General features: G+C 40.9%; 45 protein-coding genes and 4 pseudogenes (1 of these 49 running past the window's edge). 24 read left to right on the plus strand and 25 right to left on the minus strand.

The features are described 5' to 3' along the window. A pseudogene (locus tag ICL16_RS06670) lies at positions 1 to 400 on the plus strand (IS4 family transposase); the annotation flags it as partial. A gap of 19 nt (positions 401 to 419) precedes the next feature. Here the strand turns inward: ICL16_RS06670 and ICL16_RS06675 are convergent. Together ICL16_RS06675 and ICL16_RS06680 are read right to left on the minus strand one after the other, a co-directional pair. Further along, on the minus strand, positions 420 to 1172 hold the full coding sequence (locus ICL16_RS06675; RefSeq protein WP_190826079.1) for a class I SAM-dependent methyltransferase: 753 nt from the start codon (positions 1170 to 1172) through the stop codon (positions 420 to 422). A gap of 75 nt (positions 1173 to 1247) precedes the next feature. Continuing rightward, positions 1248 to 3746, minus strand: a complete 2499-nt coding sequence (locus ICL16_RS06680; RefSeq protein ID WP_190826080.1) for a hypothetical protein — start codon at positions 3744 to 3746, stop codon at positions 1248 to 1250. Positions 3747 to 3857: 111 nt separating this feature from the next. On the opposite strand from ICL16_RS06680, the gene ICL16_RS06685 reads away from it, so the two are divergent. The 6 genes and pseudogenes from ICL16_RS06685 to ICL16_RS06710 all read left to right on the plus strand — a co-directional run bounded on the left by ICL16_RS06685 (position 3858) and on the right by ICL16_RS06710 (position 8548). Then, the gene (locus ICL16_RS06685) at positions 3858 to 4604 is read left to right on the plus strand and encodes an ATP-binding cassette domain-containing protein (RefSeq protein WP_190826081.1); all 747 of its coding nucleotides are present in this window, start codon (positions 3858 to 3860) and stop codon (positions 4602 to 4604) included. Beyond that, positions 4601 to 5229: pseudogene (locus ICL16_RS06690) on the plus strand (ABC transporter permease). The gene ICL16_RS06685 and the pseudogene ICL16_RS06690 overlap by 4 nt, the downstream one beginning before the upstream one ends. A 61-nt stretch (positions 5230 to 5290) precedes the next feature. Beyond that, on the plus strand, positions 5291 to 6184 hold the full coding sequence (locus ICL16_RS06695; RefSeq protein WP_190826082.1) for a glycine betaine ABC transporter substrate-binding protein: 894 nt from the start codon (positions 5291 to 5293) through the stop codon (positions 6182 to 6184). A 71-nt stretch (positions 6185 to 6255) separates the two neighbouring features. Beyond that, a complete protein-coding gene (locus tag ICL16_RS06700; RefSeq protein WP_190826083.1) occupies positions 6256 to 6990 on the plus strand; it encodes a phytochelatin synthase family protein in 735 nt (244 codons plus the stop codon). Between the two features lie 156 nt (positions 6991 to 7146). Further along, complete coding sequence (locus ICL16_RS06705) at positions 7147 to 7959, plus strand: mechanosensitive ion channel family protein (protein ID WP_190826084.1); 813 nt, start codon at positions 7147 to 7149, stop codon at positions 7957 to 7959. A 235-nt stretch (positions 7960 to 8194) separates the two neighbouring features. Beyond that, on the plus strand, positions 8195 to 8548 hold the full coding sequence (locus tag ICL16_RS06710; RefSeq protein WP_190826085.1) for a PRC-barrel domain-containing protein: 354 nt from the start codon (positions 8195 to 8197) through the stop codon (positions 8546 to 8548). Between the two features lie 256 nt (positions 8549 to 8804). On the opposite strand, the gene ICL16_RS06715 is transcribed toward ICL16_RS06710, so the two are convergent. From ICL16_RS06715 to ICL16_RS06725, 3 genes are all read right to left on the minus strand, one after another. Further along, a complete protein-coding gene (locus tag ICL16_RS06715) occupies positions 8805 to 9056 on the minus strand; it encodes a hypothetical protein (protein WP_190826086.1) in 252 nt (83 codons plus the stop codon). 348 nt (positions 9057 to 9404) lie between these two features. Next, complete coding sequence (locus tag ICL16_RS06720) at positions 9405 to 13436, minus strand: nSTAND1 domain-containing NTPase (protein ID WP_190826087.1); 4032 nt, start codon at positions 13434 to 13436, stop codon at positions 9405 to 9407. Between the two features lie 6 nt (positions 13437 to 13442). Further along, positions 13443 to 14753 (minus strand): ATP-binding protein, encoded by a 1311-nt coding sequence (locus ICL16_RS06725; RefSeq protein ID WP_190826088.1) that lies wholly within the window; start codon positions 14751 to 14753, stop codon positions 13443 to 13445. A gap of 232 nt (positions 14754 to 14985) precedes the next feature. Here ICL16_RS06725 and ICL16_RS06730 point away from each other — a divergent pair, with 232 nt between their 5' ends. Further along, complete coding sequence (locus ICL16_RS06730; protein ID WP_190826089.1) at positions 14986 to 15423, plus strand: DUF6918 family protein; 438 nt, start codon at positions 14986 to 14988, stop codon at positions 15421 to 15423. Positions 15424 to 15586: 163 nt separating this feature from the next. On the opposite strand, the gene ICL16_RS06735 is transcribed toward ICL16_RS06730, so the two are convergent. Next, the gene (locus ICL16_RS06735) at positions 15587 to 15988 is read right to left on the minus strand and encodes a type II toxin-antitoxin system PemK/MazF family toxin (protein ID WP_190826090.1); all 402 of its coding nucleotides are present in this window, start codon (positions 15986 to 15988) and stop codon (positions 15587 to 15589) included. Then, a complete protein-coding gene (locus ICL16_RS06740; RefSeq protein ID WP_190826244.1) occupies positions 15967 to 16212 on the minus strand; it encodes a ribbon-helix-helix domain-containing protein in 246 nt (81 codons plus the stop codon). The genes ICL16_RS06735 and ICL16_RS06740 overlap by 22 nt, the downstream gene beginning before the upstream one ends. 322 nt (positions 16213 to 16534) lie before the next feature. Between ICL16_RS06740 and ICL16_RS06745 the strand changes: the two genes are divergently transcribed. The 3 genes from ICL16_RS06745 to ICL16_RS06755 all read left to right on the plus strand — a co-directional run bounded on the left by ICL16_RS06745 (position 16535) and on the right by ICL16_RS06755 (position 19226). Then, positions 16535 to 16798, plus strand: a complete 264-nt coding sequence (locus ICL16_RS06745) for a hypothetical protein (RefSeq protein WP_190826091.1) — start codon at positions 16535 to 16537, stop codon at positions 16796 to 16798. A gap of 202 nt (positions 16799 to 17000) precedes the next feature. Next, positions 17001 to 17663, plus strand: a complete 663-nt coding sequence (locus ICL16_RS06750; protein ID WP_190826092.1) for a hypothetical protein — start codon at positions 17001 to 17003, stop codon at positions 17661 to 17663. A gap of 294 nt (positions 17664 to 17957) precedes the next feature. Then, positions 17958 to 19226, plus strand: coding sequence for a hypothetical protein (locus tag ICL16_RS06755; protein ID WP_190826093.1), 1269 nt, complete (start codon positions 17958 to 17960; stop codon positions 19224 to 19226). Between the two features lie 43 nt (positions 19227 to 19269). Here the strand turns inward: ICL16_RS06755 and ICL16_RS06760 are convergent, their stop codons facing one another. The 4 genes from ICL16_RS06760 to ICL16_RS06775 all read right to left on the minus strand — a co-directional run bounded on the left by ICL16_RS06760 (position 19270) and on the right by ICL16_RS06775 (position 22694). Beyond that, entirely contained in the window at positions 19270 to 19485 is a 216-nt protein-coding gene (locus ICL16_RS06760; protein ID WP_202895440.1) for a PIN domain-containing protein, read from the minus strand. Next, positions 19482 to 19727 (minus strand): UPF0175 family protein, encoded by a 246-nt coding sequence (locus ICL16_RS06765; protein ID WP_190826094.1) that lies wholly within the window; start codon positions 19725 to 19727, stop codon positions 19482 to 19484. The genes ICL16_RS06760 and ICL16_RS06765 overlap by 4 nt, the downstream gene beginning before the upstream one ends. 266 nt (positions 19728 to 19993) lie before the next feature. After that, a complete protein-coding gene (locus ICL16_RS06770) occupies positions 19994 to 21337 on the minus strand; it encodes a (Fe-S)-binding protein (protein ID WP_190826095.1) in 1344 nt (447 codons plus the stop codon). A gap of 49 nt (positions 21338 to 21386) precedes the next feature. Further along, positions 21387 to 22694, minus strand: a complete 1308-nt coding sequence (locus ICL16_RS06775; RefSeq protein ID WP_190826096.1) for an FAD-binding oxidoreductase — start codon at positions 22692 to 22694, stop codon at positions 21387 to 21389. A 190-nt stretch (positions 22695 to 22884) separates the two neighbouring features. Here ICL16_RS06775 and ICL16_RS47625 point away from each other — a divergent pair. The 7 genes and pseudogenes from ICL16_RS47625 to ICL16_RS06820 form a co-directional block, all read left to right on the plus strand. Then, positions 22885 to 25118 (plus strand): annotated as a pseudogene (locus tag ICL16_RS47625) (ATP-binding protein); the annotation flags it as partial. A 1266-nt stretch (positions 25119 to 26384) separates the two neighbouring features. Next, positions 26385 to 27576 (plus strand): annotated as a pseudogene (locus ICL16_RS47630) (GAF domain-containing sensor histidine kinase); the annotation flags it as partial. 292 nt (positions 27577 to 27868) lie between these two features. Next, positions 27869 to 30082 carry an alpha-glucan family phosphorylase gene (glgP, locus tag ICL16_RS06800; RefSeq protein WP_190826100.1) on the plus strand — a complete coding sequence of 738 codons (2214 nt, stop codon included), beginning with the start codon at positions 27869 to 27871 and terminating at the stop codon, positions 30080 to 30082. Between the two features lie 566 nt (positions 30083 to 30648). Continuing rightward, a complete protein-coding gene (locus tag ICL16_RS06805) occupies positions 30649 to 31686 on the plus strand; it encodes a permease (RefSeq protein ID WP_190826101.1) in 1038 nt (345 codons plus the stop codon). A gap of 93 nt (positions 31687 to 31779) precedes the next feature. After that, positions 31780 to 32556 carry a TIGR03943 family putative permease subunit gene (locus ICL16_RS06810; protein ID WP_190826102.1) on the plus strand — a complete coding sequence of 259 codons (777 nt, stop codon included), beginning with the start codon at positions 31780 to 31782 and terminating at the stop codon, positions 32554 to 32556. A gap of 79 nt (positions 32557 to 32635) precedes the next feature. Continuing rightward, positions 32636 to 34129 carry a S24/S26 family peptidase gene (locus ICL16_RS06815; RefSeq protein ID WP_190826103.1) on the plus strand — a complete coding sequence of 498 codons (1494 nt, stop codon included), beginning with the start codon at positions 32636 to 32638 and terminating at the stop codon, positions 34127 to 34129. Between the two features lie 288 nt (positions 34130 to 34417). Beyond that, entirely contained in the window at positions 34418 to 35764 is a 1347-nt protein-coding gene (locus tag ICL16_RS06820; RefSeq protein ID WP_190826104.1) for a hypothetical protein, read from the plus strand. Between the two features lie 92 nt (positions 35765 to 35856). Here the strand turns inward: ICL16_RS06820 and ICL16_RS06825 are convergent, their stop codons facing one another. The 4 genes from ICL16_RS06825 to ICL16_RS06840 all read right to left on the minus strand — a co-directional run bounded on the left by ICL16_RS06825 (position 35857) and on the right by ICL16_RS06840 (position 42261). After that, positions 35857 to 38475 (minus strand): CHAT domain-containing protein, encoded by a 2619-nt coding sequence (locus ICL16_RS06825; protein WP_190826105.1) that lies wholly within the window; start codon positions 38473 to 38475, stop codon positions 35857 to 35859. Positions 38476 to 38488: 13 nt separating this feature from the next. Further along, the gene (locus ICL16_RS06830) at positions 38489 to 38752 is read right to left on the minus strand and encodes a type II toxin-antitoxin system mRNA interferase toxin, RelE/StbE family (RefSeq protein WP_190826106.1); all 264 of its coding nucleotides are present in this window, start codon (positions 38750 to 38752) and stop codon (positions 38489 to 38491) included. Continuing rightward, a complete protein-coding gene (locus ICL16_RS06835; RefSeq protein ID WP_190826107.1) occupies positions 38749 to 38961 on the minus strand; it encodes a hypothetical protein in 213 nt (70 codons plus the stop codon). Before ICL16_RS06835 ends, ICL16_RS06830 begins: the two co-directional genes overlap by 4 nt. 264 nt (positions 38962 to 39225) lie before the next feature. After that, complete coding sequence (locus tag ICL16_RS06840) at positions 39226 to 42261, minus strand: two-partner secretion domain-containing protein (RefSeq protein ID WP_190826108.1); 3036 nt, start codon at positions 42259 to 42261, stop codon at positions 39226 to 39228. A gap of 291 nt (positions 42262 to 42552) precedes the next feature. Between ICL16_RS06840 and ICL16_RS06845 the strand changes: the two genes are divergently transcribed. Both ICL16_RS06845 and ICL16_RS06850 read left to right on the plus strand, forming a co-directional pair. After that, positions 42553 to 42861, plus strand: a complete 309-nt coding sequence (locus ICL16_RS06845) for a hypothetical protein (RefSeq protein ID WP_190826109.1) — start codon at positions 42553 to 42555, stop codon at positions 42859 to 42861. A 52-nt stretch (positions 42862 to 42913) separates the two neighbouring features. After that, the gene (locus tag ICL16_RS06850) at positions 42914 to 43069 is read left to right on the plus strand and encodes a hypothetical protein (protein ID WP_190826110.1); all 156 of its coding nucleotides are present in this window, start codon (positions 42914 to 42916) and stop codon (positions 43067 to 43069) included. A 94-nt stretch (positions 43070 to 43163) separates the two neighbouring features. On the opposite strand, the gene ICL16_RS06855 is transcribed toward ICL16_RS06850, so the two are convergent. Continuing rightward, positions 43164 to 44027, minus strand: coding sequence for a DUF928 domain-containing protein (locus ICL16_RS06855; RefSeq protein WP_190826111.1), 864 nt, complete (start codon positions 44025 to 44027; stop codon positions 43164 to 43166). Between the two features lie 394 nt (positions 44028 to 44421). Here ICL16_RS06855 and ICL16_RS06860 point away from each other — a divergent pair, with 394 nt between their 5' ends. Then, entirely contained in the window at positions 44422 to 44997 is a 576-nt protein-coding gene (locus ICL16_RS06860) for a Uma2 family endonuclease (protein WP_190826112.1), read from the plus strand. A gap of 98 nt (positions 44998 to 45095) precedes the next feature. Here the strand turns inward: ICL16_RS06860 and ICL16_RS06865 are convergent, their stop codons facing one another. The 8 genes from ICL16_RS06865 to ICL16_RS06900 all read right to left on the minus strand — a co-directional run bounded on the left by ICL16_RS06865 (position 45096) and on the right by ICL16_RS06900 (position 54877). Next, on the minus strand, positions 45096 to 45233 hold the full coding sequence (locus ICL16_RS06865; RefSeq protein WP_190826113.1) for a hypothetical protein: 138 nt from the start codon (positions 45231 to 45233) through the stop codon (positions 45096 to 45098). Continuing rightward, entirely contained in the window at positions 45194 to 45847 is a 654-nt protein-coding gene (locus ICL16_RS06870) for a hypothetical protein (protein WP_190826114.1), read from the minus strand. Before ICL16_RS06870 ends, ICL16_RS06865 begins: the two co-directional genes overlap by 40 nt. Beyond that, the gene (locus ICL16_RS06875) at positions 45847 to 46680 is read right to left on the minus strand and encodes a filamentous hemagglutinin N-terminal domain-containing protein (protein ID WP_190826115.1); all 834 of its coding nucleotides are present in this window, start codon (positions 46678 to 46680) and stop codon (positions 45847 to 45849) included. Before ICL16_RS06875 ends, ICL16_RS06870 begins: the two co-directional genes overlap by 1 nt. Before the next feature lie 175 nt (positions 46681 to 46855). After that, complete coding sequence (locus ICL16_RS06880; RefSeq protein ID WP_190826116.1) at positions 46856 to 47668, minus strand: hypothetical protein; 813 nt, start codon at positions 47666 to 47668, stop codon at positions 46856 to 46858. Between the two features lie 242 nt (positions 47669 to 47910). Beyond that, positions 47911 to 50247 carry a CHASE2 domain-containing protein gene (locus tag ICL16_RS06885; RefSeq protein ID WP_190826117.1) on the minus strand — a complete coding sequence of 779 codons (2337 nt, stop codon included), beginning with the start codon at positions 50245 to 50247 and terminating at the stop codon, positions 47911 to 47913. 53 nt (positions 50248 to 50300) lie between these two features. Beyond that, the gene (locus ICL16_RS06890) at positions 50301 to 51479 is read right to left on the minus strand and encodes a DUF1822 family protein (protein WP_190826118.1); all 1179 of its coding nucleotides are present in this window, start codon (positions 51477 to 51479) and stop codon (positions 50301 to 50303) included. A gap of 19 nt (positions 51480 to 51498) precedes the next feature. Then, a complete protein-coding gene (locus tag ICL16_RS06895; protein WP_190826119.1) occupies positions 51499 to 52680 on the minus strand; it encodes a sigma-70 family RNA polymerase sigma factor in 1182 nt (393 codons plus the stop codon). Positions 52681 to 52759: 79 nt separating this feature from the next. Continuing rightward, on the minus strand, positions 52760 to 54877 hold the full coding sequence (locus tag ICL16_RS06900) for an NAD(P)/FAD-dependent oxidoreductase (protein ID WP_238360633.1): 2118 nt from the start codon (positions 54875 to 54877) through the stop codon (positions 52760 to 52762). 153 nt (positions 54878 to 55030) lie between these two features. Here ICL16_RS06900 and ICL16_RS06905 point away from each other — a divergent pair, with 153 nt between their 5' ends. Then, positions 55031 to 55267 carry a hypothetical protein gene (locus tag ICL16_RS06905; protein WP_190826120.1) on the plus strand — a complete coding sequence of 79 codons (237 nt, stop codon included), beginning with the start codon at positions 55031 to 55033 and terminating at the stop codon, positions 55265 to 55267. Here ICL16_RS06905 and cimA read toward each other — a convergent pair. After that, positions 55256 to 56914: a citramalate synthase gene (gene cimA / locus ICL16_RS06910; RefSeq protein ID WP_190826121.1), complete on the minus strand. Its 1659-nt coding sequence runs from the start codon at positions 56912 to 56914 to the stop codon at positions 55256 to 55258. The two genes, ICL16_RS06905 and cimA, sit on opposite strands and share 12 nt — an antisense overlap. Positions 56915 to 57229: 315 nt before the next feature. Between cimA and ICL16_RS06915 the strand changes: the two genes are divergently transcribed. Both ICL16_RS06915 and thiO read left to right on the plus strand, forming a co-directional pair. Continuing rightward, complete coding sequence (locus ICL16_RS06915) at positions 57230 to 57565, plus strand: hypothetical protein (protein ID WP_190826122.1); 336 nt, start codon at positions 57230 to 57232, stop codon at positions 57563 to 57565. Positions 57566 to 57643: 78 nt separating this feature from the next. After that, a protein-coding gene (gene thiO / locus ICL16_RS46660) for a glycine oxidase ThiO (RefSeq protein ID WP_190826123.1) crosses the window boundary here: on the plus strand, positions 57644 to 57671 show its 5' portion. Its footprint extends 1931 nt past the window's final position; the window shows 28 of its 1959 coding nt (coding positions 1-28); its start codon is at positions 57644 to 57646; its stop codon lies off the right edge, out of view.

The raw sequence follows: 57671 nt of genomic DNA on the forward strand, positions 1-57671 counted from the left end.
TTGGTATTCTTACCGTTGGCGAGTGGAAGAGTATCATAAAATTTTGAAATCTGGTTGTCAAGTAGAGCGATACAGACTTGCTGCTGATAGCATGAAAACTTTGCTTGGGTTCTTGGCGGTAATAGCTGTTGAATTATTGCAGTTAACTTATTTACATCGCACCCAGCCGGACTTAGCAGCTATTGAAATTCTTAATCCCCTTCAGATTAAGCTTTTGAAAGCTAAATCTCCTAAACTACCTAAGGTCTTAACAGTTAGTTGGGCTGTGGTCGCAGTTGCTCGTTTAGGTGGCTATTTAGAGCATCGACATCAAACTCCAATTGGCATTCAAGTACTGTGGCGAGGTTGGTTAAAATTACACGACCTCTGCGAGGGTTGGCAGCTTGCTATAGAGACTTAACGGGAAAAGTCAGGATCTATTAGCCCTTACATAAGTCAAGGCTTACTTGCATTAAGTAAAAAACATATCCATACCAGTCCGAATAATTTCTATACATTTCTATTTCGGAAAGAGAAATATCTAGTTCCCTATTTACTGCTACATTATCTTTATATTTATTGCGTAAAACCTCTATTCTTTCCTCCACAGGGGTATAGTAATTGTCCCACCATGCCGATTCAGCAAGAACAAAATGACCTACTTTCAGATATCCTGAATCTTCTACAATCTTAAGGTTATTTTCAATCGACTTCATTTGTGGGTAGTTGGCTTCCCAAAATTTCTTTACTTCAGTAGGAGGATTTGACTTCAGCCAAGATAATTCCGAGACGACTAGATACCCTCCTTTGTTAAGAAAAGGTTGCCAGGTTTTAAGCCCCTGCTCAAAGCCAATAATATAAATAGCACCTTCTGACCAAATTAAGTCAAAACTATTTGCTTCAAACTTCAAGGAAAACATTGATGCGTTGACTGTGACAACTCGATCTGAAACTCCTTGGGATAGCGATCGCCGCTTCAATTCCTCTAAAAAAGGTTGATGGTTATCCACCGCAGTAATTTTACCATCTGTAAGTTTAGCTAGTTCAAGAGTTTGCATTCCTGATCCACAGCCAATATCCAAAATGGATGGTTTTGGTGGTAATGTCAACAGGGAAAAGGCTTTTCGTGTCGAATAGTTGTCACCTGGACTTTCTCTAGGAAGGTTTTGATGAATCTCAAAAAAAATATTCATAATACACAAATTATCGCTTTGCTTAGGTTCGTAGTGAGCGCTTAAGCGCTTACTACAAACAGGAATTAAAGAGGACTAAGAATATAAAATTACAGCCCGACTAGTACCAGCAGGAAGCATCACATTGTTTCCTGTAACTGGTAAAGACTTCCCATCTACCGTAACTGAACGAACATCACCAAATCGACAAGGATAAATGTAACTCACATTATTTGGTGGAGGTTGCAAAATTTGAATCTCCACACGCTTGGCAGTAGAATCATAAATCAGTTCAAATCCAAAGTTACTACCAAAGATCGTTGGTGCATTCCTCACCCTGATTGATTCGCCATTTTCCAACCAATGGGGCATAACACCAGGTGCTAGATAAATCTGCGGATTGTGATCTTCATCTGCTTCAAAAAACAGGATATCCCTGAGCAGCAACATGAACTCGGCACAAGCCCAACCATGAGGAATGTCTCCCATATACCACCATCGGTTGGGAACTTCTGCAAAATCCTTGGCAATGGGATAGCAATGCTGTTCATTCCAAGCACCGATAACTGCCTGCCACTGGTTTTGAGGATTGCCATCCTGACGGCTAACTTGAGCATAAGCTGCATTCACCGACCAAGAAAGACATTTATCCATCCGCTCTACATCTCCAATCAGCAAAAACGCATGTGCTAATTGGAGAGTTAGATAGGGACCATAACAATTCCATGCTGAATCATGACGGAAGCCACCGTCAATAAAATGATGCCAAATTGTTTCCAATGTTATTCGGCAAGCTTGGTCTATATCTTCTCCCAGTTTTGCGCCCATGTACAAGCGGCAAGGGTGGAAGTATGCCAGGATGCCAATCATGGTAGAATCGAGTCGTCCCACATCCCCAGGTCCAGTGGGAATAAAGGTTTCCCAAAATCCTCTGCGTCTTTGTTCTGTCAGTACCCAACGAATCGAATCGGCTGTAGCACGCTTGAGATCATCATAAGCTCCCCAAATTTCGCCTGCTGGTACACCAATTCTTTCAGCTAGTTTCGCAGCTTCCCACAAACCGGCTAATCCCCAAAAATCATCCCAGTAGTGAGGTTTATCTTTATCACCAATATGTTCGGCACTCCAACCGCTATGTAGTAAGCCAAAGGAACTGCGATTATCACGCAACCAGCGAGCGCCTTCAATTACATAAGGCGAAAACATACCTGCGCCAAAATTGTTACCGTTACCACGAATTCTATCAAAGCGTCCAATAGCCCAAAGTGCTTGACCATTACTATCCCATTCGTAGTCATTTTTTTCATGCTCTCCACCAAAGAATCCATAGAGCGAGACTGGTCCCCATGTTTTACGATCTAAGCTGAAGATTTTTTTGTAATGATTGCCAAACTGTTCCTCAGCTAGGTTTTGATCCCCGCTTAAGGCGCAAGCAATACCTTCTACAGACGAGTCTCTCACCCAAAATGAATCGTATATAGTAGGACCTGGGTGAATTTGACCATTGTCAGAGAGCATGAGAATATTAGCACGGCAAATCCGGAACAGGTCAAAAAGATGTTTTACCTTCTTGGGTAGAGAAGTTTGGAAGCCTTCTCGATTTAGCTTATTTGTCCAAAAGTTGCGGTTGTTTTTCTCCAAGTCATCCGGATTGGCTGCTTTCAGTTCCAGTAAGTCATCAGAATCGCGATAGTCATCTACCGGAAGTTGGATATTGAGAGAAAATGTGGATGTTGATGTTAGTTGCATGGACCAGGCAAATACACCTGTACATAGTCCTGCAACATAGTCTTGTGCTAAATCTTGTCCATTTAAAGCACCTTTAGTGATTAAGTCTTGGAAAGGACTGTTGTCTAAGTATATTTCTGGGTTATATGAACGAGATTGATTTCCATATATACCATATTGTGTAGGAGGTTTGTCAAACACGGGACCCCAAGTAGTGGAGTTAATTTTTACTTGTTGCTCTGACTGTAAATATTCAAGCACCGTAATTAGTCGAGAAGATTTCCTACCGGCTTTATCATGTCTTTCAAATCCTGTTGCTCCAATTGGCGAGACACAAACACATAACCAAGCCTGGGCAGATGTTGAACCGGAAAGTCGCGCTTGAAGTCGAGCCAGTACGACGCTTCTTTGACGTAACCCTACAGTGGTGGCGATGGATGATTGTTGTATTTCAATCCCCATAGGCGATCGGTATCGCGTGACTACCACAGGAAGATATCCGTCCTCTAACTCTTGTTCCAGAGATGATGCTTCTGCCAACTGCGGTAAATGCACTTGTTTTGTGTTGGGATCAAAGACGAAGAAGCTTATGGTATAGTTGTCATAAACAGGCTCAATTTCGCCAGCTTGTCCCACTAAGCTTTCTTGGTGATGGTCTTTAACACTAATCATGTTCCAGTAGCGATAGTTGGCGTTTGATGCAAAGGCTCCTTCTTTTGAGGAGAAAAGACCACTATCATAGGAGTCGCTCCAATTGCGAAAATATTGTTGCACCCACCACGGCAACGGTAATCTCGCTCCCCTGTCGATTCTAAATTTTGAGCGCCACATCACTTCGTAAAACATCCACTCGTGTGTTTCAGCCATGAAGCATCTCCTCGTGATTGGATTTTATCTATGTAAACAAAAATTGCCAGATGTTAATTATCGCATCACAACCTAATATGATATAATGCTTTCCTTAAAAGAAACTGACCCATGCCACAAGATATCGCCGTTGAATTCCGGAATGTCACTTTTAGTCGCAACCAGCGTCCTTTGGTGTCGAACCTCAACTTCAGCATTTACAAGGGAGAAGCATTAGTATTGCTTGGGCGCAGTGGTAGCGGTAAAACCACGACGATGAAATTAATCAACCGCTTGTTTATACCCACTCAAGGCGAAGTTTTATTTGATGGTATGAGTACAACCCGGTGGGATGAAATTAAACTGCGGCGCAAAATTGGGTATGTGATTCAAGAAACTGGATTGTTTCCTCATTTTACTGTAGAACGTAATGTGGGTTTGGTTCCAACTCTAGAAGGTTGGAAACCCAAACAAATTAAAACACGGGCATATGAACTTTTGCACCTGGTTGGGTTAGAGCCAGAAAAATTTGCGCAAAGATACCCTCACGAATTGTCTGGAGGGCAAAGACAACGAGTTGGTGTGGCAAGGGCGCTAGCTGCAGATCCTCCAGTGTTGTTAATGGATGAACCTTTTGGCGCACTCGATCCAATTACGCGGTTAGAATTACAACAAGAGTTTAAACGGTTGCAGCAGGAATTAGGTAAGACGGTTGTGTTTGTTACTCATGATATTCAGGAAGCTTTTGTTTTGGCATCGCGAATTGGGTTAATGTATGGGGGAGAATTGGTAGTGCTGGGTACACGAGATGAATTTTTGCACTCGCAACATCCAGAGAGTCTTGCTTTTCTCCAATGTCTGAAATCGTTTTCTATATGAGTAATTTCTTTTTAATTAAGTATGGTGCGGAAATTTGGGAACGCACTTTGGAGCATTTGTTATTAGTGGCTATTTCGATTGGTGTTGCTACTGTTGTGAGTATTCCTTTGGGTATATTGATTACTCGTCGTCAAAATCTGCGTACACCTGTTTTGGCGATCGCGAATATTTTGCAAACTATTCCTAGTTTAGCGTTGTTTGGTTTACTGATTCCTGTACCTGTGATTGGAGGAATTGGGCGCAATCCGGCTATTGTTGCTTTAATTTTGTATTCTCTTCTGCCAATTATTCGCAATACCTATACTGGGATTGCTGGTGTTGATCCGGCGATTAGCGAAGCTGGGCGGGGTATGGGTATGACTGATAGGCAGTTGTTGTTTCAGGTGGAGATTCCTTTGGCTATGGGTGTGATTCTGGCGGGGTGCGGGTGGCGACGGTGATTGCGATTGGGATTGCAACTATTGCTGCGGCTATTGGTGCTGGGGGTTTGGGTGAGTTGATTTTTCGCGGTATTTCTGCGGTGAATGATCAGTTGATTTTGGCTGGGGCTGTTCCTGCTGCTGGTGTTGCTTTGTTGGCTGATTGGGGGATTGGTTGGTTTGAGGGGAGGTTGAGGGTTAAGTAGTGTCAGGAGTTGATTAAGAGTTAATAAACCGCGAAGACGCTAAGGGCGCGAAGAAAGAGAGATGAAGAGATTTTTTACTTTTTTCTTTTTAACTTTTGTTTTGGTTTTGGGTGTTGTTGGTTGTAATTTGATATCGAATGGTGGGGGTGGTGATTTTGTGGTGGCTTCTAAGGGTTTTACTGAGCAAGATATTTTAAGTGAACTTTTGGCTCAACAGGTTGAGGCGACTACTGGTTTGAGGGTTGGGCGTGTTCGTTTTACTGGTGCTTTGGTTACTCATGGTGCGATCGCCTCTGGTAAGGTTGATGCTTATGTTGAGTATAGTGGTACTGCTTTTACTGTGATTTTGAAGGAGAAGGTGGTTAATGATGCGAAGGTGGTTTATGCGCGGTTGAAGGAAGCTTATGCGCGGCGGTTTGATTTGGAGGTGATGGGGTCTTTGGGGTTTGAAAATACTTTTGCTATGATTATACGCGGCGAAGATGCTAGGCGCTACAATATTAAAACTTTGTCGTCTGCTGCTCGGTTTACTCCTCGATGGCGCGGTGGTTTTGGTTATGAGTTTGTTGAACGAGAGGATGGTTTTCCTGGTTTGGCTAAAGTTTATGGGTTTCGCTTTGCGAAATCTCCTCGAATTATGGATTTGGGTTTGATTTATCGGGCATTGCTACAAAAGCAAGTTGATATTATTAATGGGAATTCTACTGATGGGCAAATTTCTCGTTTGGGTTTGGTGGTGCTTGAGGATGATTTGAAGTATTTTCCTCCTTATGAAGCTGTGCCAATTGTTCGTCGGGCAACTTTGCAGAAGTATCCTCAGTTACGGCAGGAGATCGCTTCTCTCGTTGGACTTATTTCTGCTGATGAAATGCGGCAGTTGAATTATTTGGTTGAGGGTGAGTTACGTGATGTTAAAGATGTTGTACGGGAGTTTCGTCAGAAGAAAGGTTTGTAAAAATCACTATTATTATGATTTAATAATTATAATTTATGCTTACTTTCCTCATCTACCAACGAATGGTACATATGAAGAAGAATTTACTGAAAAATATTAAAATTTCACTAAAGGCTGTAATAATAGGGACATGTGTAGCTGGTGGTAGTGTCTTTGCTCAAACGCTAACCTTGCCACAAAATTTGATTGGCTTTACCTCTCCTGAAGGGGAAAAGTTATTGGTTGAAAGTAAATCAAGAGATGATTTCTTTCCTCTTAGTATGCAGTTTGTCACGCAAGTTAATCAGGCATATTGTGGAGTTGCTAGTATTGTTATGGTGCTGAATAGTTTGGGTATTCCTGCACCGGAATCACCTCAATATAAGCCTTATCGTGTGTTTACTCAAGAAAACTTTTTTAATAATGAAGCGACACGCAAAGTACTCAGCCCAGAGGTAGTTGCTCGTCAAGGTATGACTCTAAATGAAATAGGAAAATTTGTCGCAAGCTATGGTGTTAACGTTAAGGTTGTCCACGCTGCTGACACTAATATGGCAGATTTTAGAAAACAGGTATCAGCTAATTTACAACAACCTGGTAATTTTGTCTTGGTTAACTATTTACGTAAGGAAATAGGTCAAGAAAAAGGTGGTCATATTTCTCCTTTGGCAGCATATAATGAGCAAACTGATAGATTTTTAATTCTGGATGTTGCTCGTTATAAATATCCGCCTGTTTGGGTGAAGACAGCAGATTTGTGGAAGGCAATGGCAACGCTTGATTCAACTTCGGGTAAGACAAGAGGATTTGTATTTGTCAGTCGATGAGAATGCTAATCATTATCCAAGCATTTAGTGTTGATTAGCACTGATGCATTAACTATACAACTATCTTAACAAAAATTAGTATATCCATATACGACGAATGCCACCCTTTACTGTATTGTTGTTGTAACTCCACCAACATAAAATATAACAAAACTTATGGATTTCCCACGGGTTGGTCAGGTTGCTCTTGCATTATTGACTGAGTTTGGGTTTAAGGTATTAGGTGCTATACTTCTATGGATCGTTGGTCAGAAATTAATTGATTTTGGAATCAAGCTGATCCGACGGGGTTTTAGAACCCAGCATGTCGATCCAACAATAGTCACTTATCTTCTCAATTTCATTGGTGTAACGCTCAGAATTATTCTGGTTGTTGCGCTGCTTGGCTTTTTTGGAATTGAAACCACCTCCTTCGCAGCGTTGTTAGCGGCAGCAGGTGTTGCTATTGGTGCCGCATGGGGTGGGCTACTGGCAAACTTTGCCGCAGGTGCGTTTTTAGTAATTTTTCGTCCATTCAAAGTTGGTGATTTCATCACAGCGGCAGGCGTTACAGGTACTGTGGTAGAAATTGGACTTTTTGTCACAAGTATCAATACACTTGACAATGTACTGAATATTGTTGGCAACAACAAAATCTTTGCGGATAATATCCAGAACTTTTCTGCAAATCCTTACCGTCGCGTTGATTTAGTGGCTCAACTCCATCACAATGTCGATCACAATGAAGCTATCCGCTTTTTGAAAGTGAAAGTTAGCCAAATTCCCAATGTTCTCACAAACCCAGCACCAGAAATAGATATTCTGGAGTTCACTCTGCAAGGACCTGTACTAGCGGTACGTCCTTACTGCAATAATGACCATTATTGGCAGGTATATTTTGATACTAATAAGACGATTCGCGAAACTTTTGGCGAAGCAGGATATCCAGCCCCCGAACACTTTGTGTTACAAAAATTAGCGCACGTATAATACAGACTGTGCGATCGCAATGCTCTCAAATCCCCAACTTATAAAAGAAGTTGGGGATTTTACTTTCATCGGGTATTTACCCAGTTAATAGTAGGGAAATAACCCATTAAATTTGAATGCTACTTCTCTAAGATATAAAACATCAAGCTTCTAGCTCTACGCCAGGTATAGAAGCTTTGATTTACCAAGATATTGTGTATATTTTCGATCAAAAACTCAACATAGGAGCGAAGCTATGGCGCTTTCAAGACTCCAAGACTTTGAGGCAAGTTCCCGTCGCTCTTTAAAAGAGCATGAATTGATGCAGTTAGATGTCTACACCACTCAACAGGAGAAGGTAGGGCAAGTAATAGATGTCTTAGTTGATGAAGCTGGGCATTCTCAATACCTGGTTGTCAACCTTAATACGGTAGATAAACAGGTACTATTACCCTACAATGAATCTCAGATTGACGAAACGACGCAAAGCATCTACATTAATAGACTGACAGAGGCTCAACTAGCTGAGTTAATGGTTGATAACCCAACTAATAATGTAGTAGCAAGTGTTTTAGACGAGGAAGTAACGACTTGTTATTACCCGTTGTAAGGGCGTAACGCATTAACTGCTATATACTTACAACAATAGTTATACAATAAAAAGGAGTGAGTTGCACGCCAACGCTTGCAACTCAATCCTGCCAAAAGCACAACCTTAGCACAGCAACTATGAAAGTGAGCTATGCTTGAAAAACCCTCACAGATGGGATAGGCGTTGAATTTCCACCTCACAATTATGCGGTGGTACTGAGATTATTACCTGAGTTGTAGCCCCAACCAGGTGACTATCTCTTTTTACAGAAATATTATCCTAATACTCTTGCAGGTACTGGTGTTGTGATACTTGCAAACCCCCTAGAGGTTGATTTAGCTTTTGCAGAAGATCCAGTTTCTCCTCTGATTGCGAATCCTGAAGTATCAGTTAAGGCAATAGCATTTGGACCAGCACTAACTGCATCTGCATCTGCATCTGCGTAGAACTCTGCATAGCCACCTGCAATTGTAGCAGCACTTACGTCAGAAATATCTTCCACTAAGGTTAGATCAAAAATATTCATGGTTTTTACCTGGTAGATGATTCGGTTTTGATGCAGAAAACATCGTCAGCTTCTTTTATGTGAATCTGTTTTCTGTCTTCTACATAAAGTACGGTAAATCAATCGGTTAAAAGTATTTATCTATCTAAAGTATGATATTGCTACAAACACACCCGGACAAGCGGAACCGATTGAATTTGGTTTAAACCTTTGTACAGCAAAGTATACAAGAGTTTATTACCTACAGAGAAAATTCTAAAATAAGTTTTTTTTTTAATACACAATTTTCTGTGTAAAAAGTTTAATGGCGATCGCAACGCCTTGAGACTGAGATCCCCAACTTCTTTGAAAAGTCGGGGATCTCGTTGTTTAATCGCACAGATACTTGTCACTTTTTGTCACATTGGGATTAGTCTTGAGATAATCCCGTAGCCAATCGCAACCTTGCACAAGCAATTCATTGACATCCGAACCTTGTAGCTTGATACCTTGTTTGCGCCAAAGTTTAATTGTTCTATCTCCACTAGCAGAAGCAATTGTTTTACCATCAGGGCTAACACTTACATAGTTGACACCAGCTCTATGCCCTTGCAAAGTACAGAGTACTTGACCGTCTTTACTCCAGAATTTAATGGTACTATCAAGACTAGCCGAAACTATGGTTCTGCTGTCAGGACTAAACCTGATGCAGTTGACACCATTAGTATGCCCTTGTAGAGTTCTGAGCAAAGTACCGTTTTTACTCCAAAGTTTGATGGTGTTGTCAGAACTAGCTGAGGCTATGATCCTACCATCTGGACTAAACTTCACGCTATTAACACCAAAACTATGTCCACAAAGGGTTTTCAGAAAAGTACCGTCTTTAGTCCATAGTTCTCCGTTTTTAGTCCATAGTCTCACAGTTTCATCAGTACTGCCAGAGGCAATAATCTCTCCATCGGGGCTGAAACACACGCTTAAAACTGGTTTGCTATGCCCAGATAAAGTTTTGAGCAGTCTACCGTCACGACTCCAAAGTTTAATCGTTCTGTCACCACTAGCAGAAACAATGGTCTTACTATCGGGACTAAATGCTACACTAAATACTTGATCGCTATGCCCAGATAAAGTTTTGAGTAGTTTACCGTCGCGAGTCCACAATTTCACAGTTGTATCATCACTGGCAGAAGCAATTAACTTGCCATCCGGGCTAAAAACTACATCCCAAACAATGCCGCGATGTGCTTGAATAGTTTCTAGCAAAGTACCGTCTGTACTCCAGATTTTGATAGTTCTTTGCGCTGCCGAAACAATTCGTTCGCGATCGCGACTAAAATTAACACTTGTTACACTATTAGTGTGACCTTCTAGGCGATTACACTCTTGCACTTCACTGACTGCTTGGTGTATCCTATTCACAATATTAAGTTGAGTAGCAGGTGTTAACTCAGCTTCTTGTAACTGTTTAAGCGCCTTAACGGCTGCAAGTAACCCTCCTAATTGATCGTGAGAAAGAAACAAAGCTTGAGATAAAGAAACCAACGCTTCCATTTCGGCAACTTCTGCTCGCTTGCGTTCTTCCTGTTCTTTATGCAATGCTTTTTCCAGTTGTTTGAGCGTGTCTCGCAATTGTTCTTCTGTTTGTTTCTGTTGTTCTTTTGCTGCTGCTAACTCTGCCCATAGCGCGGGAGCTTGTTGTTGACGAATAAAACGCACTAAATAATCATGAATAAGTTGATAGCGCTTAGCACATGCTTCTGGCACAAGAAATACTAATCCTGCTCCAACTAAAACCTGTAAAACTAAATCTAAATTATCAATTTCGACAGCTAAATCTAAAGCTTCTAAATCAGCTACTAATTCACTATTAGTTTTTAAAGGACGAGTACCATTTTCATCTGTTAATAAATACAAAACTAACCTGGCAGCACGTTCATTAGGCGCTCCACAGTCTTGAATTGCTGCTTCTAAAAAATGTTCAACTAGTTTTTCTTTATTACCTATTTGATGATATTTTTCTAAAGTGGTAATTTTATCTGTTTGCAATTGCGCACCCACTATTTGTAGTTCAATCGGACGTATTTCTCCAAAACATGCTAAATCCTCTACTAATTTATCAACTAGCGCTGGTTCTAAATATAAGTGGGTTCGTTCCGTTAAACTTTCAATTACTGCCTTGGCATCTTGAGGTGAAAAATTTCCTAAATAATAGCGAATATTTTTATCCAGTATGTTGTTATTAATTACATCCAGATTTATCAGTCGTTCCCATTCTAATAAATAATGTAAATAATCTTCTCGTAATGATAAAATTATTTTAAGATATGGAATATTAAGGCAATCACGCAAGAATTCATAAAACTGTCTTCGTTGATTTTGCTCCGGATACTCAAAGAAAAACTCTTCAAACTGATCAAATATTAAAACAGTTAACAAATTACAATTGGCATTTTGCCGCAACTGTTGTAAAATATCATCTACCTGTTGTAGAGACGCGAAATTTCGCGTCTCTACATTATCTGTCAAACACCGGGCTAAAGTTTTCACCCAATCTCTATAAACTCGTAACAAAACAGGTAAAGCATCTCGTTCACCAATAGATTGCTGTTTGAGTGCTGGTAATAAACCAGCTTTCAAAATTGAACTTTTACCAACTCCTGATTGACCGTGAATTACTATGAGTTTATGATCGTTACGACTAATTCTTTCCAATAATCGATTAATATCTTGTTGTCTACCAGAAGCGGCAATTTCTTGTGCCACGATCGCCTGGTGTTCAGCTTGAAGCTGTGCCGCATTAATGATACTATATTGTTGCGGATGCAAGTGAGCAGCCCCGATAAAAGCCCGTAAACCATACTGATACTCAATAGAAATTTGCTCTTGCTTAATCTCAAAAGCTTTGAGATATTCACCATTGTCGAAGTAAAGCGATCGCAACTTTTCTAAAATCCGAATATAAACTACTGGCTCACACTGAGGGTTACTTTCATTTCTAGCTCTTTTCAGGTTAAGAACTGCTTCTTTTATTTCACCTAACGACTGTTGTGCTTGTGCTAATATCAAACGATATTTCCCAAAATAATGAGATTTTAAGTTATGAATATTAGCTAAAATTCTTAAAGTTTTCTGTGCCAGTTGCTGTGCTTCATCCCAACTTGACTGCGCTAAAGCCACCTCAGCCAAAAATCCGTAAGCTTGGGCTACTTGTAATTGAGAACCATGTTTATGATGTAGTTTCAAAGATTGTTCGACAACACTTTGTAATGTATCCCATTCTTCTAAATATTGCAGAACTTCACATAATTTAGTGATATGCTGAGCAACTAAGTCAAGACGATTAGCTTGTGCAAACGTATCAAGACATTGCTGTAAATAATAACGACTTTCCTGCCAAAAACGAATATTTTCTAACAGATTTTGTTCAGCCTTGCGGCAATATACCAAACCGATATGCAGCAGTAAAACACCCTGCCTTTCCAAAAATTGTTGCGTATATTCTGTAGAGACGCCCCGGTGGGGCGTCTCCATCATATTCGTAGTAAAAACAGACAAAATGCTTACCTTAAATCCAGAATCCTGCTCAGGATAAAACGTACCAAAATTTCCTCTGCCTTTATAGCTAGTATTACTCCAACCAGAATGCATAGCACGCAATTCCTCCCCCATCTCCTCCACTCCCTCTCTCCCCCACTCCCCATCTCCCCCACTCACAGGCTCAAGCAGCTGCTGTTGCCAAAAACTCAAACTGTGTTGATAGTGTTGCAAAGCCGATTCAGGTCGATTAAGCTGGTATTCATGCAACCCAATCACAAACTCCAGACTAGCTTGAATATCAGCATCTAAAACTTGTTCACGGTTTTGCAAATCTCGAAGCGCCGTTTGGAGTTGCCAGCAAATTTCTGGATTAGGATTAGTATTACCTGCAAATATTTCATCAGTTTTTTTCCGCAAGAAGTTGACTAACTCATCGCTAGAACTTTTAAATCCAATTGTTGTTGCCCAATTCTCAAAATCAGTTGCCAATCTAATTAGCTTTTGCAAAACTTGATCATTTACCCAAAGCAGCAAAGGAAACGAGAAATTTTTTCTAAACTCCTCCCGTACAAAGTTAGCAGAAGTTAAAACCGTATCCAAGTCTTTTACCGACTCCAAACCAAAAACCATCACAGCATTTGGCTGTTCATCTCCCAATTCGGCAAGTATAGTAGTATATAGAGTTTTAACAGAAGCAGGTAAAGTAATTTCACTGATTTTCAAGCTGGATAGCTGATGCAGGCGTTGTGCCATTTGCTGGCGTAAATCAGCGTAGTTACAACGCACCAAAATCAGCGAAAATTGACCTTGAGAAAGCCTAATAGCTCGGTTCAAAGTCTGCAAAGATTGTTCGTTGGCGATGGCTACATCTTCAGAATTAGTCATATCGAGCTACAACTTACTAGCAAATTCTGGAGCTTCTGCCAAAATGGGATTGATATCAAACCAAGAGCCCTCATAATCCCGGTATTCAAATACAAACATATTACGGATTAAAACTTGATATCCTTCCTCTCCTTTTAAGGTTTTCTCCCGAGCCACTTCACGCAGCATTTCCCATTCATAGCTTGTGATTGCCAAAGTTAGCTCATTACGGCGTTGTCTAATTACACCTTCGACGCATTCCCGTGAAAGTGGCGGATCTTCTCTTTGCAAACAACGATATAGTAGCATCAGCAGGTTCCGCACATGCCCCCCACTAATTAAACAAAGCCTTTCTAAAGTATAAGGACTATCAAAAACTTCTGTAATTAAATCAAGCCTTTTTTCTACACTAACATTAGGAAAAGCTCTTGCCATCAACATTTGTTGCAAATGAGCAATGCCTTCATCACAGATAGAACCGTTACGTAACTGTACTGGTACCATTGGTAGTACTTTAGGATCTACCCCAAAACGGTTTGTTAGCCTTCCCAAGGCGCTGGAAAAAATTAATACTAAGGGAATTGTGTAAACTACATGACAGTTTAGCTGATTTAACTGTTCTCCTCGTTCTACAAATAAATATTCTGGTTGGTAGTATCCTGAGGGTTTGAGGGAGTTATCCACGCGATCGAGGTTATCGACAATTACCACCAGTCCTTTTTTACCTTGCTGTTTGAGTTTTTCTTGCGCTGGTTGGAGTAACTCTTGATTTATTGCTTCTAATATGTTATTGGTACGAGGCTCGAGATATTGCCTGAGTTGATTGCGCAGCTTGGGGCTATCTTTGGTTCTTGCTGTAATTCTCGCAATACCCACAGATAACTCAGCTTCAGAAAGTTCCATTGGTGGTGAAAGCAAAAGCTGGGCAATTTCTGTGAACAGTTTTTGAAAGTATCCTGGTTTTAAATTGATTTGACTGGCTTCTAGGCTTTGACTAACGGAACGTGCTACACTTAGTAAAATATCTGTAACATCAACATCTGCCATATCCAGGCTTTGACTAGACTCAAAATAAACTACGTGAAATCCCTGAGCTTCTAACTCAGCCTTGAGCCTTAGTAACTCAGTAGATTTGCCACAGCCGATATGTCCTGTAAACAATTGGCATGTAGGGTTATCAGGAGAAAGGCGGGTGATGGTTCGTCCCAATTCTTGGATAATTTTACCACCACGTACCGAAGAAAAATCAATATAATAAAGTCGGTCTTCTGCTTGCCCCACAGCTAACGTTTTACTAGGGTTACAAGCTTGAAAAAACCTGGTTAAATCTAATTGCATAGCAGCTTACCTTCAAAGACTCAGCCCCACGGTGCAGCCTCATTACTCAATATTCTACAAACGAATAAGTTGCCATTCCAGTAAATTTGAGTTAATTGTGGACAAGAAATTGAGTTATCAGGCGTCGTATTTTTCCAGAATTCTCTGATACCATTATTGGCGGAGATTTCCGGCAAACTTCGGAAAATTAGTTGAATATAACTTAGGCGCTATTACTTAAAGGAGAATTGAAATGGGGCTTAGTGATGGTCTCTTAGACGAGAATAAAAAGAATATGGTTGTGGCTGACTGTACGAAGTTGCTAGACACCCAGGTGGCTGCCATGAAAGGTGTTTCTGGTATTGCCATGAAAGCCGGCTACACTGCTATAAAGGGGATTGCGCCTGGTTATTGCGCCGACGCGATCGAACGACTTCTGCCAGAATGGTTTACAGCACTCGATCCCATGTGGAGTGAGGGTACACAGACGGGAGATCCTGCTAATCACCTGATTCAGAATCGCGATCGCACTGCCGATGCTCTACTTTCTGTCACCGACGGCAGGATCGAGAAAAGCACCAACAATACCGTGCGCGGTTTGTATAATAAGTTTCGTAATTCAGCGAAGAAACATGTAGAAGACGCAGTACCGGACTTAGCTATAATTATCGATAAATATACCAAAGTCTAAACGGTTTAGTTGAATGCGATCGCACATTTGAACCCCCCTGCCCCCCGAGGATCGGGAGGTTGAGTGCCCCCCAACATACCGGGTGGTTGGGGGGATCGTAGCGGGCAATCACACTGCTAACCGAGCAGTATTAGGGTGCGTGCGATCGCGCCAAGTACTACTGTTAGTTTGAATTATCTTCTCCCAAGTCATCCTGTAGTTTCAGTATTCCAAAACTAATCTGAATGGCTATATCCACTTTTTCCATAGTTTCTGGGTTGAGATTACCCAGATGTTTAATCAGCCTTTGCTTGTCAATTGAACGGATTTGATTGAGGAGTGCAACTGAATCAACTTCTAAACCCCCTTCCGGGGATTTAATCAAAATTTCCGTGGGATACAAAGATTCTTCAAATTTGGAAGTGATAGCAGCGACAATAGTGATAGGACTGTACTGATTGGAAATATCATTTTGCAAGATTAAAGCTGGACGAGTCTTTTTAATCTCTGCACCAATAGTAGGATCGAAATTGACTAAATACACTTCACCGCGTCTTGGGTATGTCACTTTTCGTTTTTCTGACACGCTTCTTCTTCCAAATCAAACCATTCTTCAGCTAGTGCCAAATCACGCTCAGCCCTACGGATAGCTCCTTCTTTCAACTGTTCTCTCAGATCGGCTAATGCTTTTTGAGCAATGTAGTATTGCACAGCTTCATTGATAAATCGACTGCGATCGCCCTTTTGAGTCACTCTGTCAATCAGTTGTATCGTCTCGTCTGGTAAGGTGATATTCAGCCTGCGATGCATAATTGTTCAAAATCGTTACATTTCTATTATACACATTTATGATGTGTATAGCTTATCTACATTTTTAATTTTACCAAACTATGATGAATAAAACTTACTAGCAGAAAATGGCAAAAAATGCTAGTCATGGCAACCCACCATCGACTTTCATGCAGATGTCCATGAAGTACGGACAGTTCCATCCCATCCGGAACTCGTGTTGGCGGCTACGGCGCGAGGGCTGGCTGTAAGTAGAGATAGAGGGAATTCTTGGAGCTTTTCACGCGCAAACCTACATGCTGCCTATGCACGAGCCATAGCAGTATGTGGAGAAACCATTTTGATGAGTGCTTCTACGGGTCCGGATGGTGGGAAAGCAGCTATCTATCGACACCCGCTTGACAAGCCTGGAGCCTTCTCTAAGTGTGAGCAAGGGCTACCAGAATGGTTTAATGACAATATTAACACGGGAACTCTTGCCATTTCAGGAAATCTAGCTGCTTTTGGAACCACTGACGGTGAGATATTTTTCTCTGACGATGTTGGCAACAGTTGGAAGCGAATTGCAGTCGATTTAGCTCCAATCTGCTGTCTTAATCTTATATGACTCGTTGTTCAATCATGGGTGACGCGATCCCAAGGACACAGCTTAGCTCGCTTTTGCGTAACCTTTGTTACATTGCGCTTGGCAGTGGTATATGCCTCTGAGATTGGCTAACGCTTTCTTGATATAGTATTGTATAGCTTCATTGATAAATCGACTGCTTTCGTGTAGAGTTTCCTATATAACCATCAGTATAATTACGCAAATGAAATTATCTATGGCTGTTGCAGGAGCAGCGATTATAACTCTCTTAACTGTAGGTATAGCCCCAGTTCAAGCTGTTGTGTTAGACTTCAGATTTACTACCTCTAGTGGCGCAACAGGTTCGTTTACCTTAGATACAGACACTCCCCCCTCTCCCGAGCCAGGTTCACTTGCACCGGATGCACCTGAGGTTCCAGCGATTTTATACCCAAGAGCAGTATCAAACTACTCTTTTTCATCGTCCTATCTAAATTTGAACAACGACACTGCTGACTGGATTGCTGCCCCATTCCTTAGTTCTGGAGCGATTGGTTTACCTGCTAACTTGGGGGTTTTTAGCGGTGTTAATTATCCATCTGGATGTGTAACCGGATCGACGAGTTCCTCCTGTTTATTAGCCCTTGTTTCATTTTACTCAGGAAACCTTTCAGAGCTTCCCGTACTTTCCGATAATCCACTTTCCTATTCTAATGGTCTTGGTGTTAGTTTCTTTGATGCAATAACTCAACAGGTGCTTATTCGTGAAGATATTACCAATTTTCAAGTTGTTCGTCTCCAACCTATCCCTGAACCGAACTTTAGCTGGAGTTTATTAGCTTTTGGTATCGGTGGCATAGGGTTCCAAGTCTTACCTAAGATGAGCAGAAGTGGTAAGGTTGCATAAGGGATCGATGGACAACTCAATGATAAATCGATTGCTCATGCCATCGCATTTCCGCAGAATCACCCTTCTGAGTTACCCGTTCTATCAATTGTACTCCGTCAGGAGAATGGATCATGTTTGAACAAATGATTGCTGAGTATCCCTTAGAATAATTACGGAATATGGCAATAGAAATATAGTTTTTATCTAAACGAATTTCAAATTAATTCAGTTGAAATACTAGAGACACTTCGGAGGAATTATTAGTATAAATATCTTAGTAAGCTGATACTTTTGCTGTCATCAATTTAAATTATGATAGATATTCAAACTACATTTGAAATTCCCGATTGGATAGTACAAGGATTAGAACGTGGAGAATATGTGCGAATTGGCGGTGTTATTCGTGATGCGAAAACAAAACACATCGTTGCTATGTTACGTGAAATAGCACCTGAGCTTGCACAAGCATCAACGTTACTTACTCAAGCTGGGTCAATTGCTAGTCTACTTAATTTAGGTGTATCAATACTTAATTTAGCCGTATCGGTGATAGGATTTGCTCTCATACTAAAACGTTTAAAAGAAATTGAACAAGGGCTGGAAAAAAATTTAAATGAAATTCAAGGAAACATAAATCATCTACACCGGAAATTTGATATTTCGGTTTATGCTAATTTTCGTGCTGCTCTTGATTTAGCGCGTGATGCTACTACAATGCTTCAACCTGAAAAACGCATAAATTCGGCTACATTAGCTATTAATCGATTTTTAGAGGCTCAACATATTTACAGTAATTATGTAGATATTTCACTTAAAGAAAATCTCAATATTGCTGAGCCATATCTTTTGTCATTATTATTAACATATGTGGCGAGAACACGTTGTTATTTGGAATTAGAAGAAATAAAAACTGCTGTTTTTTGTGTCCAAGAAGGTGCTGAATTCCTTCGCCCTCGTGTAAAGCAATACATAAAAGCTTTACTTCTATCTGAGCCAATAGCAAGAGTAATTCCAAAGACAATCGGACATAATTTTGTGATATTAGATGTAGAAACTATTTTAGACAGTCCTATTGAGTTATGTAGATTAACTCGGATTTGTAAATGGCTAGAGCCAGAACTAAACAGTATTTTAGATGACAACTCTATATTGTTTGAGGCACAAGGAAAAAACTTAGTCAAATTTATTCAAGATAAAACAAATACAGCAGGATTTGATGCCAAAGAATTTTTATTAGATTTAGTGCCTATCGCTGCCGTTTCAGCATTACCTGTATTTGGAAAATTTATTGCAGCTAGAGCGGCAGAAACGGTAATACAGAAAAAGTTTGAGCAACAGGTTTATAATTCTTATACACAAGAAGAAATTAATCCAACAAAATTAATAAAAATAGTAGAAAATATTGAACAAATAATTGAAACATATAATCGCTTTGAAACTTATTTAGCAGAAGTGAAAGTCATCCAACAACTAGGAATAAGCTTTCAAAATTGGCTTCAGTTAGCCCCACTTACAAAAGTTCAACAGTATGAAGTAGAAAGTATATATATTATCCCCTCCCAACCACTTAACTTAAAATAGTACTGCCCATAACAAATATATGTGTCTGTTTCTAGAGAAGATTTTAATTTGTAACCAAGGAAAGATTTGTTACTTGTCGAGTTTGAATCCAAGGTAGGGTTTGAACTTCGATAGAACCTGGTACTGCATATCCTACATTTGCCATTTCATCATAAACAGCTTGGGGGATAATAATGGTAGTGTATATTTGTTGCAACAGATTCAGTTGTCCTACAGTTGCAAGATTGGTAATTGGGGAAGTGTTGCTAACAACAGTCACAAGTCACCCAGTTTGCGTAAAGTTTCTAGGTCAGCTTGAAAATCTTCTACATCATAATTGATGCAAATTCCGCGTTTAGCAAGTTCCCCTTGGAACTCAATTAAATTCATTCCCGCAAAACGACGGGCTTTTCCAGTACTGAGTTTACGTTGCTGGTACAGTAAAATCGCAATTTCTAGTTTTAATTCTTCTTCTGAAATCTTCGCACTCTGTAGGATGTCATCGGGAATAAGAACGCTCATAGTATTCTCCCTGTAGTTTAATAACTATAATAAATTGAGGATATGCGATCGCTCCCTAGTTAACCATCGATTTATCAACTTCTCAACCAGCTTGTGCCCGCAATACGCCCACACCAAGCGAAGGTGGGGTTTTTGTCACGAAGCCTGCGCAGGCAGGCTTTGTACGTATAGCTGCACCCTTCGCGGGCGTGTCAGCAACTACGTACCCACCTAATCAAAGGTTGTGGTGCGTTACGTTGCACTAACGCACCCTACAAGACGTGGTTTTACAACTCTAACTTCACACCACGAATCGAGTAATCCAACAACTCCATCGGATGCATAATAGAAATATCCTTACCTTGCTGGCGCAAATGCTTAGAAATCTGCAAAGTACAACCAGGATTAGCAGAAGCAATCAAATCAGCACCAGTATTCAGTAAATTCTGAACCTTTTGCTGACCCAAATCATCAGCAACATCTGGTTGCAACATATTGTACACCCCAGCACTGCCACAACACAAAGCCGCATCAATAGGTTCCTTCAACTTCACCCCAGGAATTTGCCGCAACAACTGACGAGGTTGCACACTAATCTTTTGCCCATGCAACAAATGACAAGCATCCTGATAAACCAAAGTCAAAGGTTTATCAGTAAGCGACGACAACTTCGCAGTCAAACCAACAGTAGCCAAAAACTCCTGCGCATCTTTAACCTTAGCAGCAAACTCCTTCGCCTTCTCCCGATACTGAGGATCATCCTCTAAAATGTGACCATACTCCTTCAAAGTATGACCACATCCAGCAGCATTAATAATCACCACATCCACATCAGTATCAGCAAAACTATCAATCATCTGCCGTGCCAAAGCCTTCGCCTGTTCAGATTGTCCCTGATGTTCGGGAAGAGCCGCACAACACCCCTGACTCTTCGGAATCACCACCTCACAACCATTAGCCGTCAACACCCGCACCGTCGCCTCATTCACACCCGAAAAAAACAGACGTTGCACACAACCCAAAATCACCCCAACACGATAACGCCTCTCCCCCTGAGCCGGAATCACATCCGGCAAACCACCCCCAAAAGACTTACTCGTAATTCGCGGCAAAATCGACTCCATCGCCGCCAACCGGGGAGAAAAACGCGGCAACAAACCACTCGCCCGCACCAACTTCTCCAAACCAGACTTTTGATAAAACCACAACGGAACCAACAAAACCCGCAACAAACCAGGATAAGGAAACAGAGAAAAAATCAACCTACGAAACAACCCATCCCACCAATTGCGTGGATAATTCCGCTCAACCTGATAACGAGTAGCCCGAATCAACTTGTCATACTGAACACCAGAAGGACAAGTAGTCACACAAGCAAGACAACCCAAACAACTATCAAAATGCTGAACCGTCGCCGTATTCAAAGGAACCTCCCCCTCATTAATCGCATCCATCAAATAGATACGCCCACGAGGAGAATCCATCTCCTTACCCAGCACCCGATAACTAGGACAAGTAGAAAGACAAAACCCACAATGAACACAAGTATCAATCAACTTAGCATCAGGCGGATGACTTCCATCAAACCCCTGCAAATCCCTCTTCTCAAAATCACCATCTAAAACCTGCATAAAAAACCCTCTCTTCCTTCGCGCCCTTCGCGCCTTCGCGGTTCAAATCCTAAATCCCACCCACAAAACGCCCAGGACACAAAATACCATCAACATCAAACTGAGCCTTAATCCCCCGCATCAAAGGCAAAGCATTACCAGTATAACCCCAAACATCTACATCCTGCTTAACCCCAACACAAGCCTCGCGAACACTCAAAAAACCACCCCGAGAACCCAAAAAACCCCGCAACTGCAAAACCTGCTCCAAATTATCCAACCGCACCACACCAACACCACTAGAAACATGAATCAAACCCACATCCAAACCCTTCAAAACCTGAACAGCAGCAGTAGGCAACACTCCTATTTTGCAAGAAATTGCCGACTCATTGCCCGCCAAATCCATTTGTTCTTGCAATCGTCGCCATAAATCAGCCTCATCCGCAGCCGAAAAAACCACACCATCCAAACCCAATTGCTCACCCACCTCCTTCATTCGATTCGACTGTTCCCTCACACTCTCAACAATACTTTCAAAGCGAACAATCAATCCCAACCCACTACCCAAACCCAAGCCAGCCACCAACTGAGTTGATAACAAATCAGCGCGAGTGGGTGTCAACGCCGAACCCCGCAATATATCAGCAGCTTGAGATACAGCCTCCGCCGCGCCCCTTAGCACCACCGTCCCTGACAACTGCGGCAGCGGATAAACGCGAAAAGTTACTTGACAAATAACTCCTAATGTGCCATACGACCCTGTAAACAACTTCATCAAATCGTAACCTGCAACATTTTTTACCACTCGCCCCCCCGCCTTAGCAATTTTACCATCAGCACGTACAAAGGTAATACCTAGCAGTTGGTCGCGCACGCTACCATAACGTTGGCGTAGGGAGCCTGTATCACCAGTAGCGACAATACCACCTATGGTCGCAGAATCTGGTACACTGGGGTCGATCGCCAGAAATTGTCCAGCGTCTGCTAATATTGCTTGCAGATGAGAGAACTTCATCCCAGCTTCTACTGTAATAGTCAAATCTCCTACCGCATGTTCAATCAATCGATTGAGACGTTCTGTACTAACTACGATATCAATACCCTTAGCTAAGCCACCCCAAGACAGTTTACTACCACTACCACAAGGTAAGACACGCCATTTATTGCGGTGAGCTTCTGCAATTACTGCGCCTAGTTGTGCGGTGGTTTGGGGGTAGACAATGCAACTCGGAGTAGTTCCTGGGGCGATCGCCTGTAATATAGATTGTTGCTGAGTGAGTGGTATATTGTGCCAAAAGACAGCATTTTCATCACCAACGATAGATGTAACACAATCATGAAGGTATGACGGTTCATCGCTCGACATCGCTTTCATTTTTGCCTCCTGATAATCACAGCAACTTTGCTCCTTTTGGCAGCCGAAAAAGGCTTACAAGATCAATTTGGTTTTTTTGTTAACAGTTTAAATAATTAATTATTTGTAATAATTAGTACATTTGGTAGAAATACTACGGTGAGGGGAACAATAACCAATAGTATAGGCTTAATTAGTAAGGGTGGTATATATGAGCATAGCTGAGGTAAGTGTTGATGTTTTAGGATACCGCATTTTAGAGCAAATATATGCAGGTACTCGAACCCTAGTTTATCGAGGGATGAGAAATGACGGCAAAAAAGTCATCCTCAAACTGATGCGCAATGAATACCCCAGCTTCAACGAACTAGTTCAATTTCGCAATCAGTATGCAATCTCTAAAAATCTTGACATTGCTGGAATCGTCAAACCATTAAGTCTAGAAAACTACAAAAACGGCTACATCTTGGTGATGGAAGACTTTGGCTGTGTCTCGCTCAAACAGCAGATGGGGGCTGTAGAGACTTCGTATTTCGCGTCTCTACAAGATTTTCTCGATATTGCCATTCAAATCGTTCACACCTTACACCAACTGCACAGCGCTCGTGTCATTCATAAAGACATCAAACCTGACAACATCATTATTCACCCCACAACCAAACAAGTTCAACTTATCGACTTCAGCATCGCCTCATTGCTGCCCAGAGAAACCCAACAACTACAAAATCCCAACGTCTTGGAAGGAACCCTCGCTTACATTTCCCCAGAGCAGACTGGAAGAATGAACCGGGGGATAGACTATCGCACCGACTTCTACTCACTGGGCGTCACCTTCTATGAGTTACTTACCGGGCAATTACCTTTCACTAGCAGTGACGTGATGGAATTAGTACACTGTCACATCGCAAAACTACCACCATCAGTTCACACTGTTAACCCCTGTATTCCACCAATACTATCAAACATGATTGAACTCATGATGGCGAAAAATGCTGAAGAACGCTATCAAAGTGCTACAGGTATTTTACACGACCTGGAGGTATGCCGTCAGCAGTGGTGCGAATTAGGCAACATCACTCACTTTGAGTTAAAAAGTCGGGATGTCTCGGAACGTTTTGTGATTCCCGAAAAACTTTACGGGCGTGAAACTGAGGTAAAAGCCTTACTCGAAGCCTTTGCGCGAGTAGCAAACCCCCCCGGGGGGGTGGAAATGATTTTGGTGGCAGGTTTTTCGGGGATTGGTAAAACTGCCGTAGTTAATGAAGTTCATAAACCCATTGTCGAAAAACGCGGTTACTTCATCAAAGGCAAATACGATCAATTTCAGCGTAACATTCCGTTTTCTGCATTTGTGCAAGCCTTACGCGAATTGATGGTACAACTACTATCGGAAACTGAAGCTCAATTACAGCATTGAAAATCTCAGATTTTGTTAGCATTAGGTGGAAACGGACAAGTTATTATTGACGTAATTCCCGAACTAGAGCTTCTGATTGGTAAACAACCGAATGTTCCCGAACTTGTTGGTGCTGCTACTAATCGCTTCAACTTATTATTTCAGAAGTTTATCCAAGTCTTCACAACTATTGAACATCCCCTAGTCATCTTTCTGGATGATTTGCAATGGGCTGACTCTGCTTCTTTAAAGTTGATGCAATTGTTCACAAGTCAAACAGACACCAGATATCTATTATTAATTGGTGCTTATCGAGATAATGAAACTTCTCCGACACACCCATTAATGGTAACTTTAGAAGAGATTAGTGCATCAGGGACGGCTATTAATACAATTACGCTAAATCCTCTAGAAAAAGCTGACTTGAATCTTCTTATTGCTGATACCCTTAATTGTTCGGAAGAACTTGCTCAACCTTTGACAGAACTAGTTTATCAAAAAACTAAAGGAAATCCCTTCTTTAGCAATCAATTTCTGAAGTCTCTTTATGAAGATGGATTAATTAGCTTTAACTTCACCCCTCTGTGTCTCTCCTTGCCAACGGGGGATGAAAGGGGGGTGGGGTGGCAGTGCGATATTGCTGGAGTACAAGCATTAGCATTACGGAAGACAATATTTTTGATATTGTTAACCATTTAAATTTAGGCTCAGTACTTATTACTCAGTCAATAGAACGAGAGCAGTTAGCTCATTTTAATTTACTAGCGGCAAGGAGAGCCAAAGCATCAACAGCTTATAATGCTGCAATGGAATATCTAAATCATGGTGGAGAATTACTAGCAGCAGACAGCTGGAATATTCAGTATAATCTCACATTATCTCTATATGAAGAAACGGCTGAAATCTCATACCTTATTGGTGATTTTGTCCGCACAAGTAAACTTGTTGAAATAGTTTTGATCCAAGCTAAGACTATATTAGATAAAGTCAAAATTTACGCAGTCAGTATTCAAGCATATATTGCCCAAAATTTACAAATTAAAGCAGTAGAAACAGCTGTCAACATCCTGAATATTTTAGGCTTAGAATTACCTTCAGAGGCAAATCAGTCTGATAGTCAGCTAGCTATGGAGCAAACAAAGTCCAATTTTTTAGGGCAATCAATTCAGGATTTAATTGTTCTACCAAAAATGACGGAACCAGAAAAACTAGCAGCTATGCATGTTTTATATAGTGTGATGTCAGCCAGCTATCAAGCTGCACCAAACCTTTTACCATTACTTGTTTGTCAACAGGTAAATTTATCTCTTAGCTATGGTAATACCTTTATCTCTGCTTTCAGTTATGCCATGTATGGGCTAATTCTTTGCGGGGAAGGAGATATTGAATTAGGATGTGAAGTAAGTGAATTAGCTTTACAGCTATTATCTATATTTAAGGAGAAACAATTTAAATGTAAAATCTTAAATGTTATTTATGGGTATATTAGAATTTGGAAGTATCCGCTTAGAGAATGTTTGAATCCTTTATTAGAAGCATATCAAGCAGGATTAGAGTCAGGAGATTTTGAATTTGCTTGTAATGCTGCTTACAATTATTTCTCCATTGCTTCTCATATAGGAGAAGATTTGACATTACTGGCTCATAGAATGGAGATATATGGACAAGCAATGCTGCGTTACAAACAAGAAGCACCTTTAAATGTTCATAAAATATTTTGGCAACCTGTACTTAATTTAATTGGTAAAAGTGAATATAAATATCAGGTAATTGGAGAGATTTATGATGAGCAGATAATGTTGCCAATTTACCTGAATGATAATAACAGTTTTGCTATTTATCTTTTACATACTAATAAAACATACTTGAGCTACCTTTTTCACGAATATGAACAGGCAAATCAACATTGTTTAGTAACCGAGAAATATGTTGGTAGCTTAAGTGGTGCATTTCATGTTTCACTTTTTTACTTCTATGATTCTTTGATTAAATTAGCACTTTTTCCTCAACAATCTTCTGATGAGAAAGAATTAATTATGGCGAAAGTTGCTGCTAATCAGCAAAGAATCAAAGAATGGGCAGAACATGCTCCTAAGAATTATTGGCACAAATTTTATTTAGTGGAAGCAGAAAAACATCGAGTGTTGAAGAAAAATGCTGAAGCAATAGAATATTACGATCGCACCATCAAAATCGCTAAAGAAAATGAATACCTTAACGATGAAGCCCTAGCTTATGAGCTATAGCATTCCTATTTGAGTTACTAACAGGATTTTTTTGGGAACCGCGAAGACGCGAAGGGCGCGAAGGAATATGTAATACGCACTGCTCAAACCTGGCTGATTGATAATGCAACTGTAACTGCAAATACAAATCAGTCTTTATTATTTCATAATGACCCCTACATCAAAACAATTCAACCCAAGAGCTTAATGTGTACTCCCATTCTCAATCAAGGGAAATTGATAGGTATCTTGTACCTAGAAAATCACTTAATGAGTGGGGCATTTACAAGTTCGCGTTTAGAAACCCTCAACTTGTTATGTTCCCAAGCAGCCATCTCGTTGGAAAATGCCCGGTTATATCAGCAGGCACAACAATACGCTCAGCAACTAGAAAATTCCTACAACTCACTCAAACAGATGCAACTCCAACTAGTGCAGAGTGAAAAAATGTCGGCATTAGGAAATTTGGTGGCGCCTTTTCGCTCATGAAATCAACAACCCAGTTGGGTTTATCGCCGGTAACATCCAACCAGCCGCTGACTACGTGCAAGATTTGTTTAACTTGCTCGACTTGTATCAGGAGAAATTACCCAACCCAGATGCGGAAATTGAAGCAGAAATTGAAGCGATGGATTTGGAGTACGTGCGCACTGATTTACCCAAACTGTTACACTCCATGAGAGAAGGTGTCGTTCGCATTCGCAGCATTAGCAATAGTTTACGTACTTTCTCACGGGCAGATACAGAAAACAAAGTACCCTTCAATATCCATGATGGCATCGATAGCACAATCTTGATTCTCAAACACCGAATCAAAGCGAATGAAATGCGTGGGGCAATAGAAGTAATTAAAGAGTATGGTGATTTGCCGCCAATTCAGTGTTTTCCCGGTCAACTCAATCAGGTATTTATGAATTTACTGGCAAATGCGATTGATGCTCTAGAAGAGCAGTCGTCAGTCTTCGAGACGCTCCGGCGGAGCGTCTGTACAGATAGCAATCAAAAACACACCATTTACAATCCGACAATTCGGATTCGCACACAATTAAACCAAGACAAGACGAGTGTTGTGATTCACATTGCTGACAATGGAATGGGAATGTCAGAAGAAGTGCGTGGTAAAATATTTGACCATTTATTTACGACGAAAGCTGTGGGGAAAGGTACGGGGTTGGGATTGGCGATCGCTCATCAAATTGTGGTAGAAAAGCATGGGGGAAAGATCGAAGTCATTTCTGCACCAGGGCAAGGTGCTGAGTTTGTCATAGACATTCCTTTATAAGGTGCTGACAGAATCGTAGAAATAGTTTCTAACATGACATCTCCAAAAAACTTAACAATAAAAAAAATAATTTAAGATAACGTTAATGAAATTGACGTGAAAAAGCTTTCAAAATCGACAAAAAAGAAGGAAAATCTTGAATATGCTGGACAAATAAAAAACCAGTGACTTTGTATAAGTTTTTTGTTAATTATCTGCGCTCTTCGGGGAAGAATCATATGTAAGAGAAAGAAAGTTGAACCCTTCCTCAGAGATTTTGTGAAAAAAACACTCATCCAGAACGTGAAATACCATGAATAACAGCAGTGCAATCATCACCAACCAAGTGCTGAAAGAGAAATTACCATCTCCACTCAAGCGGTTGGCAGACTTAGCTTACAACTACTGGTGGAGTTGGAGTGGCGATCGCATATCGCTGTTTCAAACCATCGATCCCCAAGAATGGGAAAGATGTGGACATAATCCTGTCGCAATCCTAGACGTGGCAACCTACGAACGTCTTACCCAACTAGCCGAAGATCCCCATTACCTCAAACAGATTTCCGAGCTAGCGCAGGAATTTGACACATACATAGCGCAGCAAGATACCTGGGTGAGTAGAGTCGCACCGCAAGTTTCTGCAACTAACCCAGTCGCCTACTTCTGCGCCGAGTTTGGCATTCATGAGTCCCTACCTGTCTACTCCGGTGGTTTAGGCATCCTAGCTGGGGATCACCTCAAATCATCATCAGATTTGGGAGTACCAATGGTCGCGATCGGCTTACTATATCGTCAAGGGTACTTCCGACAAAGGTTAAGTAGTAACGGCTGGCAAGAAGATTACTACGTTGACAACCTCTTCCAGCGGATGCCTCTAGAGTTAATTAGATCATCAGATGGAGAACCACTCACCATCGAACTAGAAATCCGCCAACGCATAGTGAAAGTGCAAATCTGGCGGGTGCAAGTAGGCAGAGTAAGTCTTTACTTATTAGATAGCGATCGCGGTGACAATGATCCCATTGATCGCTGGCTCACCGGACACCTTTACGGTGGAAACCAAGAAACTCGCATTGCTCAAGAAGTCGTGCTGGGAATTGGTGGTGTAAAAGCCCTATCCGCATTAGGAATTCAACCTTCTGTCTATCACCTTAACGAAGGACATGCCGCATTCTCCACCTTGGAAGTAGCACGCGAAGAAATGGAGCGTACTGGCAAATCCTTCTACGACGTAGAATCAGCAGTGCGCAAACGTTGTGTATTCACCACCCATACACCTGTTCCCGCAGGGCATGATGTCTTCTCACCAGATTTGATTGACTCCTTCTTTGCCCACTATTGGACAAGTTTGCGCCTTTCTCGCGAACAATTCCTGGCTCTTGGCGCACGACGACTAGGCGATCCCTGGGAACCTTTCGGCATGACTGTATTAGCACTACGCATGTGTCGTACCGCCAATGGTGTAAGCGAATTGCACGGTCAGGTTTCCCGTAAAATGTGGATGGTCATGTATCCAGATCGCTCTGAAGACAAAGTACCTATTGGTTACATCACCAATGGAGTTCATGCGCCTACCTGGACTGCTCCTTTAATTTCAGAACTGTATACTCAATATTTGGGAGCAGATTGGAAAACTCGTGCTATCGACCCAAAAACGTGGGAGAAAGTAGACGAAATTCCCGCTCGCGAACTGTGGTGGCGGCATCAAATCCTCAAAGAGCGGCTCATTGCCTACACTCGTTATAAAGTCAAAAAAGCCAGAGAGAACCGAGGAGAAGATTACCACTTCATTCAAGCCACTGACACATTGCTTGATCCCAAAGTGTTAACCATCGGATTCGCTAGACGTTTTAGCCCTTACAAGCGCGGATATCTACTTATGCGCGATGTCGAACGGGCGCTCAGAATTTTTGGCGATGCCGAACGTCCAGTACAAATTATTTTTGCCGGAAAATCTCACCCAGCTGATGAAGAAGGTAAGCGGATTATCCAACGCTTAATGGAGTGGTGCCGTCATCCAAATGTTCTACATCGAGTTGCTTTTATTGAAGACTACGACATCTACGTTGGGCAAAAACTAGTCCAAGGCGTTGATGTCTGGTTGAACAATCCTCGTCGCCCCCTAGAAGCTTCTGGTACAAGTGGGCAAAAAGTCTGCTTCAACGGCGGCATTAATTGCAGCGTACTAGATGGCTGGTGGTGCGAAGGCTATAAAGTTGGTGCAGATGGTTCGGGACTCAATGGTTGGGCAATTGGCGAAGATGCTCACACCAGCGATCAGGATCTACAGGATCGGATTGACTCTGAATCTTTGTATAAGTTGTTAGAAGAGGAAATTGTTCCGCTCTACTACGATCAAGATTCTGAAGGCATTCCTCATGGTTGGATTCAAAAGATGAAAGCGTCAATTAAAACGAATGCCCCTCTGTTCAACACAGACAGAATGATTGCTGATTACGTTTCACAGGTGTACGTTCCAGAAATTGCTACCACAGTTGAACCGATTTTGGCTAAGGTGCTGCTGTAACAAGCGTAGATACGTAATTGTACAGACGTTCCGGCGGTACGTCTGTACAGATGATTGGGGTAGAGACGTTTCGGTGGAACGTCTCTACTTTTTTTGATTTGGCAAGCAAAAAGATTTTTATTGTTGGTTACTAACAATATTTGATAGGATATCATTCCAGACCCCGACTTATAAGAGTATGGATAACAACCTTACCGATCCCCAAATGTTAAAAATCTGTAAACCCGCCCCGGAAAAGGCATTTAAGATAACATAAAATTTAGTCTAATTACAGTAACTCACCCAAGAGGTCATTAAACATTGATTGTGTACATGATTGCTGATACTCCTGAAGTGGAACCATTTTTTTAGTAAGTCTATCTAGAAAGATAATTCTTTATTAACCAATTGAGGTAAGAACAAAAAACTAGAAAAGTACTATGTAGTAGCTTTATGGCAACACATGTTGCCACTACACACATGATTCCCAACGTTAATTTGATAATGTCTAATTCATTTGTAACTTCAGCCTTTAGCCTTTTGAATTGGCTTAACCCTCACACTCAACATTGTTGCCGCCGACACACATGAATCAACTGAACAATGGTTTCACCCTATTTCTCAGTCTGCTCGTCGAGGCAATGCCTTTTTTGTTGCTGGGGGTTTTGTTCTCCAGTTTGTTGCTTTTTTTTATTGATGAGCGCAAATTGGTGGCAAGAATGCCCAGAAATCCGCTACTGGGTGCTTTAGTTGGCAGCTTAGTCGGCTTTTTGTTTCCTGTTTGTGAATGCGGTAATGTACCTGTAGCACGACGATTACTGATGCAGGGAGTGCCGACACCAGTAGCGATTGGGTTTTTGCTAGCAGCACCTACAGTCAACCCAATCGTCATTTGGGCTACTTGGTCTGCTTTTCGCGATCAGCCAGAAATCGTGGTATTACGAGTAGTTTTCTCTTTATTAATTGCGACAATTGTCGGTTTTGTATTTAGTCAGCAAAAAGATTTAAAAGCGATCGTACAACCTTCACTTGCTCGTTATATCAAGTTTAATCCAGAAGCAAAGTCTGAAGCGAGGCAAAGAAGTCATCAGGTACAAGCAACAGCTCCCACATTACTACAGTCGGGAACTTATATACTAGGTGGAAAAGGTCAAGTCCGAATGGATGCGTTAATGCCAGCAGCTACTATGACTAGTACAAGTTCCGGTAAACCTTTGGTAGATAAACTGCGGTTAGTGGTAGATAATAGCATACAGGAATTACGAGAATTGGGCGCAGTATTAGTCATAGGAAGTGCGATCGCCGCTGCTATTCAAGTACTTGCACCACGTGAACTTATTCTGAGTTTGGGTGCAGGTCCAGTTAGCTCAATTGTTGCCATGCTAGTTTTAGCTGCAGTAGTATCTATTTGTTCCACAGTAGATTCTTTCTTTGCTTTATCTTTTGCTTCCACTTTTACTAGTGGTTCATTGTTAGCATTTCTAGTTTTTGGTCCAATGATTGACTTGAAAGGAGTTGGTTTAATGTTATCTATTTTTAAACCAAAGGCGGTTTTTTACTTGTTTGCAATAGCTGGGCAGTTGACGTTTTTATTCACCTTAATAGTTAATTTACACTTTATTTAAGAGGAGTCAGGAGTCAGGAGTCAGGAGTCAGGAGCAAAGAGGCTTTACTTAATTTCTAGTAAATAAATTGAGCAGTGGATATTTTATTAATCAATGACTTCAATTCCAAATCGAAAATATAAAATCCAAAATCGGTTACTTCCTTGGTTAGATGTCCTAGCGATCTCCGCTTGGGGTATTTTGATTTTAAAGTACTGGCTTACAGACAAGCTAGGTTTATTAATTCATCCAAAGTATTTTGGCATAGTAATTGCCGGTGGCTTTGGCTTATTGATTGTCAGTATTTTTAAAGCGCAAGAAATTTTGCAACGCCGCTCTACTAGAGAAGTTATTCCCAGTAATCAACACATTACTTTATTTCCAGCAAACTTCAGCAGTGCTTTACTGTTATTCACAGCTATTTTGGGGATCATGATTACACCCCGCGTATTCGCTAGTGACACAGCATTACAACGTGATTTTAGTGATTTATTAACAACGTCACGCCCTCAACCTCAAGCATTTCGCCCGAATACACGCCCAGAAGAAAGATCCCTCGTAGACTGGGTACGTACTCTCAACGTCTATCCAGAACCAGACGCATATACTGGGCAAAAAGTCAAGGTGCAAGGTTTTGCAATTCACCCTCCAGAATTAGGCAAAGAATATTTATTTTTGGCAAGATTTGTAATTACTTGCTGTGCTGCAGATGCCTATCCGATAGGATTACCTGTGAAACTCAAAGAACCCCGTGACAAATTTCCACAAGATACTTGGTGGGAAGTAGAAGGGCAAATGTTCACAGAAAATCTATCTGGTAAACGTCAACTTACCATTGCCGCTACCTCCCTGAAAAAAATTCCCCAACCTAGTAAACCTTACAGTTATTAGAGCTAATGGCTAATTGTTAATAGTTAAAGGTTAAACAATTAGCCATTAGCAATTAACAATTAACAATTAACAATTAACAATGATTAATAAAGCATATTTTCAACCAATAGATCGGATTGCGCTCGCCTTAATGCTTCTTCTGAGTCTGCTGATTGGACTAGTAATATTACAAGGTGATGCGGTTAAACCTAGTGTGAGAAATTTTAGTTGGCAAAACCAACAAATAGGAGCAGAAGATTTATCTTTTACTCTTACCTTTAGTCGTCCAATGGACACAAAAAGTGTAGAAAAAAATTTGCAAATTGACCCCCCCTTAGCAGGTAAGATAAGTTGGGCAGGGCGGCGGATGGTTTACACTCTCGTCACACCAGCACCTTATGGCGCAAATTACAAATTGCAGTTACAGCAAGCTCAGGATAAATTTGCTGAGTTGGAAGGAAAAGTAAGGACAATACAGCCCTTCTCAGGTGTTTTCAGTTCGCGCGATCGCGTTATACTTTATATTGGCTCTGATAACGAAGATCAAGGACGGTTAGTTCTCTACAATCTAACGGAACAACAAAAAAAAATACTGACTCCTAAAGACTTGGTTGTGATCGATTTTAAACCATTTCCGAATGGAGAAAAGATTTTATTTTCGGCTCGTACTACCGACAATCAAGATATTCTTTCTGCGCAGTTATACACAGTAACAACAGGTATTCCTGCCACATCACAAAACAAAGCAGAACCACCAGGTAAAATTGACTCAATTTTAGATAATAAAGATTACCAAAACTTAAAATTTGACTTGTCACCTGATGGAAAAACTATAGTTGTTCAGCGTGGCAACAAAGCCAATCCTGGTGACTTTGGATTGTGGTTTATGTCCGCAAATCGTACTGATGGAGGAGAAAAGCCTACCATTAAACGTTTGCAAAGTCAACCAAGTGGAGACTTCATCATTACACCAGACAGTAAAGCTGTAGCAGTTGCTCAAGGGCAAGGTGCAGCAATTCTCCCTTTACAAACAGATGCTAGTAAACCTTTAGATTTTCTCCCACAGTTTGGTTTAGTACAAGCTTTTTCTAAAGATGGCTCATCAGCAGCAATGGTAAAATTTAATGCTGATTATACCAGAGATTTATTCTTGGTGACTAATCAAGGTCTGCAAAAACCATTGTTACGTACCAAAGGCTCAATTCTTAACTGTCAGTTTGATAATGCTTCACCAACTTTATATTGCTTGTTAACACAGCTATTGCCAGGAGAACAATTTCAAGAACAACCCTACTTAGTAGCAATTGATCTAAAAACAGGGCAGCAAAAACCATTGTTAGTGCTACCTCCCGAACAGCGGAATGTACAGATGAGTCTGTCCCTAGACGGGTTAGGGCTATTGTTTGACCAGATTATATCACAAACCAATTCTACTCCTGTAGCTAATACCTTGACTACTGATGATGGACAAGCGATCGCTTCGAGTAGTCTATGGTTAATGCCCTTGCTACCGCTCAACGACTCTACTGTAGCCACCGAAATCAAACCAGAAAAACTACCCTTGAACGGATTTCATCCCCGTTGGTTACCGTAAAACACGAAGAATGATGAATAAACTTTTCTAAAATAGAAAATTTGCCCTTAACCAACTAAAATGTATAGAACGTAAGATAGATAAAAATTCTACTTACTCCTCCTTTGGAGAGAAAAGTGGAAAACTTGGTAACCCCAAGAGACTGATAAACCGTGTTTTGTAAGCACTTGACCTCAAGAAAACTCTGAACTTAATTAAAATTGTACATTGTCTGCTTTTATACCATAAAGAGTCAAGTGTAATTCTACCGTAGATGCTGTTTAATTTGAAGCTGGTGGGTGAGGAGTAATGACTGAAGCTGACATCCCAAATTTTAGGGATTTTGTTGAATCTGTAGACTCTGCTTGTCCTTTTTACGCGGTTTTGCCTCATGAAAGTACAAAAACTACGCAATTGCTGCTACTAAAGCCAGCAAAAGAGGATTTACAAACCGAAGTTACATTAGAGAACAACACTCAGCAAGACTGGGTAGCTGAACCTGATAGTGAAAAACAAGCAATCATTGACGCGGAATTTAAAAACTTGTTGGCGTTAAATGAAGAATTGCGTTGTGCGAACAATCAACTATATGAACGGGTAGAAGAATTAACAGCATTATTAACTGAATCGTCCAAGGCTTTGCAGTTACAAACAAAGCGCTTAGACGTAACAGAGTCAATGCTGAGTCAACAAAACCAAGAAGTGACAGCAGCAGAAAATCGCATTCAATCCCTAAGTCAACAACTAGAAATAGCTGTGCAAACTACCGGGCGTCAAGAAACTCAACTTGAATCCTACAAAGGACAGCTAGAAATTAGTCAGCAACGCATTGCTCAACTAGAGCGGGAATGTGCAGCACTTCAGTCTAATTATAACGAACAGTCTCACCAGTTGTTGGAATCAGAAAATTCTTGTCGAGATTTACGGACAAGGCTGATGCGGCAACAGCGTCAAACCCTACAATTTAAAGCTGCTCTCGAAAAGTGTCTAGAGACTCCCAATACAAGCTATGATTATGTCAATAATAGTGTTGTAGACACATCTAGATGCTCCAAGCGTCACTCTTTTATTCCCAATGCTAAACCAATAAAACCTTGGTCAGTAGAGTTAGAATTAACCCCGGAAATAAACACAGGAGTTATTCTTGATAAAGATGTTGAAGAAAATCGTGAGCAAGAAGAATCGGTAGAAATACAAAGCGATCGCTCAATCAATCAACCTCTTTCTCAAGAAACAGCACAACAAAGCATACCAAAAATTCCGACACCAGAAGTAGCACCTCAATCATTAAATTTGGAAGAGCAATTAGATAGCGTCATCCAAATGTTTTTTGTCTCTACCCCGGCATCAGAACAACCTTTGTCACAAGAAATTAGTCAGACTGAATCTGCTTGGGAAACTATTGACACACCTCTAGTAGATAGTGAAGCAGAAACTGCTACTATTACCCTTGAGCAAAAAGATCCTCCGGTAGTAGAAGATTTTTGGTCGCAAATGTCACAACCACATGGGTTTGAATTACAAGAAACTGCATCAACTGACGGCAACAATCACCTCAACTCACCCTCACCTGTAATTTATCCTCAACGTTCACCAAAAAGAAGAACATCCTTGGCTGCTGTTGAATTACCGAATTTTCGTCCTCGACAGTGTTAGGTAGTCGTAGAGACGCCCCGGCGGGGCGTCTGTACAGCAGTCGTTCCTCGTTCCCAGATTCTACCTGGTAATGCCATCTTTTGAGGTGTCTCTCACAACCAGTTGCCAACTAAAACGTAAGGTGCCCAGTAAAGAGGAAGAGAGTATTCAGAATCTCTCAATAGCTTTAATTGGGCCTTGCGTAAAGCATCTGCCGTAGTTGTGCCAGTAGTTAACTGACGGTAAAATTCACTAACAAACATAGCAGTAGAGTTATCCCCAATCTGCCATAAAGAAGCTAAAGTACTCCGCGCCCCGGCACGTATAGCAACTCCCGCTAATCCCAATGCCGCACGATTATCTCCTGCTGCTGTTTCGCAAGCACTCAAAACAAGTAATTCAACTGGCTCTCGTCGTTTTTGCTCTCTATTTTTGAGCAAGGTATCTAAATCTTTGACGTAGATGCGTTTATCGGCTGCTAAAATAAACGTATCTTTAGCTTTAGAGCTAAATTGCCCGTGAGTTGCCAGGTGAACAACTCTAAAAGGTTGATCGTTGATCTTTTTTCCTAAAATAGTACTTTGAAAATTTTGATCTAATAATGTAGTTGTCGCGACGCCAATTTGCTGAATTAATTTGAGTTCTTCCTTAACATTAGGAAGCGGTGCAAAATTTTCGTTGCTCGGTGGTTGTGATAAGCCACCTGCAAGAGCGTTTAATTTTCGCTGCGCTAGAGGTTTGGGAGTGAACAGTTGTAGCGCTGGGCTAACAGCAACAGCATACTTCTCGACTAGATACTCTTTGCCGTCATATAATGCTGCTATCGGGATATTTCGCAGTGTCCCGTCTGGGATAAACACTAAGGTGTTAACTTTACTATTTTTCAAGTCTGTTTCCACAGGTTTGACTATCCAGTTATAAAGCTGCTGGGAAACTGTTTGAAATTTCTTACTCGCATCAGGTTCGACTACGTAAGATCGCATCTGTGTAGTTATCTGCTCTACTTGCTTTTGGCTGACTAGAGAAGATTTACGCATCAACGGTTGATTGGGGAGTTTGAGGATAATTTCTAACTGGTTATCTAAAATTATGGGGTAAAAAATTGCCGTGTTAGGATGATCGCGGTCTACTACTTTGTCTATTACCACAAATTGGTTATTTAAGCAAGATTCTCGGAAAAAATTGTCTAGCTCTGCCAGTTGCAAGGCTTCCATGCGCTTGCGTACTTTGTCTAAATCGAGTGTTCCTTGTTCTTGTAAAAGTAGCTCTACTGACTGGCGATAAATCGGTTCTATACTATCACGAAAATTAAACTGTACTTCTCGGTTTACTGCTACTAAATCGCTACGTAGAGACTGAAGTGTTGCTACTGCGGTATCATAAGCAGCGATCGCACCTGGAATGTTTTTCTGTTCTTTAAGTAAGCGTCCTAGTTGCCACTCCCAACGGTATGCTATGTCTGAAGCATCAATTTTTTGCGCAATCAATAAGGCTTGAATAGTCAACTTTTGTGCTTCTTGCCACTGTTTATTCTGCTCGTATACTTCTGCTAAACTCCCTAGTGCATAGGATTCTGCACGCTTGTCGCCGATGGTTCTTGCTTGTTTAACGCTGTTTGCCAGAATCTGAACTATGTCTTTTTTATTACCAATCTTCTTGATAGTGCGAGCAAAGTTGATCTGTGCATAGATACTTGCTTGATTAGGTGGTATGCTGGCAAATTGAGATTGAATTGTAGGTAGTAGAGACGCGATTAATCGCGTCTCTACATTGGTTGTGTTATTCTCAACTAGCAAGCTGAGTTGATTGATTTGTGCCTGAACTTTGGTGAGTGGGTTGGGTGTAATTTGAGCGGCTTTTTCATAATGCGCGCTTGCCTGATTAATTTTACCCAATACTCTAGTAGTATTACCTAAAGAAAACTCTGTCAGACTAATTTCTTGCGGTAGTTGCAGACGTTGGGCAATTTCTAAGCTTTGTTGTAAGTTTTTCTCTGATTCCTCTAATTCACCTAATTGTTGCTGAGCATTACCAAGAGAGCGCAAAGCTGCCACCAACACTTGTGAATCAGGTTGAGTTTGTAACTCTTGGGCGACTTGCTGTAAAGTATCCAATGCACGACGGTAAAAGCCAGAAATACGTAGAGCTTGTGCTTGGTTGATTCGGCTACGTGTTGCTCCGACATTATTTCCTAATCGCTTCCAGATTTGTTCTGCTTGCTGTGATGTTTTTAAAGATACTTCTGCTTGTCCCTGTGCTAGTTGCAGTCCGCTGTGAATATCTAGAGTTTGTGCTATAATTTCTTGTGCTTCTGGCTTTTGATTGTCAGAGTTAAGTAGTTTTAAACTGGTGTTAATAGCTTCTGTTGCTTCTTTCCATAAACCGAGTTGCTCTAAAGCTAGACTGAGGTTAGTTAAAGATGCGGCATGAGAGAGGCGATCGCCACTTCGCTCATATATACGCACAGCTTGTTGTAAAATAGTCACAGCTTCAGCAAAACGCCCAGCTTGATAAAGAGCTTCTCCTTTTTCAAGAAGTTGCAGCCCAGAAACCCGGTTTCTTTGAGAAACCGGGTTTCTCCAACTTTGGATATGAAACCCATCTGCTGAATTTATCTTTGCTGGTGTGGCAAATGTACTGGTAATAATAGTCAGGAAAATAGTTATTGTAAATAATAAAACATAAGCAAACGTAAATCTAACTACTCGCTTGGGAAGTTGACGCCTTTGCATATTTCACCATCCCTTATTCATCCCGATAAACTTCTCTACGATGTCCGACTTTAACAACGGTTATGACCAAAATACCATCATAAATGTCATATAAAATTCGATAGTCGCCTACTTTAATTCGATAACCGTTTTCTCGATTTTTTAGTTTGGTAATACCATGAGGACGTGGGTTATCAGCTAATTCTAGGATTTTCGCTTCAATTCGTTCTTTAAGAGCAGAAGGTAACTTGTTTAATTGTTTAGTTGCCGTTCTTGAGAAATCAATTTGATAGGTCACTCAATTCCCCTCTTATAATCTTCCCAAGATATCGTCCCATTTTTTTTAATATCTTCTAATGCAGCATCATAGTCTCGAATATCCTCTTCGTCCTCAGATGCTCGAATATCTAATAGTTCTAAAACATCCTCCAAAGTGTCTTCGTAAGCTTGTTCTAGTCGTTGGTAGATAGCTTTTAACAACGCTTGTCTTTTAGTTGTAGTTTCCATTGTTACACCTATAATTAACTACTTTTTATGTTAGTGGCTATTTTGAACTGTCTATTAAATGAACTTGAATTCCTATCTTACCACGAGTAAAAAGTTCATCTGTAAGTAGGTAGGCGTAAATAAATGAAAGTTTGTAGTAAGGGCTTCAGCCCTTATAACCTATGCCCCTACGCCGTGAGCACTCACTACGAACGTAGAGTTTATTTTATATTTATTTTTACCTACTTACTTATTCACTAAGTCAAAGTCAAAGCGCGTTACCAATTACTGGGATACAGGGCAAGAAGTAGGCGTTTGCCAAGAGCTGTGAAGAATAATAGGAGCTTGCGCCACGAGTTCTATATTTCCATTACCGTCAACTACCCAGCCTGAAGCCTCTACAATTTGAGGTGCAGCAGCAACTTTGGAAGAAGTTGAGCTTGCAGCTGGTTGTGTTTCTACAGTTGCTTTAGCTGAGTTTTCTGGTTTTCCTCTCAATCTTACCCAAGTTGATAGAGTACTTGAATCTTGTAATGGTTCAGTCGGACTCATAGGTAGCCCACCCCGCCCTGTTGAGACAAAAGTATTCTGGAATTGGCGACTTCCGGGAGTACAAGCGGTGGAAATTTGGTTAGAAGCATCAATTAGATTTGTGGGAAGTTCGATTAAGCCACTAGTGGGATCGATTTCCGGTGGAGTGATTTCGACATTGCCACTTAACTCTCTAGTTGCCCCAGTAGCAGTGATGTCGCTGGTGAAATCAGAAGGGACATCGCGAAACTGAATGCCAAAGATACCTTTAGAATTAATTCTGACATTACCTCCTCTGAAATCAGTCGAGTTAGCAGTGATATCACTATTTTCCGCAGCAGCAAGGAAGTTACTATTGATATTGATGTTGCCACCGATAATATTCTCTCCAGAAGCATCGGTACTAATCTTACTGTTACGGCGCAGTAAAACTAAATCTCTTGCAAGTAAGTTAATAGTTGCTTGTTCTATATTTGGGTTATTGTCACGACTACGAGTATCAGTGCTGAGAGTACTATTATCCAAAAAAATCGTGCGAGCATTGACATCCAAGTTTCCTGCTGCTCCATTCCCTATACTGCTAGCAGTGATTTGAGCAGCATCTTTGAGAAACAATCTTTCTGTACTGATGTTGATATCGCCTCCTTTACCCACTGCTTCTGATTCCACACTACTACCAATTCCACTTGAAGAACCGTCCTTCTGCCCAGAAATTGAAACTACACTTGTAGCATCAATGTTGACATTGCCTGCATTTCCTTCACCAAAAGTGCTGGCAACAAGTGCAGCGCCATCAGTTATCGACAACGAGTCGGTGGAGATGCGAATATTCCCGCCTGTGCCTTTTGCTCCCCTCCCTACACTGCTTCCAATTCCACTGGAAAATCCGTTCTTTCTCCCAGAAATCGTCATTGCATCTCTAACATTGAGGTTGACATTACCTGCATTTCCTTCTCCACGAGTGCTGGCAACAAGTATAGCGCCATCAGTTATCGACAACGAGTCGGTGGAGATGCGAATATTCCCGCCTGTACCTTTTGCTCCTCTCCCCACACCAGTCTCAATCCCACTGGGAAATCCGTCCTTGACTCCAGAAATTGTGACACCAGTAGCATCTATGTTGATGTCGCCTGCATTTCCTTCGCCAAAGGTGCTGGCAGATAGCAAAGCGCCATCAGTTAAAGACAACGAGCTGCTGAAAATGTGAATATTCCCCCCGTTACCTTTTGCTCCCGTTCCCACACCACTGCCAATCCCACTAGGAAATCCGTCCTTGACTCCAGAAATTGTGACTGCACCTGTAACATTAATGTTGATATTGCCTGCATCCCGTCGTTCAACTGACTGATTGTCTAAAGCTTTAAAAACTGAAGTTCCCAATTGAGCACCATCAAAAAGCGACAATGTTACAGCAGTAATGTCGATGTCTCCGCCTTTGCCCAAACCCCCTGCTTCTACAGTGCTGAGGATGATAGCGTTTGAAAGGAAAACAGAATCTCTGACACCCACTTTCACATTACCTGCATTTCCTTCGCCATCAGTGCTGGTAGATACTCCAGCGCCATCAGTTATAGACAACGAGCCGCTCTCGATGCGAATGTTCCCGCCATTACCTTTTGCTCCCGTTATCACACTACTGGAAATCGTACTGGGAATTCCGTCTTTAACTCCAGAAATTGTGACTGCATCTTTGACATCAATGTTGATATTGCCTGCATTTCCTTTACCAAAGGTGCTGGCAGATAGTAAAGCGCCATCAGTTAAGGACAAAAATCGTGCAGAAATATTAATATTCCCTCCATTACCTACTGCAAGCGATCGCACATTATTGAAGACGTTGCTCTCGACAAATTTGATGTCCTCTGTGGCATTCAGCGTGATGTCTCCAGCTACAGCGTTGGGTGATCCTAAACCTTGCCCAATGCCAGCAAAAAGGAAACTTCCTTCCACAACATCCAAATTACGGGCATTGATTGCAATACTTCCGCCTCCTGCACCAGTGACATCAACAAAAGCGCTATTTTTTAACAAGATATTCGCTCGCGCAACAGTTTCTGGAAACAACAACGATGTTAAGCGAAACACTCCTTCCAATTGCTGTCCCTTGATTTCCACTATCCCGGAATCAGCCACTCCACCTAACTCAATTTTACCTGATGGTGAACGCAATGCTCCTCCTTCGACGCTCACATCACCACCCACTAACGCCAAAGTTTGACCTGGTTTTACATTTAGAATAGATCCCCTTACCTGAATACTTTTGGCATCTCCATATTGCAAACCCATTGGTGCACTAATAGTGAGCAATGGTGTTGTTTGAGGATTAGTCGCGCTAAACTCAAAACTGTCGGCAAATTTCAAGCTACTAGCAGTACTTGCCAGAAAAGAACCACCTATATCTAAGCGTGCATTTGCACCAAAGATGATTCCCGACGGATTGATCAAAAACAAGTTGGCTGCCCCGTTAGTTTTGATTAAGCCGTCAATTGCAGAGACTGAATTACCTGTGACTCTGCTAATGATATTTTGAATATCTGGAGCATTGTTGAATAAAGCTGCGGAACTTGTGGGAACTGAGAACTCACCGAAGCTATGGAATAGATTAGCACCTCTTGTGGTTCCTCCCTCAATAATTCTGATATTGCCCTCTAACCTGACATTGGAAATATTTGGGAGAGTCTCGTCAGGGGTAATTTCTGCACTTACACTATTTGCCCACAAGATAATTGTACTTGCGATCGCTATTCCTAGACCTTGCCAGTAGTACAAACGTATAGATACCCCTGACATTGCACGCTCCGATTAAATTTAGTTTGACATCCTTAATTAAAGAGTATAGGTGTCAACGAACTTATGCACAAGAGTAGATTGCTTGAGCAAAGCAATTGGAAAAAAACTTTATGTACTTCCTTCTAACTACACGTTTCGTCACAGACTGAATAAATTAATTTTGTTCAACCAATAAAGAGATAGAAGGAAATTGATTCAGGAACACACAGAAGACAGCCCAAAACGGGAGCAAACTTTTGTCAATACAAAAGCTCGAACTTATTAATTCAAATTGAAGGAGATAGTTAGATTATGATGTTTCATTTCCATTATTTCAAGAAGGCACTGGTTTCTTTGGCTATTTTCGGAATTTTTCTTAACATTCCGATGCCTGTAAAAGCACAAAATGTCGTGTCACGACAACAACTTGATCAACTATCGTTGCAAGAATTACGCATTTTGAGAAGGGAACAGGCAAGGCAAGCACGTATTATCATAGGAAATTGCTACAGAAGCCCGTACATTGACTCAAGTATTTGCTATACTCAGTATTTGCAGTATCAAAAATACTTTGCAGATCTAGATAATTACATTGCTCAACGAAGAGTACGTGGCAGATGAAATAAATTGTAAAGCTTCATGATACAGATGTTCAAAACCTTTGATTGTCATTATGAACAAAAATCAAACACCTGTTGCCGTTATTATCATTGCAGTAGTTGGCTTTTTTGCATGGTTGTTATGGAGCAATAATCAATCACCTATATGTAGGGAATTTGGCTCACAGTCAGCAGCTTGTGAAATTGATAGACTACTAAATCAAAAATAATACATGTAGCGATTCTCAGTTGGGTGGATACGGATATCCTTTAAAGTCAATCAAGAACCCCGATAACTTTTACAAAGTCGGGGTTCTTAAGCTTTCAAAAAGTTTGATTCACTGAAAGTGAGGGCGAAGTTAGCACAGGTGCTTTTGCAAAACGCTCCAATTGAACCGATTGTAAAAAACTTTGCCAATCGTTAGCCGTTGATGCATCATTAGGATTAGTTAGACGTAATTGAGCCAGCATTGTCAGAGCATCAAACCAAATTCCAAGTTGAGCGAATATAGCCATCTTTTGTCGGGGATCAACTGATGATTGCAATTGCTGCATCACACCAGCATCTAAATTGACTCGATGAATATATCCTTTTACATAAATAGGGACAGTTGCTGTTTTTTGCTCAGTGCAACGAACTTTGAAATACCAGTGGTATGTTTGCTCGACTTGTAAGGGAGCAATATTAGACGGAATAGACACACCAATAACACCAGCTTTGGGTGGTAGTGCGATCGCCCCGCGATAAACATCTTTACTTTCCATATCCTGTACAATAAATTCAGCACTAGCTGTTAAATTCTGAGTGTAAGGAACATAAAACCAAAATGTTGGTCGCTCAGATGTAGTTAGCCCGCCAACATTCCCTGCATCCGACGTATTTTTTTGTTTACTGTTTTGTGCTTGCAGAGGTACTAGAGCAGTGAGTGCAGGCTCAACAGCCGGACAATTATTCCGGCTACCCATTCCGCCTCTACGCCCAGATATAGTACTTAAGCGAGGTGGTATTTTTGGCGGCACAAAAACTATTCGAGCAGGAGATGGTGTTTGTTGAGGTTTTTTTGATGGTTGTACAGGCTGCTTAATAGTTGCATTTTGTGGAGTTTGAGCTATTACCTGTGCTGGCTGATGAGTGAGGCTGCACAAAATCAGAGCTATTGTTAACATCGGTTTGATCTTAACTGACATCACAAGATTCTTGCAGTTCCTGCTGATGACGATATTTATCATATTTATAAGAATTTTATAATGCTCGAAGTATTTCGATCTGAAAAGACTGTTTTAAATCTCTGACTAATTTAAATAGACTATAATGCATTAACAATTAACTAATTAGCACGAAAAAGCACCAAATAAAAATTTTTATTTACAAAAATATTTATTGTAAAGGCTTGTTGAAGGCAATTGTTGAGATAATCGGCTTTGCCGTTGCCCCTTGGGTAATCGCGCTCGTTTTGTACTCAAACTGCTGAAAGTGGTTTGGGCATTGATAGGCGATGCGCCCAAAAGAATCTGTGCAAGGCGCGATCGCTCATTTTTCGTTAAAATTATAGACTAACTCAGCTAGACAAGGAGATTTCTCATGTCCCTAATGACAGTAAAAGACTTGGAAAACCTACAAGCAACTCTCTGTGCTGCTGGACATGACTATCAGCTAGAACTCGAAGATGGAAAAATTATTGTTATGGGACCATCAGACATTGTATCCAGCGAAATTGGAGCTTTGCTAATTCGGTTATTAGGTAACTGGGTTTATCCTCATCGTCTGGGACGCTTGTTTGACTCCGCTGGTGGTTTCATCATGCCAGATACAAACCTCAAAGCACCCGATGTCTCTTTTGTTCGTGCCTCTCGCCTGCGCCAAAGTCCACGTTACTTTGGACAACTTGTACCAGATTTAGTAGTTGAAATTAAATCTCAAAGCGACAGAATTAGCTCCTTAGAAAAAAAGGTGAAAAAGTTCCTAGAATTAGGAGCCATTGTCGGAATTCTTATTGATCCCGATGAATCAACCGTAACCGTTTATCGACTAACAAGTGAACCAATCGTCTTAAGTAGTGAAGATATATTAACTATTCCAGAACTTTTTCCCGGTTGGGAATTGCCTATTTCTGAATTGTGGCCTCCTATATTTACCGACGAAGAAACACAAATTTAGTAAAAAAGCTATAAGAAATATTCCTCTTAGGCTCCAAGTAAATGGGTGTGTAATGAAATTCCAAATCCAAATCACACAAATATGCAACGCCCTATTGCTTACTGAGATACAGGACAAGAAGTGGGTGGAAGCCAAGGGCTGTGAAGATTAAGTTGAGCAGCTTGGGCTACTAATTCGATGTTTCCATGAACATCCACTACCAAGCTTTGGGCTTCCACAATTGGCTCTGTCTCCATCCGCTTCTGCTGCGCATCATGATATCGCTGTCTTCCAATCCGACTAAGAAGTTGGTATTGATATTGATGTTACCGCCAATAATATTCTCGCCAGAAGCATTGGTAGTAATCTTACTGCCACGGCGCAGTAAAACTAAATCTGATGCTTGTAAGTTAATAGTTGCTTGTTCTATATTCGGGTTATTGTCCCGACTGCGAGTATCCGTACTGAGAGTACTATTATCCAAAAAGATTGTGCGAGCATTGACATTCAAGTTTCCTGCTGCTCCATTTCCTGTTCCTACAGCGCTGTTAATTACACTGCGAAGTCCATCCTTTACTCCAGAAATTGTGACTGCACCTGTAATATTAAGATCGATATTGCCTGCATTCCCTTCTCCAAGAGTGCTGACAGATAGTAGAGCACCATCCAAGAGGGAGAATGAACCTCCAGAAATAGTGATGTTTCCGCCTTTACCTTTTGCTCCCGATTCGACGGTGCTGCCAATTGCACTGGAAGAGCCATCCTTCCTGCCAGAAATCGTCACTGCACCTGTAACATCAACATTGATATTACCTGCATCTCCCTGTCCAAAAGATGATATTGTTGAAGCCTTATCAACTGAAGTCAGCACTAGAGCGCCATCTGTGAGCGACAGTGTCGCGGCGTTGATGTCAATGTTACCACCTTAGCGCTATTTTCTAACAAGATATCAGCTCGCCCAACAGTTTCTGGAAACAGCAAGGATGTGAGTCGAAACACTCCTTCCGACTGCTGTCCTTTGAGATCCACCATTCCAAAGTCAGCTACTGCGCCTAACTCAATTCTACCTGATGACGATCGCAACGCTCCTCCTTCAACGCTCACATCCCCACCCACTAGCGCCAATGTTTCACCTGGTTTTCCCTCTAAAATAGATCCCCTTACCTGAACACTCTTGGCATTATTTCCGTATTGCAAACCGACGGGTACACTAATCGTAAGTAGTGGTGTTTGAGGATTAGTCGCGCTAAACTCAAAACCGTCGGCAAACTTCAAACTACTGGCGGTAATTGCTAAAAATGAACCTCCAATATCCAACCGTGCATTTGCACCAAAGATAATTCCTGATGGATTAATTATAAACAAGTTTGCTTTGCCATTTGCACGAATCAAACCATCAATATTAGATATTGATCCACCTGTTACTCTTGTTAAAATGTTTTGAATCTCTTGTACATTGTTGAACAAAGCTGCTGAGTTTTGTGGAATTGAAAAATCTTTGAAGCTATGGAACAGATTCGCGCCTCTAGTAGTTCCACCTTCAATAATCGTCGTATTGCCGTTTAAAGTGACATTAGAATTATTTGGGAGAGTGTCATCTGGGATGATTTGGGCGACTGTGCTGTTCGGATACCAGATAATTGCACATGCGATCGCCATTCCTAAACCTTGCCACCAGTACAAACCCGTAGTTCTCCCAGACATTGCACTCTCCCAATTAAAAAGGAAATTCAGCAAAGCAACTGTATTTTACAGTATAAGTCTCATACCGATCACTTATGCATATGCGTTTAATATTTCGTAGCTTAGCGCCAACGCTGCACTTACGCTTTTAATCTTTGAGATGCTACGCAAATTAATTAGTGTTCTAGCGATCGCCCTAGTAATTTGGATTGTCTTTTTCTATACTTTTCGACTCCGATATGAGGTGTAATAACTTAGTATTATTAATTTTGTGAGAAAAGTATTGTTCAATAGCTGATAGCTCCTTAGCAGCTATACGCAGTGATAGCAATTCAAATTCTTCTTCTAGCATATTCAGTTCTTCATTTAAAGCACGTATATATTCTTTACATAAATTCTCAATCAGTGAAGTTTCTCTTTCAATTTTTTTTGCTCTATCTATTGATTCTTTAACTTGTTTCAATTCATGTATTTGATTCACAAACAAGTCCCATTCCTCCTGAATTCTAATTCGCTCTATTAAATTTAAATTTTCTAGGAGGTTATTTGCATTAATTCGTACCTGAGACCAATGAATACTAGATGGGGGAAAAGAATAACCAGAATTTGTTTGTACAAACAAGATACTATCTCTATATTCTTGAAAAATAGCTTCAGTTTGATATTGTATGACTTTAAGTCGAGGTTCTTCACGAAGAATAGTACCTAGCGTTGTTTTGTTAAGACGCATAGCATCTTCTAGTATTACACGAGATGTATTTAATGCTTCAGTAAGTAATTTACGAGCATTTTTCTTGATCCTATTGATATCAGATATCCCTTGTTGAATTCTTTGAATCCTTCGATGATTTACTTGTGATTGAAGACCAATTACACTAATAACCTGTTCAAATGTTGTTGGGTTTATAGCGGCTTGCAATTCTTGATAAATTTGCATATAACGGTTACATTGCAGTGTAACCTGCTTTACATCAGGTATTTCATTAGGTATCTCGCCAGGATAAGACATGATTAGACTCCTATACCAAATAGAAAACGGGTTTTGATGATTGTGGGATAATAATGTAGCAGTGAGAAAGTAGAGATTTTTATTACAAACATCTCTACTCATTAATTGGTTGGTTCTTGTCTTTTTATTCAAGTCAAATTTTGTTATACCCTATTTGGCGAAACACTTGTCATTCCGAACGAAGCACTTGCATTGATGTAGAATGGCGTTCCGTCGGAACGTCTCTACGACGACAATTCATATTATCGACGGTTGTGAATTAGTAATACAACAACACCGTTGGCAACTACGGCAAAGGCTGAGGGGATAAATGGTAACCATACTCCTGGGATGAAAAGTGCGATCGCACAAACCCCATACAAAACTATCACAGCAGCAAATATGACAGTTCCCTTATCAAGCAGAGAACGAACACGCCAAACAATTAGACTAGATACACTTGCCCATCCCCATATCCAAAGAATATCGCCCCAACTTGGCAAAACCCAAAAAATCGGTCTATCATCTAAAACTGCACTAAGAATTTGACTAACCATTTCCGCTTGTATAAACACGCCTGGTGTTTCCTGGTATATTTGCTGTGCAGCACTGTAAGGAGTTGACCGAGTATCTGCGATGGTGTTAGCTGTAACGCCGATGAGAACTACCTTATCCTTAAACAAATCAGGATTAACTTTGTTACTCAATACATCTTCCAGAGAAACTTTGTCGAAATCGGCATTATGGTAATTAACAAGAATTTGAATTCCGCCGAGATTAGTTCCTTTTTGATAGCCACCACTACGATTCTGTTTTAAGCCTTGGAATACTTTAGAACCAAACTGTACATAATCTTCATAGACATCAGATTTAATTCTTTTGTCAGCTAAATAACGAGCTGCTAGTTGCCACGAAAGCGAGTAAGGCGTTGTGCAGGGAGAAGAAGGTTCTTGCGCCATAAGGAGAATTTGGCGACGGATTACACCATCACCATCTTCCACAGAATCACTAAAACCCTGACGTTCTAAAGGAACTGTTGCGGGAGGTTTAACACCTTGAGGATCGTACTTGCTATCTTTGCCTTTGCAAATGACAACAACATTCTCTTGATTTAATTCAGTCGCAAGTTGTATTGGCTGAGATTTGTTTGGAGGATCGGCAAAGTCTCTATAAATATCCAATCCAATAACTTGTGGTTGATACTTTTGTATTTTGTGGAGTAATTGAGCTAACTTACTATCAGAAATTGATTTTCCTCCTAGTGTTGTCTCTTGTCGAGATTGAATATCTTCTTCTGTGATTTCCACAACCAGCAACCGAGAATCTGACTCTTCCTTTGGTCGTAGGAGTAGCATTTGGTCAAAAGTTCCCAATTCTATTTTCTCAAAAACTCCTAAATATCTCAACCCTATTGTGGAAAGAGTTACAATCAAAGTACTTAATAGTACAGTCCATAGTTGAGATTTTCTAGTTTTAATTGTGCTTACAGTATCATCAAATGAGCGATCGCCAACACTACCGCGCAATTCTTGCCAAGTTGTCGGAACAGTTGTCGGATTTTGGCAGATGACTGGCAACCAACTAGCACAAGGAAATTGATTCTCCAACCCTTGCAGCCTTTCCCGTGCTTCGCGCACAGCTAGATAAAACGACTTACCACCAGCAAAAGCCGCCAAAAAGTTTTTCAAAAACTCCTGCGCCACAAAATCCGGCACCCCTTCCCGCATCACAATCATTTGCGGAATATTCAAACTAGCCAAATTTCGTGCCAACCCAATTCCATCACAGGAGTTAAAAATTGCTAGTTGTAAACCGCGTGTAATTGCTTCCCTCAGTGCATTCTGTAATTGGGAAATTGTTAAACTTTCTGTCTGATTGATGTAAATTTCCCCAATTCCATTCTCCAGACTGGTGCTATGTCCAGCAAAAAACAGGATATCCCAATCCTGTTTCCACAGTTGCTCATCCAATTGTTGACGTGTAGGTTCAACAATAAACGTGGTTTGAGCATCTACTAAACCCTTCCACAAAACACGGTCTTTGTCAACATCAATGCCAACACTATTACCCAGAATAGCCAAAATTTTAACTTTACCTGTAGGCGATCGCAACACTTGACTCGAAGCATACTCATGATTACTCAAAGCCAACTCAGCTTTAGGGTAATCTTGAAAAAAATCCCACAAATGCCAAGGCAACCGATGCACTAAAGCTACATTAGTTTCAACAATAACTCTAATTTCATCATCTCGACTCAGAAAAGTCCGCAACTGCCGCTCGATATTCTGGAATGACTCAAATTTCAACCAAGCATTAATATTTGCTTGTAGCTGTTGACTTACTTCATCGAAATCATTCACAGAAATATTCGTAATATCTTGGGAATGTAATTTTATCCGTTGATTGCTACCCAAACGTTGATGCACAGCTTCGTAGAGTAGCTGCCACCTTCTGTAGAGTTCGCTTTGTGGAATTGCTGGCAGACTGCCTGTTAATTTCACGGGAACAGTTTGGTTATTATGCCACAATTGAGCCGTGACAACAGGAAATCCTGCATTTAAATCACCCCCTAATAAACTGAAAACGACTAGTTTACTCATTTGTCATCAATGATTAAATAATGACTAATTCACCAATGCGATTAACCACGTCTCTACTCAATCACAAAATCTTCTGTTATTTGAAAGCTATCAACAGCAACTTGGATACTAAAACATTCTCCTACCTCCACATCAAAGCGCTTCAATTGGATGTAATTATCCTGAACTCTTGCTTGCACTTCCTGAATGATTTCTCCATCAGATGAAAGCAAAACTAGTTTGATATTAGTCGGTAAATAGTTCTCTCCACCCGTTGGATGTAGTTGCACGCGAACACCAAATTGGTTAGCTTCTGGGAGCAAAGCAACCAATAGCACCACTTTTTGAGAGTCTATTTCCATGCCCAAGTCTATCAACTTGGCTCTTTTAATACTATTAACACTGAAAGCAGAACTACTCCTAAAATTAAAAGCTAAGCTGCTGGTATTAGAATCTAAAAATGTCTCTATTGCTTGCCAAGAAGTTTCATAAATATTTTCTAACCAACGACTGAGATTTACTCTTTGTTGCGATTGTGCCTGCCGTCGTTGTTGATACAAGCGCTGCCGCCACTTTTCATTATCTAGTAGCGCTCCCCAATTAGTAAATGGCACTTCTAGTCGGGGAGATATTATAGAGGAGTTGCTTAACCGTTGTAAAAGATTGGATGCTTGCTCTGTGGATAATTCAGGTAATGAAGCGATATGAGCTTTAGTTTCCGCGTCACTGCAAAATTGATAAGTTAAAAAGAAAGCATTGAGATCTTTCGTTAAATGCCGTGCATCTATACAATAAGTCCTATCCAATGGATCGTATCTAGCTAGAGACTTAAGTTCTTGGTGGGTTGTGTAACTCCAAATTCTTACCCACTCACCATCTGGTTTTACTTGCACTGCTAAATAATAGTCTGCTGCCCAACTGGGAATATCCACCCATTCTTGAGGAACTTCTAACTCGCTATCATCAATTGCCTCACTGGGGATTAATACAATTCGCTTTCTCCCTAACAAAATTGCCGTACCATTGACAAATTCCCAAAAAGCTGGTAACACAGGAGAACTGTACCAAATGCTTGCCTGGGGAACTTCTGTTTTTACCCAATTTAAGAAGACATCAAGGCAGATTTGATTGATATAAGCGTACCAGCGACTGCTAGGCGTAGTATATGTCTGGCTTTGCTGCCACGACTGCGCCTGAATTGTGGGAGTTATTTCTAGAAACCATTCTTTGGGATCGGCAAACTCACAAATCATTTTTTCTACCTTGTCAAAATTAGGGATTCATGTTAAAGCTTCCATAATGATTTCTCAACCATTCTTCTAAAGCAATACTCATATCTTTTATTTGGTTGGGATTGACAGAAATATTCAGTTCTTGACACCAGTTAATTAATGCTGCTAGGAGAGATTCTCTACCTTTAACCAATCTTCGGGAAACTGTCGGCTGGCTCATCCGCAACTGCTGCATAATTTGCTGTTGTGTGAGATCTTGTTGGTAGTAAAGTTTAAGTACTGCTTGGGATTGCGCATCCATTAGCTGTAAAGCTTCTAGTAATACAGCATACATCTGAGAGATTTGGTTTTGTCGGGTTTGAATATCCTCAAGAGCGATCGCATCTGCTATTGGTGAAGACGGGTTTGGTAAATCCAGGGTTATTGTGCTATCATCTTGCTGGAAAGCATCCACAGACCTAACAGGTGGAAACAAATAAGCACGCACGTAAATAGCAGTCTGAGTTAACCACTGTTCAATTGTTTCTGGTTTACATTGCCCAGTCGGTAGAGTAAGCTGGTGTCGCAAGTGATTGTAGGAGTTAGCCACAGCTTCCCAAAGTTGACGATTTGGCTGGGGTAAGTTATTAATTCCTCCTGGTTGTTTCTGGATGTACAAATTTTTGAAACAAGTCCAAGCTAAGCTATGTTGAGCAATTGCGCTTTGTGATAATCCTGCTTGCTCCAAGGCTTCAAGCAACACCTTTTTACTGATTTTGCGTAACAATGCCCAGTTAGTACAAATATCAGCTTCCTTCCGTTGGCGTAAAATATCTCTCAACCGAGAGAACATAGCCATTGTGGCGTAGGATTTTAAATTAGAGGATTTTTCTGGGTTAAAGTCTCTGAGGATGATTTCGACTTCGGCGATCGCCATTTGAAAGTAATCAGCTAAACTATATAGGCTGTTCGTAAACTTAGTCACTGTTTTTTGAGCAGCCCAGTAACATGGTTCTTGCAAATAAGCTGACAAATGCATTGACGCATAGCGATGAGACTGAGTTTGCCAGTGCTTGTGCCAATAAAGCGCCCAAAAGTTCTCTAAGTAAGATACTTCAGATGCACTCAAGCAATTTTGCATACTTCGGCGTAGTTGGGAATCAGTCAACCATTTGCTGAATCTGTCTGTTTCCAACTGCGCGAATGTAGAGAACATTTCCGTAACTTCTTGGCGAGGATGCATAGGCAATTAGACATCCAAATATTGAGGACTTACCAGATCTTTGCACCCCTGTGCTGATGCAAGAATTTCTGTGATTATTTTAACTGTTTTTGTGTCCCTCATTTCCACTGAGAGAATGGGAACGAAAAGGAGGATCACTCTTAACTTTCAACTGATATTTGTAGGATTGAGAATTTGCAACGCCTGCGTTGATAGCGTAGCTAATAGCCAAAAACCTTAACCATAATGCTGGGTAGCGCGGTTCAAGCCAAGGTTTAATTTGCCACAGTAAATCAGGAAACCAACTCCGCAGTAAAGCACCAATTAAGGTATGACGAGCAAAGTCAAAGTAATTGAGAGTCCATCGTAACAAATCTTTTACACCAGCAAGTTGCCAAATCCACACTAACAATGCCGGATTTTTTTGCGCTGCTTTTAATGCTAAGCGATTAAAGGTAAACCAATCAAATCGATCTTTGATAAAGTTATCAGCAACAACCGGAGGCTCATCTACCAATAGTCCAAAGAAGTTGTTGAGCATGGAGTTGATGCGCTCTGGAGGAAGAAATTTTCCTGTAGGAACCATCATGCCTTTGGAAAACATCCAAGTGACAGCAATGTTATTTTGAAAGGCACGAATACAATTTAAATGCTGGAAACTTGACAAGTCGTGTTTCAGTGCTGTATCTAAAAGAGTTGTCAGCCGTTCAAGGTTACGAACTAGAGAGCCAAAACCAGTGAAAACTAAGGGAGACTGGAGTGATGCAGCATCACCGATCGCAATTAAGCGGTCAAAGGCAACGGTGCGATCGCTACTTCCTACACTAAAATGACCTGGTATATAACCAAAAGTTGGTTTTTTCCACACCAGCTTATCCATATCACATCGGCGATACTCTGGCAAGATTGTGAAAAAGTCCTCGTACATTTCTAGTAACGAACCAGGATTTTCGGCATTTACTTCGTGGTAGTGAAATAAGTAAATAGTTAGTTCTTCATCTGCGCCGGGAAACAACTCCCAAATTAACTGCCTTCCTCGTGAAATATCGCCGTGACTATAAAGAACGTCCCCATACTGAGAATCCCAAACTCCGGGGGCAAAACCACTCTTAATTGCTGCTCCTACTGTTGGGCAAACACTGTCAAAAGCTCTACCACCATTTAGTTGCCATGCGATTGGTGATGCAGTTCCCATTGCATCTACCAACAACCTTCCACTAACTTGCTTTTGTGTTTCACTAGGTAAATGCTTGACTTTGACGACGACTTGTGATTCATCTATATCAGCTTGAATAAACTCTGTCTCATCCCAGATTTCACCACCTACAGATTGTAGTTTTTTGCCAAATAATTTCAGTAGTTTCTCTGAGTCTAAACCCACGTTTAACACAGTAGGGGTATGTAAGACGGGCGCTTTTAAGTGATTGGGAACATTAGCATCAAAAAATTTATTAAATCCGTCTTTGTATTCCCTGGCAATTATTGTCTCTAACTCAGCAGGCGTCAGCACACCCAAGTTAATTAAACTTTGGATCTCATCACGGGAAATATTCCATTCTCTGTTCATCCGTCCAAAAGGTAATCTTTCCACCAGCAGCACTCGGTATCCTAGTTTTGCCATCACTGCTGCATGAATCACACCCAAAGCACCACCGATATAAATAATGTCATAGGTAGGATGTGAAGATAAGTTCTCCCCTACTCCCTCACTACGAGAAAACACAACTTGACGTGGCTTTTGCGGATTGCGAACTCCTTCACGCCATCGTTGTTCCCACCAGTAAACTCGTGCCAAGTCATATTCGCCGTTGGGCATTTTTTGAAAATATTTTACAGTTAGAGGATAATAAGGTGCAAGGGAGGAAAAAATTGATCCACTGGATAAATCTATCTTTGGTGGCTCTGGGTAGTAATGAGGAAACCTGCTTTGGATTTCAGTGATGAGATGTTGAATAATTTGCTGCTCTTTGTCTAAGGGTTTATTTGCCCAACGGAATGCTTTAAGATAGGTAGTTCGTTGTACAGACCAAACAAATACAGACAGTTCCGCAGGTAATTCCGAAATGCTTGTTCCACGAGTTGTATTAGGCATTCTCCAGCGAAAACCTGACTGAGTTGGTACTTTTTCGCCTATTCCTGGTTCAAAATCTGTTTGTAACCAGTTAAGTACAGTAGTTGTATCTGGAGTCGGTATTTCTAAGTAAAGTATTTCTTTCATTTTTGATTCTCCATTTAATTTATGCATTAAGACAGATTTAAAAAGATGTATATTCTGGTACGATGCGCCCTATAACATCTGTAAAGATTCAGTAAAGAAATTTTAATAATTAGTCAAAATTACCGTTCATTTATGTTTCTGTAAACGCACGCCATGAATTATCCTATTCCAGATAGCCCCCAAGAAATCGTTGACCTACGACAAAAACCAGTTGATGAAGAATTAGTTGCAACGGCGATCGCAGGTGTAATCAAAATTGTCCGCTCTCAGGGGCAATCTTTAGAAGAGTTAACAGCACAAGTACTAGCAGATGATCGAGTGCTAGATTTGCAACAAAGACGTTGGCTGTGCCAACTAGTTGCACAAGCGTGGGAAACTCTACCTTTCTAGGACAAAGCAAGATGGTGCAGAATCAGCACCTAAGTGCAACAATAAACCATATTCCAATCCTTCTACCACTGCTTGATAAGAAGCCGCCAAAATATTAGTAGAAACCCCCACTGTTGCCCAGCGTTGATAACCATCTCCTGATTCCACCAAAACACGAGTTTTCGCCGCCGTACCCGTGTGTCCATTGAGAATTCGTACTTTGTAATCTGTCAACTCAAAACTGGCAATTTGGGGGTAAAATTTCATCAAAGCTTTACGTAAAGCTGCATCTAAAGCTGCTACCGGTCCGTTTCCTTCTGTTGCTTCCAGAATATCTCTACCGTTAACAGCTACTTTCACTGTGGCAACAGCATTACTCACCTTCTCTGGTGCTAAGTCACAGTGAACTATCCAACCCTTAATTTCAAAAAATGATGGGCGAGTGCCTAAAGCTTCTCGCATCAACAACTCAAAACTTGCCTCCGCTGCCTCAAATTGATATCCTTCATTTTCCAATAATTTGAGACGTTGTAAAATTTGCGCTGTCATCGGGTTGTGCTTGTCGAGTTCAATTCCAAAGCTACGGGCTTTGGCTAAAACATTACTTACACCAGATTGCTCAGAAATAACAATGCGACGACTATTGCCTACTTGTTCTGGTGAAATATGTTCGTAAGTGAAAGGATTACGTTCCACTGCTGATACATGAATACCACCTTTATGAGCAAAAGCCGAACGTCCTACAAATGGTGCATGTTCATCAGGAGCAAGATTTACAACTTCACTCACGAAACGACTCGTTTCTGTTAGCTGAACGATTTGATGATCTTCAATACATTGATAACCCAGCTTTAGCTGCAAATTTGGAATCAAAGAACATAAATTAGCGTTGCCGCAACGTTCACCATATCCGTTAATTGTTCCTTGTACCATCTTTACCCCCGCCATCACAGCAGCTAGAGCGTTGGCAACAGCAGTATCGGAATCGTTATGAGTGTGAATTCCTAATTGGGGCGTCATTTGTCTTTCACTAGTTATTTGTTCTGGACTAATGACTATTGACAAATGGCTCATGACTGATGTGACGATTTCACTAATCTCATGCGGTAAAGTACCACCATTAGTATCGCACAGAACCAACCATTGAGCACCAGCTGAGGCAGCCGTTTCTAATGTTTGTAATGCATAATCTGGATTGTTTTTGTAGCCATCAAACCAGTGTTCCGCATCATAGATGACTTGACGTCCAAGGCTTGTGAGGTACTCAATTGTATCTCGGATCATCGCCAAATTTTCTGCCAAGGTAGTTTTAATGCCTTGTGTAACTTGTAAATCCCAAGATTTACCGAATATTGTTACCCAACGAGTACCAGCAGCCAGAATTGCTTGTAGCATTGGCTCATCAACTGCTACTGTGTTGGGACGTCTAGTTGAGCAAAAAGGGACAATTTCTGATCTTTCTAAGGGTTCTGCTTGCAACTGCCAGAAAAATTGTACATCCTTGGGATTTGCTCCAGGCCAACCTCCTTCGATAAAGGGAATGCCCAGTTGATCTAATCTACGGGCAATGCGCAATTTATCTTCTATCGACACCGATAAGCCTTCACGTTGAGTGCCATCGCGCAATGTAGTGTCATAGATCCAAAGTTGTGGTAATGATGCATTCATAATATGGGGTCTAATACAACTTTTTCAGCTATGACTAAATATAGTTGGTAAAGTACTCCCACATCTGTTATCCCGTCTTACTAATCCACAAGGAATAGATGATATACTATCTGCATAGTTTTCTACATGAACAAAAATAAATTGTTACAATTGAATTGAATATTGCTGAATCCAATAGTTTTCAAGTCAAAATAGCAGATAGTAGATTACAATAACATATTCTAGCAATATGGTATTGACCGCAAAAATAGCAATGCTAAGGTAATTAACTACAGTTCCAGTAAAAAAAATTCAGAAAACGAAGGAGAAAAACACATGGGTAGATGGACACCACTGATTCTGATGGCAGGCGGCTTGGCAATTTTGCTAGGTACATTGCTGGGAATCAGCTTTCCCATGGGCGGACAAAACGCTCAAGCACCAACTCAAAATCCAGGCAAAGCATCAAAAGTTCTCCCTGCTAATATTAATGTAAATAGCACTGCTAATGGGAACAATGCGCCAACAAACCAAGAAGCTGGCAGCGTTGCACAAACTACCCAAAATGATACAAACACTAATAGTAACCAAACAACCCCAGAACCAACCGCAACAGAAACTCCCACAACTGAAACAAATCAGAATAACGAGCCAATCCGCGCTCTGTGGTAGCAACTGTCGATCATTAAATGATGGGAAATATTACTCTTTAAGTGGCGATCGCGGCACAAAGCCGATAAAATATAAGCAATGACTAGTGATATACTCATTATCGGTG

This window comes from Iningainema tapete BLCC-T55, assembly GCF_014698965.1.
Lineage (GTDB): Bacteria > Cyanobacteriota > Cyanobacteriia > Cyanobacteriales > Nostocaceae > Iningainema > Iningainema tapete.

Bases quoted from the DNA above. Each gene is read 5' to 3' on its own strand.
- ICL16_RS06675 (WP_190826079.1), bottom strand. From the start codon at position 1,172: ATGAATATTTTTTTTGAGATTCATCAAAACCTTCCTAGAGAAAGTCCA.
- ICL16_RS06680 (WP_190826080.1), bottom strand. From the start codon at position 3,746: ATGGCTGAAACACACGAGTGGATGTTTTACGAAGTGATGTGGCGCTCA.
- ICL16_RS06685 (WP_190826081.1), top strand. From the start codon at position 3,858: ATGCCACAAGATATCGCCGTTGAATTCCGGAATGTCACTTTTAGTCGC.
- ICL16_RS06695 (WP_190826082.1), top strand. From the start codon at position 5,291: ATGAAGAGATTTTTTACTTTTTTCTTTTTAACTTTTGTTTTGGTTTTG.
- ICL16_RS06700 (WP_190826083.1), top strand. From the start codon at position 6,256: ATGAAGAAGAATTTACTGAAAAATATTAAAATTTCACTAAAGGCTGTA.
- ICL16_RS06705 (WP_190826084.1), top strand. From the start codon at position 7,147: ATGGATTTCCCACGGGTTGGTCAGGTTGCTCTTGCATTATTGACTGAG.
- ICL16_RS06710 (WP_190826085.1), top strand. From the start codon at position 8,195: ATGGCGCTTTCAAGACTCCAAGACTTTGAGGCAAGTTCCCGTCGCTCT.
- ICL16_RS06715 (WP_190826086.1), bottom strand. From the start codon at position 9,056: ATGAATATTTTTGATCTAACCTTAGTGGAAGATATTTCTGACGTAAGT.
- ICL16_RS06720 (WP_190826087.1), bottom strand. From the start codon at position 13,436: ATGACTAATTCTGAAGATGTAGCCATCGCCAACGAACAATCTTTGCAG.
- ICL16_RS06725 (WP_190826088.1), bottom strand. From the start codon at position 14,753: ATGCAATTAGATTTAACCAGGTTTTTTCAAGCTTGTAACCCTAGTAAA.
- ICL16_RS06730 (WP_190826089.1), top strand. From the start codon at position 14,986: ATGGGGCTTAGTGATGGTCTCTTAGACGAGAATAAAAAGAATATGGTT.
- ICL16_RS06740 (WP_190826244.1), bottom strand. From the start codon at position 16,212: ATGCATCGCAGGCTGAATATCACCTTACCAGACGAGACGATACAACTG.
- ICL16_RS06745 (WP_190826091.1), top strand. From the start codon at position 16,535: ATGAGTGCTTCTACGGGTCCGGATGGTGGGAAAGCAGCTATCTATCGA.
- ICL16_RS06750 (WP_190826092.1), top strand. From the start codon at position 17,001: ATGAAATTATCTATGGCTGTTGCAGGAGCAGCGATTATAACTCTCTTA.
- ICL16_RS06755 (WP_190826093.1), top strand. From the start codon at position 17,958: ATGATAGATATTCAAACTACATTTGAAATTCCCGATTGGATAGTACAA.
- ICL16_RS06765 (WP_190826094.1), bottom strand. From the start codon at position 19,727: ATGAGCGTTCTTATTCCCGATGACATCCTACAGAGTGCGAAGATTTCA.
- ICL16_RS06770 (WP_190826095.1), bottom strand. From the start codon at position 21,337: ATGCAGGTTTTAGATGGTGATTTTGAGAAGAGGGATTTGCAGGGGTTT.
- ICL16_RS06775 (WP_190826096.1), bottom strand. From the start codon at position 22,694: ATGAAAGCGATGTCGAGCGATGAACCGTCATACCTTCATGATTGTGTT.
- glgP (WP_190826100.1), top strand. From the start codon at position 27,869: ATGAATAACAGCAGTGCAATCATCACCAACCAAGTGCTGAAAGAGAAA.
- ICL16_RS06805 (WP_190826101.1), top strand. From the start codon at position 30,649: ATGAATCAACTGAACAATGGTTTCACCCTATTTCTCAGTCTGCTCGTC.
- ICL16_RS06810 (WP_190826102.1), top strand. From the start codon at position 31,780: ATGACTTCAATTCCAAATCGAAAATATAAAATCCAAAATCGGTTACTT.
- ICL16_RS06815 (WP_190826103.1), top strand. From the start codon at position 32,636: ATGATTAATAAAGCATATTTTCAACCAATAGATCGGATTGCGCTCGCC.
- ICL16_RS06820 (WP_190826104.1), top strand. From the start codon at position 34,418: ATGACTGAAGCTGACATCCCAAATTTTAGGGATTTTGTTGAATCTGTA.
- ICL16_RS06825 (WP_190826105.1), bottom strand. From the start codon at position 38,475: ATGCAAAGGCGTCAACTTCCCAAGCGAGTAGTTAGATTTACGTTTGCT.
- ICL16_RS06835 (WP_190826107.1), bottom strand. From the start codon at position 38,961: ATGGAAACTACAACTAAAAGACAAGCGTTGTTAAAAGCTATCTACCAA.
- ICL16_RS06840 (WP_190826108.1), bottom strand. From the start codon at position 42,261: ATGTCAGGGGTATCTATACGTTTGTACTACTGGCAAGGTCTAGGAATA.
- ICL16_RS06845 (WP_190826109.1), top strand. From the start codon at position 42,553: ATGATGTTTCATTTCCATTATTTCAAGAAGGCACTGGTTTCTTTGGCT.
- ICL16_RS06850 (WP_190826110.1), top strand. From the start codon at position 42,914: ATGAACAAAAATCAAACACCTGTTGCCGTTATTATCATTGCAGTAGTT.
- ICL16_RS06855 (WP_190826111.1), bottom strand. From the start codon at position 44,027: ATGTCAGTTAAGATCAAACCGATGTTAACAATAGCTCTGATTTTGTGC.
- ICL16_RS06860 (WP_190826112.1), top strand. From the start codon at position 44,422: ATGTCCCTAATGACAGTAAAAGACTTGGAAAACCTACAAGCAACTCTC.
- ICL16_RS06865 (WP_190826113.1), bottom strand. From the start codon at position 45,233: ATGGAGACAGAGCCAATTGTGGAAGCCCAAAGCTTGGTAGTGGATGTT.
- ICL16_RS06875 (WP_190826115.1), bottom strand. From the start codon at position 46,680: ATGTCTGGGAGAACTACGGGTTTGTACTGGTGGCAAGGTTTAGGAATG.
- ICL16_RS06880 (WP_190826116.1), bottom strand. From the start codon at position 47,668: ATGTCTTATCCTGGCGAGATACCTAATGAAATACCTGATGTAAAGCAG.
- ICL16_RS06885 (WP_190826117.1), bottom strand. From the start codon at position 50,247: ATGAGTAAACTAGTCGTTTTCAGTTTATTAGGGGGTGATTTAAATGCA.
- ICL16_RS06890 (WP_190826118.1), bottom strand. From the start codon at position 51,479: ATGATTTGTGAGTTTGCCGATCCCAAAGAATGGTTTCTAGAAATAACT.
- ICL16_RS06895 (WP_190826119.1), bottom strand. From the start codon at position 52,680: ATGCATCCTCGCCAAGAAGTTACGGAAATGTTCTCTACATTCGCGCAG.
- ICL16_RS06900 (WP_238360633.1), bottom strand. From the start codon at position 54,877: ATGAAAGAAATACTTTACTTAGAAATACCGACTCCAGATACAACTACT.
- ICL16_RS06905 (WP_190826120.1), top strand. From the start codon at position 55,031: ATGAATTATCCTATTCCAGATAGCCCCCAAGAAATCGTTGACCTACGA.
- cimA (WP_190826121.1), bottom strand. From the start codon at position 56,914: ATGAATGCATCATTACCACAACTTTGGATCTATGACACTACATTGCGC.
- ICL16_RS06915 (WP_190826122.1), top strand. From the start codon at position 57,230: ATGGGTAGATGGACACCACTGATTCTGATGGCAGGCGGCTTGGCAATT.